49 protein-coding genes and 1 pseudogene (2 of these 50 cut by a window edge) are annotated in these 56,860 nt (G+C 72.1%); 27 read left to right on the top strand and 23 right to left on the bottom strand.

Annotated elements, in window-relative coordinates:
- The 4 genes from CFP66_RS39555 to CFP66_RS39540 form a co-directional block, all read left to right on the top strand.
- On the top strand, positions 1-4,766 hold the 3' portion of the coding sequence (locus CFP66_RS39555; RefSeq protein WP_094930500.1) for a non-ribosomal peptide synthetase/MFS transporter. 2,134 nt of this gene lie to the left of the window's left edge; 4,766 of the gene's 6,900 nt are visible here — the last part of the coding sequence; its start codon lies off the left edge, out of view; the stop codon is at positions 4,764-4,766.
- Positions 4,766-5,671: a pyridoxal-phosphate dependent enzyme gene (locus tag CFP66_RS39550; RefSeq protein ID WP_094930499.1), complete on the top strand. Its 906-nt coding sequence runs from the start codon at positions 4,766-4,768 to the stop codon at positions 5,669-5,671. Before CFP66_RS39555 ends, CFP66_RS39550 begins: the two co-directional genes overlap by 1 nt.
- Positions 5,672-5,792: 121 nt before the next feature.
- The gene (locus CFP66_RS39545; RefSeq protein WP_094930498.1) at positions 5,793-6,842 is read left to right on the top strand and encodes a YdcF family protein; all 1,050 of its coding nucleotides are present in this window, start codon (positions 5,793-5,795) and stop codon (positions 6,840-6,842) included.
- 84 nt (positions 6,843-6,926) lie between these two features.
- Positions 6,927-7,862 (top strand): CPBP family intramembrane glutamic endopeptidase, encoded by a 936-nt coding sequence (locus CFP66_RS39540; RefSeq protein WP_094930497.1) that lies wholly within the window; start codon positions 6,927-6,929, stop codon positions 7,860-7,862.
- Here the strand turns inward: CFP66_RS39540 and CFP66_RS39535 are convergent.
- Positions 7,820-8,497 (bottom strand): response regulator transcription factor, encoded by a 678-nt coding sequence (locus CFP66_RS39535; RefSeq protein WP_094930496.1) that lies wholly within the window; start codon positions 8,495-8,497, stop codon positions 7,820-7,822. The genes CFP66_RS39540 and CFP66_RS39535 overlap by 43 nt on opposite strands.
- On the bottom strand, positions 8,494-9,810 hold the full coding sequence (locus tag CFP66_RS39530) for a sensor histidine kinase (protein WP_158228399.1): 1,317 nt from the start codon (positions 9,808-9,810) through the stop codon (positions 8,494-8,496). The genes CFP66_RS39535 and CFP66_RS39530 overlap by 4 nt, the downstream gene beginning before the upstream one ends.
- 172 nt (positions 9,811-9,982) lie before the next feature.
- Here CFP66_RS39530 and CFP66_RS39525 point away from each other — a divergent pair, with 172 nt between their 5' ends.
- Both CFP66_RS39525 and CFP66_RS39520 read left to right on the top strand, forming a co-directional pair.
- Positions 9,983-10,204, top strand: coding sequence for a hypothetical protein (locus CFP66_RS39525; protein WP_094930494.1), 222 nt, complete (start codon positions 9,983-9,985; stop codon positions 10,202-10,204).
- 70 nt (positions 10,205-10,274) lie between these two features.
- Positions 10,275-11,456, top strand: coding sequence for a cytochrome P450 (locus CFP66_RS39520; protein WP_094930493.1), 1,182 nt, complete (start codon positions 10,275-10,277; stop codon positions 11,454-11,456).
- 28 nt (positions 11,457-11,484) lie between these two features.
- On the opposite strand, the gene CFP66_RS39515 is transcribed toward CFP66_RS39520, so the two are convergent.
- Complete coding sequence (locus CFP66_RS39515; protein ID WP_094930492.1) at positions 11,485-12,537, bottom strand: LacI family DNA-binding transcriptional regulator; 1,053 nt, start codon at positions 12,535-12,537, stop codon at positions 11,485-11,487.
- A gap of 162 nt (positions 12,538-12,699) precedes the next feature.
- On the opposite strand from CFP66_RS39515, the gene CFP66_RS39510 reads away from it, so the two are divergent.
- Genes CFP66_RS39510 through CFP66_RS39500 form a run of 3 tightly spaced genes read left to right on the top strand, consistent with a single transcriptional unit; the run spans position 12,700 to position 15,580 of the window.
- Entirely contained in the window at positions 12,700-13,596 is an 897-nt protein-coding gene (locus CFP66_RS39510; RefSeq protein WP_094930491.1) for a nitrilase family protein, read from the top strand.
- Positions 13,593-14,810 carry a hypothetical protein gene (locus CFP66_RS39505; protein WP_094930490.1) on the top strand — a complete coding sequence of 406 codons (1,218 nt, stop codon included), beginning with the start codon at positions 13,593-13,595 and terminating at the stop codon, positions 14,808-14,810. The genes CFP66_RS39510 and CFP66_RS39505 overlap by 4 nt, the downstream gene beginning before the upstream one ends.
- Before the next feature lie 53 nt (positions 14,811-14,863).
- A complete protein-coding gene (locus CFP66_RS39500) occupies positions 14,864-15,580 on the top strand; it encodes a TetR/AcrR family transcriptional regulator (RefSeq protein WP_094930489.1) in 717 nt (238 codons plus the stop codon).
- 15 nt (positions 15,581-15,595) lie between these two features.
- On the opposite strand, the gene CFP66_RS39495 is transcribed toward CFP66_RS39500, so the two are convergent.
- Entirely contained in the window at positions 15,596-16,408 is an 813-nt protein-coding gene (locus tag CFP66_RS39495; RefSeq protein WP_094930488.1) for a YqjF family protein, read from the bottom strand.
- Between the two features lie 785 nt (positions 16,409-17,193).
- Positions 17,194-17,430 (bottom strand): annotated as a pseudogene (locus tag CFP66_RS50520) (ABC transporter substrate-binding protein); the annotation flags it as partial.
- Between the two features lie 190 nt (positions 17,431-17,620).
- On the opposite strand from CFP66_RS50520, the gene CFP66_RS39480 reads away from it, so the two are divergent.
- Together CFP66_RS39480 and CFP66_RS39475 are read left to right on the top strand one after the other, a co-directional pair.
- On the top strand, positions 17,621-18,550 hold the full coding sequence (locus CFP66_RS39480; RefSeq protein ID WP_233160081.1) for a YbfB/YjiJ family MFS transporter: 930 nt from the start codon (positions 17,621-17,623) through the stop codon (positions 18,548-18,550).
- 137 nt (positions 18,551-18,687) lie between these two features.
- Positions 18,688-19,548, top strand: coding sequence for a MerR family transcriptional regulator (locus tag CFP66_RS39475; RefSeq protein WP_094930486.1), 861 nt, complete (start codon positions 18,688-18,690; stop codon positions 19,546-19,548).
- A 64-nt stretch (positions 19,549-19,612) separates the two neighbouring features.
- Here CFP66_RS39475 and CFP66_RS39470 read toward each other — a convergent pair whose 3' ends face one another.
- From CFP66_RS39470 to CFP66_RS39460, 3 genes are read right to left on the bottom strand one after another with little or no spacing between them, the layout of a single operon-like run.
- Positions 19,613-20,476, bottom strand: a complete 864-nt coding sequence (locus tag CFP66_RS39470) for an SDR family NAD(P)-dependent oxidoreductase (RefSeq protein ID WP_233160080.1) — start codon at positions 20,474-20,476, stop codon at positions 19,613-19,615.
- Complete coding sequence (locus CFP66_RS39465) at positions 20,473-20,838, bottom strand: nuclear transport factor 2 family protein (RefSeq protein ID WP_094930485.1); 366 nt, start codon at positions 20,836-20,838, stop codon at positions 20,473-20,475. Before CFP66_RS39465 ends, CFP66_RS39470 begins: the two co-directional genes overlap by 4 nt.
- A 33-nt stretch (positions 20,839-20,871) precedes the next feature.
- Positions 20,872-21,588: a TetR/AcrR family transcriptional regulator C-terminal domain-containing protein gene (locus CFP66_RS39460; RefSeq protein WP_198961984.1), complete on the bottom strand. Its 717-nt coding sequence runs from the start codon at positions 21,586-21,588 to the stop codon at positions 20,872-20,874.
- Between the two features lie 117 nt (positions 21,589-21,705).
- Between CFP66_RS39460 and CFP66_RS39455 the strand changes: the two genes are divergently transcribed.
- From CFP66_RS39455 to CFP66_RS39445, 3 genes are all read left to right on the top strand, one after another.
- Positions 21,706-23,157: an MFS transporter gene (locus tag CFP66_RS39455; protein WP_094930483.1), complete on the top strand. Its 1,452-nt coding sequence runs from the start codon at positions 21,706-21,708 to the stop codon at positions 23,155-23,157.
- Positions 23,158-23,218: 61 nt separating this feature from the next.
- A complete protein-coding gene (locus tag CFP66_RS39450; protein ID WP_094930482.1) occupies positions 23,219-24,223 on the top strand; it encodes an isopenicillin N synthase family oxygenase in 1,005 nt (334 codons plus the stop codon).
- A gap of 135 nt (positions 24,224-24,358) precedes the next feature.
- Positions 24,359-25,744: an Nramp family divalent metal transporter gene (locus tag CFP66_RS39445; protein ID WP_369805265.1), complete on the top strand. Its 1,386-nt coding sequence runs from the start codon at positions 24,359-24,361 to the stop codon at positions 25,742-25,744.
- Here CFP66_RS39445 and CFP66_RS39440 read toward each other — a convergent pair.
- The 11 genes from CFP66_RS39440 to CFP66_RS39385 all read right to left on the bottom strand — a co-directional run bounded on the left by CFP66_RS39440 (position 25,729) and on the right by CFP66_RS39385 (position 38,920).
- On the bottom strand, positions 25,729-27,711 hold the full coding sequence (locus CFP66_RS39440; protein ID WP_094930480.1) for a nuclear transport factor 2 family protein: 1,983 nt from the start codon (positions 27,709-27,711) through the stop codon (positions 25,729-25,731). The two genes, CFP66_RS39445 and CFP66_RS39440, sit on opposite strands and share 16 nt — an antisense overlap.
- A gap of 18 nt (positions 27,712-27,729) precedes the next feature.
- Positions 27,730-28,872: a sialidase family protein gene (locus tag CFP66_RS39435; RefSeq protein WP_094930479.1), complete on the bottom strand. Its 1,143-nt coding sequence runs from the start codon at positions 28,870-28,872 to the stop codon at positions 27,730-27,732.
- A gap of 12 nt (positions 28,873-28,884) precedes the next feature.
- Positions 28,885-29,808 (bottom strand): amidohydrolase, encoded by a 924-nt coding sequence (locus CFP66_RS39430; protein ID WP_094930478.1) that lies wholly within the window; start codon positions 29,806-29,808, stop codon positions 28,885-28,887.
- Positions 29,809-29,866: 58 nt separating this feature from the next.
- On the bottom strand, positions 29,867-31,465 hold the full coding sequence (locus CFP66_RS39425; protein WP_158228398.1) for an ABC transporter substrate-binding protein: 1,599 nt from the start codon (positions 31,463-31,465) through the stop codon (positions 29,867-29,869).
- 50 nt (positions 31,466-31,515) lie between these two features.
- Positions 31,516-33,099: an ABC transporter substrate-binding protein gene (locus tag CFP66_RS39420; protein ID WP_158228397.1), complete on the bottom strand. Its 1,584-nt coding sequence runs from the start codon at positions 33,097-33,099 to the stop codon at positions 31,516-31,518.
- A 66-nt stretch (positions 33,100-33,165) separates the two neighbouring features.
- A complete protein-coding gene (locus CFP66_RS39415) occupies positions 33,166-33,942 on the bottom strand; it encodes an ABC transporter ATP-binding protein (RefSeq protein ID WP_094930475.1) in 777 nt (258 codons plus the stop codon).
- Positions 33,932-34,819, bottom strand: a complete 888-nt coding sequence (locus CFP66_RS39410) for an ABC transporter ATP-binding protein (RefSeq protein WP_158228396.1) — start codon at positions 34,817-34,819, stop codon at positions 33,932-33,934. The genes CFP66_RS39415 and CFP66_RS39410 overlap by 11 nt, the downstream gene beginning before the upstream one ends.
- Positions 34,816-35,736, bottom strand: a complete 921-nt coding sequence (locus CFP66_RS39405) for an ABC transporter permease (protein WP_094930473.1) — start codon at positions 35,734-35,736, stop codon at positions 34,816-34,818. Before CFP66_RS39405 ends, CFP66_RS39410 begins: the two co-directional genes overlap by 4 nt.
- The gene (locus CFP66_RS39400; RefSeq protein WP_094930472.1) at positions 35,733-36,716 is read right to left on the bottom strand and encodes an ABC transporter permease; all 984 of its coding nucleotides are present in this window, start codon (positions 36,714-36,716) and stop codon (positions 35,733-35,735) included. Before CFP66_RS39400 ends, CFP66_RS39405 begins: the two co-directional genes overlap by 4 nt.
- Positions 36,716-37,594: an IclR family transcriptional regulator gene (locus CFP66_RS39395; RefSeq protein WP_094930471.1), complete on the bottom strand. Its 879-nt coding sequence runs from the start codon at positions 37,592-37,594 to the stop codon at positions 36,716-36,718. Before CFP66_RS39395 ends, CFP66_RS39400 begins: the two co-directional genes overlap by 1 nt.
- Positions 37,595-37,933: 339 nt before the next feature.
- Positions 37,934-38,920: a helix-turn-helix domain-containing protein gene (locus CFP66_RS39385; RefSeq protein ID WP_158228395.1), complete on the bottom strand. Its 987-nt coding sequence runs from the start codon at positions 38,918-38,920 to the stop codon at positions 37,934-37,936.
- Between the two features lie 203 nt (positions 38,921-39,123).
- Here CFP66_RS39385 and CFP66_RS39380 point away from each other — a divergent pair, with 203 nt between their 5' ends.
- Genes CFP66_RS39380 through CFP66_RS39370 form a run of 3 tightly spaced genes read left to right on the top strand, consistent with a single transcriptional unit; the run spans position 39,124 to position 41,749 of the window.
- Positions 39,124-40,476 (top strand): MFS transporter, encoded by a 1,353-nt coding sequence (locus CFP66_RS39380; RefSeq protein ID WP_094930469.1) that lies wholly within the window; start codon positions 39,124-39,126, stop codon positions 40,474-40,476.
- Positions 40,473-40,868, top strand: a complete 396-nt coding sequence (locus tag CFP66_RS39375; protein ID WP_094930468.1) for a carboxymuconolactone decarboxylase family protein — start codon at positions 40,473-40,475, stop codon at positions 40,866-40,868. The genes CFP66_RS39380 and CFP66_RS39375 overlap by 4 nt, the downstream gene beginning before the upstream one ends.
- Positions 40,865-41,749 (top strand): NAD(P)-dependent oxidoreductase, encoded by an 885-nt coding sequence (locus CFP66_RS39370; protein WP_198961983.1) that lies wholly within the window; start codon positions 40,865-40,867, stop codon positions 41,747-41,749. The genes CFP66_RS39375 and CFP66_RS39370 overlap by 4 nt, the downstream gene beginning before the upstream one ends.
- 12 nt (positions 41,750-41,761) lie before the next feature.
- On the opposite strand, the gene CFP66_RS39365 is transcribed toward CFP66_RS39370, so the two are convergent.
- Positions 41,762-42,700, bottom strand: coding sequence for a LysR family transcriptional regulator (locus tag CFP66_RS39365; protein ID WP_094930467.1), 939 nt, complete (start codon positions 42,698-42,700; stop codon positions 41,762-41,764).
- Positions 42,701-42,809: 109 nt separating this feature from the next.
- Here CFP66_RS39365 and CFP66_RS39360 point away from each other — a divergent pair, with 109 nt between their 5' ends.
- Genes CFP66_RS39360 through hpaD form a run of 10 tightly spaced genes read left to right on the top strand, consistent with a single transcriptional unit; the run spans position 42,810 to position 53,883 of the window.
- Positions 42,810-44,000: a cytochrome P450 gene (locus CFP66_RS39360; protein WP_094930466.1), complete on the top strand. Its 1,191-nt coding sequence runs from the start codon at positions 42,810-42,812 to the stop codon at positions 43,998-44,000.
- 23 nt (positions 44,001-44,023) lie between these two features.
- Positions 44,024-44,353, top strand: coding sequence for a 2Fe-2S iron-sulfur cluster-binding protein (locus CFP66_RS39355; protein WP_094930465.1), 330 nt, complete (start codon positions 44,024-44,026; stop codon positions 44,351-44,353).
- On the top strand, positions 44,331-45,575 hold the full coding sequence (locus CFP66_RS39350; RefSeq protein WP_094930464.1) for an NAD(P)/FAD-dependent oxidoreductase: 1,245 nt from the start codon (positions 44,331-44,333) through the stop codon (positions 45,573-45,575). Before CFP66_RS39355 ends, CFP66_RS39350 begins: the two co-directional genes overlap by 23 nt.
- Positions 45,576-45,596: 21 nt before the next feature.
- Positions 45,597-46,796, top strand: a complete 1,200-nt coding sequence (locus tag CFP66_RS39345) for a cytochrome P450 (RefSeq protein WP_094930463.1) — start codon at positions 45,597-45,599, stop codon at positions 46,794-46,796.
- 22 nt (positions 46,797-46,818) lie between these two features.
- Entirely contained in the window at positions 46,819-48,222 is a 1,404-nt protein-coding gene (locus CFP66_RS39340; RefSeq protein ID WP_094930462.1) for an MFS transporter, read from the top strand.
- Between the two features lie 26 nt (positions 48,223-48,248).
- Complete coding sequence (locus CFP66_RS39335) at positions 48,249-49,709, top strand: fumarylacetoacetate hydrolase family protein (RefSeq protein ID WP_094930461.1); 1,461 nt, start codon at positions 48,249-48,251, stop codon at positions 49,707-49,709.
- The gene (locus tag CFP66_RS39330) at positions 49,706-50,377 is read left to right on the top strand and encodes a GntR family transcriptional regulator (protein WP_094930460.1); all 672 of its coding nucleotides are present in this window, start codon (positions 49,706-49,708) and stop codon (positions 50,375-50,377) included. Before CFP66_RS39335 ends, CFP66_RS39330 begins: the two co-directional genes overlap by 4 nt.
- Positions 50,374-51,306 carry a 4-hydroxy-tetrahydrodipicolinate synthase gene (gene dapA / locus CFP66_RS39325; RefSeq protein WP_094930459.1) on the top strand — a complete coding sequence of 311 codons (933 nt, stop codon included), beginning with the start codon at positions 50,374-50,376 and terminating at the stop codon, positions 51,304-51,306. Before CFP66_RS39330 ends, dapA begins: the two co-directional genes overlap by 4 nt.
- Positions 51,303-52,814, top strand: coding sequence for a 5-carboxymethyl-2-hydroxymuconate semialdehyde dehydrogenase (gene hpaE / locus CFP66_RS39320; RefSeq protein ID WP_094930458.1), 1,512 nt, complete (start codon positions 51,303-51,305; stop codon positions 52,812-52,814). Before dapA ends, hpaE begins: the two co-directional genes overlap by 4 nt.
- A 1-nt stretch (position 52,815) precedes the next feature.
- Complete coding sequence (gene hpaD, locus CFP66_RS39315; protein WP_094930457.1) at positions 52,816-53,883, top strand: 3,4-dihydroxyphenylacetate 2,3-dioxygenase; 1,068 nt, start codon at positions 52,816-52,818, stop codon at positions 53,881-53,883.
- 19 nt (positions 53,884-53,902) lie between these two features.
- Here the strand turns inward: hpaD and CFP66_RS39310 are convergent, their stop codons facing one another.
- The 3 genes in view from CFP66_RS39310 to CFP66_RS39300 are tightly spaced (at most 32 nt apart) and all read right to left on the bottom strand, a layout consistent with a single transcriptional unit that may run on beyond the window.
- Positions 53,903-54,697: an enoyl-CoA hydratase/isomerase family protein gene (locus tag CFP66_RS39310; protein WP_198961982.1), complete on the bottom strand. Its 795-nt coding sequence runs from the start codon at positions 54,695-54,697 to the stop codon at positions 53,903-53,905.
- 32 nt (positions 54,698-54,729) lie between these two features.
- Complete coding sequence (locus tag CFP66_RS39305; protein WP_094930455.1) at positions 54,730-55,920, bottom strand: CaiB/BaiF CoA-transferase family protein; 1,191 nt, start codon at positions 55,918-55,920, stop codon at positions 54,730-54,732.
- Positions 55,905-56,860, bottom strand: the 3' portion of a protein-coding gene (locus CFP66_RS39300) for an MFS transporter (RefSeq protein WP_198961981.1). 385 nt of this gene lie beyond the right edge of the window; only the last 956 of its 1,341 coding nucleotides appear in the window; the start codon falls outside the window, past its right edge; it ends in the stop codon at positions 55,905-55,907. Before CFP66_RS39300 ends, CFP66_RS39305 begins: the two co-directional genes overlap by 16 nt.

Genomic DNA, 56,860 nt, shown 5'->3' with positions numbered 1-56,860 from the left:
CACCCGACCTCGCCGCGCGGAGCGCCGCGGCGAGGGCCGACCCGGCGCTGCGCTCCTACTGGCAGGAACGGCTGGCCGGCGCGGACCTGGACCTCGAGCTGCCCGCCGACCGGCCGCGTCCGGCCGCGCGCACCTTCGCCGCCGCGCGTGTCACCCGCCGGCTCGACCCCGGCCTGCTCGACCGGCTGCGCGCGTACGCAGGTGCGCAGCGGGCGAGCCTGTTCGTGGTGGTCCTGGCCGGGCTGCAGGTCGTGCTGCGGCGCAGCACCGGGCGCACCGATGTCACCGTCCTCGCGCCGGTGGCCGGGCGTTCGACCGGCGAGCTGGCCCCGGTGGTCGGTCCCGTGCTGAACACCGTGCCGGTGCGCGGTGACGTCGCCGGCGAGCCGACGTTCGCCGAGCTCGTGGCGCGGGCGCGCGATGCCGTGCTGCGCGACCTCGACCACCAGGACCTCGCCCTGCCGGACCTGGTGGACGCCGTGGCCCGGCCCGGCGGCGCGAAGCGCCTCAGCCCGGTCCTGCTGACCGTGCACAACACCCCGGCGCCCGACGACCCGATCGTGGCGTACGCCGGGGAGCTGCCGCCGGTCGCCACGATGCTCGACCTGGCGATCGGTCTCGACTTCCCCGCCGACGGTGCCGTGCTGAACGCCGACTACGCCGCCGAGCTGTTCGACGGCGCGAGCGTCGAAGCGGTCCTCGACCACCTGCTGACCGTCCTGGACGCGGCGACCACCGGCACGAGCACGCCGATCACCCGGCTGCCGCTGCTCGCCGACGCCGAGCGCCACCGCATCGTGGACGTCTGGAACGAGGTCGTGGCCCCGGTCCCGGACGCCACCGCCGTGCACCAGCTGTTCGAGCGCCACGCCGCCGCGACGCCCGACGCGCCCGCGCTGACCGTCGGCCCCGACACCGTCAGCTACGGCGAGCTCAACCGGCGCGCCAACCGGTTGGCCCGGCGGCTGCGCGGGGAGGGGGTGCGCCCGGGCCACCGGGTGGCGATCCGCATGGACCGCGACGTCGACCTCTTCACCGCGATGTGGGCGGTGCTCAAGGCCGGCGGTGCCTACGTGCCGCTGGACCCGGCCTACCCCCACGACCGGCTGGCGTACATGCTGGCCGACAGCCGGCCGACGGTGGTGATCGACGCCGGCTACCTCGAGGTCGACCACGCGGCCGCGGACGTGCCCGCCGACGACACCGACCTGCCGCCGTGCAACGCGGCGAGCGATCCGGCCTACGTCATCTACACCTCGGGGTCCACGGGCCGGCCCAAGGGCGTCGTGGTCACCCACGCCAACCTGCTGCACGCGGCGGGCATGTGGCAGCAGGCCTACGACCTGCGGCCGGAGTGGAGCTTCCTGCAGGCGGCCAGCTTCTCCTTCGACATGTTCGTGGGGGAGACCCTGCGCGCGCACCTGTGCGGCGGCCGCCTGGTCGTCGTCCACCGCGAGACGCTGCTCGATCCCGCCGACCTGTACGCCCTGATGGCGGCGGAGCAGGTCCGCTGCACCGAGCTCGTGCCCGCCGTGCTGCGCGCGCTGCTCGACCACGTCGCGGGCAGCGGCCAGGACCTCGGGTTCGTCCGCCTGCTGATCGGCGGCGGCGAGAAGTGGCACGTCGCCGAGTACGAGCTCGCGAAGCGCCTCGTCGGCCCGGACAACCGCGTGGTCAACTCCTACGGCGTCACCGAGGTCACCGTCGACAACGTCCTGTTCGACGGATCCGTCGCGCACCTCCCCGGCGACGCGCCGCTGCCCATCGGCAGGCCCTTCCCCGGCAACCGGGTCTACGTGCTGGACGCGTACCGGCAGCCGGTGCCCGCGGGCGTGGTGGGGGAGCTGTACCTCGGTGGCCCCGGCGTCGCGCGCGGCTACCACGACCGGCCCGAGCTGACGGCGGAGAAGTTCGTGCCGGACCCGTTCGTCGACGGTGCCCGCATGTACCGCACCGGCGACTCGGCCCGGTTCCACCGCGACGGCACGGTGGACTTCCTCGGCCGGCTCGACGACCAGGTCAAGGTCAACGGCCACCGCATCGAGCTCGGCGAGGTCGAGGCGGCGCTCGCCGCGCTCCCGCAGGTCAGCGCCTCGGCGGCGGCCGTGCACCAGCGCCCGGACGGCGTCGCGCAGCTCGTCGGTTACGTGGTGACCCGCGACGGCACCGACGCCGGCGAGGCCCCGTACCGGGACACGCTCTCCGCACGCCTCCCGGCGCAGATGGTCCCCGCCCGGATCCTGACGCTGCCCGCCCTTCCGCTGACGCCGAACGGGAAGCTGGACCGCCGGGCCCTGCCCACCCCGCCCGAAGGTGGACCCGCCGCCACCGGGGAACGGGCACGCACCGACACCGAGAAGCGGATCGCAGCGGTGTGGACGCAGGTGCTCGGTGTCGCCGATCCGAGCATCGACGACAGCTTCTTCGCGCTCGGCGGGGACTCGTTCGCCGCCCTCAAGGTCGTCCGCCGCATCGAGCCGGCGCCCAGCCTGGTGGAGCTCTACCAGCACGCCACCATCCGCCGGCTCGCCGCGCACCTCGACGCGCGTACCGGGGCGGAGCCCACCGCGCGGCGCCTGCTGCACCGGCTGACCGCGGCCGACGCCGACCTCGCCCGCGGCGGGCACACGGTCGTGACCGTGCCCTACAACGGCGGCAGCGCCGTCGCCTACCAGCCGCTCGCCGACGCGTTGCCGGCCTGCTGGGCCCTGCAGGCGGTGGAGCTGCCCGGCCACGACCGCTCCCGGCCCGACGAGGCGCTGGAACCGATCGCCGTCGTCGCGGACCGGGTGGTCGCGGAGCTGCGGGAGATCGAGGGCCCCGTCCTGCTGTACGGGCACTGCCAGGGCGTCGCGCTCACCGTGGAGGTGGCGCGGCAGGCCGAGGCCGCCGGCGTCGAAGTGGCGGGGGTCGCCCTCGGGGCCGGGTTCCCGACGGCGCGGCTGCCCGGGCGGCTCTTCGACTGGGCCTACCGGAACCTGCCGCTCGACCGCTTCACCTCCGACCGGGAGTACCTCGCCTACCTGCGGGCGCGAGGTGGGTTCACCGACCTCGACGATCCCGGGCACGAGGAGTTCGTGCTCCGCAGCGTCCGGCACGACTCCCGCGACGCCGAGGAGTACTTCACCGCCGCCTACCGGGGGACCTACGAGCGGATGTCCGCGCCGGTGCTCGCCGTGATCGGTGCCCGCGACCGGGTCACCGAGCACCACCAGGAGCGCCACCAGGAGTGGCGGCACTTCACCGACGGGGACGTCGGCGCCGCCGTGCTGCCGCAGGCGGGGCACTTCTTCGTCAAGAGCCACGCCGAGCCGCTCGCCGGGGTACTGGTCGAGTTCGCCGCCGGCGCCGATCGATCCACCACCGGGCACTCCACCACCGGGCACTCCACCACCGCGGCGCCGCAACCGGCGGCGCCGCCGAGCCTGCGCAAGTTCGCCGTGGTCGCCTTCGGCCAGTTCCTGTCGATGGTCGGCAGCGGGCTGAGCACCCTGGTGCTGAGCATCTGGGTGTTCCAGCAGACCGGCTCGATCGCCGCGTTCGCCGTGGTCAGCGCGATCGGCCTGCTCCCGGGCATCCTCGCCGGGCCGATCGCCGGGGCCGTCGCCGACCGGTACGACCGGCGCACCGTCATGCTGACCAGCGACACCGCAGCCGGGGTCGCGACGGCGGTGCTGGCGACCTTGATGCTCACCGGCGGCTTGGCGCTCTGGCACGTCTACCTCGCGGTGACGGTCACGTCGATCGCCGGGGCGTTCCAGCGGCCCGCCTACCTGGCGGCCGTCGCCCAGCTCGTCCCCAAGCGCTACCTCGGTCACGCCAGCGGGATCGGGCAGCTCGGGGTCGGGGTCGGCCTGGTGTTCGCCCCCATGCTCGGCGCCGCGCTCATCGGCGTGATCGGCATCGGCGGCGTGCTGCTCGTCGACGTGGCCACCTTCGCCGTCGGGGCGCTCACGCTGCTGCTCGTCCGTTTCCCGAACCTGATGTTCCGCCGCCGCGAGGAGGGCTTCGCCGCGGAGATCCGCAACGGCTGGCGCTACATCACCCGCCGGCCCGGTCTACGGGCCGCGCTCCGGTTCTTCGTCGTCGACCACGCCTTCTACACACTGGGCTTCGCGGTGATCACACCGATGCTGCTGGTCGAGCAGCCCGCCGCGGTGTGGGGTCCGGCGCTGGGTGCCGCCGGCGTCGGCGGGCTCACCGGCAGCATCGTGATGGGGCTCTGGGGCGGCACCGCCCGGCGCAGCCACGGAATGCTGATCTTCATGGGCCTCGGCAGCCTCGCCATGGTCGGTGTCGGCGCCGGCACCGAACCCGCCCTGATCATCGCCGGGATGTTCCTCATGGGCGTCGGCGAGACCGTGGCCGACGGCCACTGGATCGCGATCGTGCAGGGCAAGGTCGGGCTCGAGCTGCAGGGCCGCGTGCTGTCCCTGTTCCTCACCCTGATGATGCTGACCATGCCGCTGGGTACCCTCGTCGTGGGCCCGCTGGCCGAGCGGTACGTCCAACCGCTGCTCGAACCCGGTGGTGCGCTCGCCGACACCCTCGGCCAGGTCACCGGCACCGGCCCGGGCCGCGGCCTCGCGCTGCTGATCGTCCTGAGCGGCCTGCTCCAGCTGGCCTGGGCCGTCCGGGGCTGGTGCGACACGCGGTTGCGGCTGATCGAGGACAGCCTTCCCGACGCCGTGCCGCCCGCGCGGATCGGCACCCGCGACGACCTGCAGCGCGAGGCCGACGCCCAGCTCGCCGGTCCGGTCCGGTGATGCCCCCGGCCTCCACCGCGCCCGTCGACCCGGCCACGACCCCGCTGATCGCCGTCGACGACCTCCTGCCCGGGGTCCGCGTGTTCCTCAAGGACGAGACCCGGTACGCCTCGGGCAGCCACAAGGAGCCCGCCGCCCGTGCGGTCGTGGCCCGCGCCGTCGCGGAGGGCCGGGACCGGGTGGTCGTCGGGTCGTGCGGCAGCTACGGGCGGGCGATGGCCACGGCGTGCGCCGCCGCCGGCCTGCGGTGCACCGTGGTGCTGCCCGCCGGTTGGGGCGACGGTGGCGCGTTCGCCGAGGCCGCCGGGTCGGACGTCCACCTCGTGCCCGGCGGCTACGAGGACGCGGTCGCGGCGTCCCACCGCCTGGCCGACGCGGACGGGGCGGTCGACGGCAACGTCGACGGCCCGTACAAGGACGTGGTCCTCGAGGGACACGGCCACGTCGTGCACGCCCTGCACGAGGTGCTCGGCACCGCACCGGCGGCGCTGTGGATCCCGGTCGGGAACGGCACGACGATCGTCGCGGCGCATCGCCGGCTCCGGGCGCTGGGCTGGTCCGTGCCCCTGCACGGCGTCGGCTCGCCGGGCAACAACCCGATCCTGACGAGCTGGCCGGGGCCCTACCGGACGCTGCGCAGCGACGCCGTCGTCACCACCGAGCACAACGAACCGCTGGTGAACTGGCACGCGCTCCACGGCCCCGAGGCGCTGGCCGCCATCGCCGACTCCGGCGGGGCGGTGCACGCCGCGGACGACGACGCGCTGCTCGCCGCGCAGGACCGGCTGGCCGGCCACGGCGCCCACGCCACCGCGGCGGGATCCGCCGCGCTCGCCGGGCTGCTGGCGCACGCACGCACCGCTCCCGTCACCGGGAACCAGATCGTGCTGCTGACCGGTCGGTGAGGCCGTCGCGGTGCACGATGGGTGGAAACCCGGGGCTGCGGTGCCCGGACGGGCGCCGCAGCAGCCAGGATGGCGCGTCGGCGGGTCCCCCGCTCGCCCCGCCGACCTCTGGTGAAGTGTGATGTCCGAGTCCTTGCCGTTCGCGCTGGTCGCCCTGCTCGTCGCCGCGCCGTTGCTGCTCACGGCCGTCGTCTGCTGGGTCACCGCCCGCCGGATCCGGCGCGAGCCCCGGCGGCTGAGCAACGCCTACTGGCTGCTCGCCGCGGCGCTGCTGCTCGGCAACGCCCTGGGTGTCCTGGGCATCGTCGGCACCAACCCGGTCGTGGCCACCGTGGGGCTGCTGCTCGTGCTGTCGCCGCTGCTCGCACTCGTGTTCGCCGCCTTCCTGATCGCCAACGGGGTGGTGATGCTGCGTCGCGAGCGGGTGAGCGCGGGCAACTCGCTCTCGCTGCTGCTCGGGTTGCTGATCGTCGCCCTGTTCGCGTTCTCGGCCTCGGTGCTGCTCGCCGGGTCGTTGTGGCTGCGGGCCGTGTGGCTGGTGTGCGTCCTGGCGGTGCTGTTCCTGTCGTTCCAGTTCGTCGCCTTCCTCGGGTACGCGCGGCTGTACACCTGGTTGGTGCGCGACCAGCCGGTGGAGTGGGTGGTGGTGCTGGGCTCCGGGCTGCGCGGGAGCGAGGTGCCGCCGTTGCTGGCCTCGCGGATCCGCAAGGGGATGGCGGAGTTCGCCCGCCGCGGAGCCCGCACCCTGGTCATGTCGGGCGGCCGGGGCGACGACGAGCAGCTGCCGGAGGGGGAGGCGATGCGCCGGTGGGCCGTCGACCACGGCGCCGACGCGGACGTGGTGCGTGCGGAGACCGCCTCACGCAACACCGAGCAGAACCTGCGGTTCAGCGACGCGCTGGTGCGCGGCGAGCGAGGCCCCGGGGGAGCGGGCACCGGGACCGGGCTGATCGTCACCAGCGACTACCACGTGTTCCGTGCGTCCCTGCTGGCCCGCAGGCTGGGCGTCGACGCGCAGGCGGTCGGTGCCCCCACTGCCGGCTACTACTGGCCGAGCGCGGTGCTCCGGGAGTTCGTCGCGCTCCTGCGCGAGTACCGCGTGATCAACGCTGTGCTGTTGCTGGTCGTCGCGCTCCCGCTGCCCCTGGTGGTGGTCCTGGCGGCGAGCTGATCCTCCTACACCTTTCGATGGCATCCGCGGTCTTCGATCCTTCACCTCTCGTGGTGGCCCCGGCTGGATCCCAGACTCGGAACCATGACGATCTCGGACAGGGTCACGGGAGGGGCGGTCCCGCCCCGACCGTCGGCGGCGGACAGCGGACTGCTCGCAACGGTGCGGCGCCACCCGCTTCTCAGCTTCTTCGTGCTCGCGAACGCGATGAGCTGGCTGGCCTGGCTGCCCTACATCCTCTCGCAGAACGGGCTCGGGGTCTGGGACTACCGGTTCCCCGACCTCCTGGGCACGAGCCAGCTCCTCGGGGTGCTGCCCGGCGCCTACCTCGGCCCGATCGGGTCGGCGCTGTTCGTCACCGCCGTCGCCGACGGGCGGCCCGGGCTACGGCGCTGGCTCGGGCGGATGTGGCGCTGGCGGGTCCGGTGGCACTGGTACGCGATCGCCCTGCTCGGCGTCCCCGCCGCCATGCTGGCCACGGGGTTCGTGTTCTCCGGCGGGCAGGTGCACGCGCCGTCGATGATGGCGATCGCGGCCTACGTGCCGGCGCTGCTCATGCAGATGGTCACGACGGGTCTCGCCGAGGAACCCGGGTGGCGCGACTTCGCGCTGCCCCGCGTACAGCGCCGCTTCGGCCCGCTCGCCGGCACGATGATCCTGGGACCGATCTGGGCGGTCTGGCACATGCCGCTGTTCCTCACCGACTGGGGCGGCTGGCCGGAGGCGGACTGGACCCACCCCGTGGCCTTCGCCGTGTTCTGCGTCGCCTTCAACGTCGTGATGACCTGGGTGTTCAACCGCACCGGAGAGAGCCTGCCGCTGGCCACGCTGGCGCACGTCAGCGTGAACAACTTCGCCTCGATCCTGTGGGCGGAGATGTTCCCGACCATCGACTGGGTCCGGGCGATGCAGGCCATGGCGGCCGGCGCGGTCGTCGCCGCCGTGCTGGTGGTCTGGGGAACGCGCGGCCGCCTCGGCTACCCGCCGCTCGGCCCCGGGACCGCGACCACGCGGTTCTGATACGCCCAGACCACTGCTTGCAGCCTCGACTGCACGCCCAGCTTGGGCAGGATGCGCGCCAGGTGCGACTTCACCGTCGACAGCTCGACCACGAGGGCACGGGCGATCTCGTCGTTCGACATGCCCTGCGCGAGCAGCAGCAGGATCTCGTGCTCCCGGGGGGTGAGCAGCTCCTCGGCGCGGCGGCCCGTCACCGGCTGCAGGCGGCGGCGCTGCACGAACTCGGCCAGGATGCGGCGGGTGAGCGTCTGGTCGATCGTGCCCTGACCGGCGGCGACCTGGCGGACGGCGTGCACGATCGCCTCCGGTGGCGCGTCCTTGAGCAGGAACCCCGACGCCCCGGCCTCCAGCGCGCCGAAGACGTAGTCGTCGAGGTCGAACGTCGTGAGCACGAGGACCGGCACCTGCGGGTCGGCGTCGGGGGCGCACAGCGCGCGGGCCACCTCGATGCCGCTGCGGCCGGGCATCCGGATGTCGAGGCAGGCGACGTCCGGGCGCAGGTCACGGGCCAGCGCCAGCGCCTCGTCGCCGTCGACGGCCACGCCCGCCACCTCGATGTCGGGCTCGGCGCCCAGGAGCGCCTCGAGGCCGGCGCGGACCAGGTGCTGGTCGTCGGCGATGAGCACGCGGATCATGCAGGGGCCTCCGGGAGCGGCGCGGGCGCGCGCATCGTAGTGATCGTGCTGCTCGTCGTGTCGCTGGTCGTGTCGCTGGTCGTGTCCTCGGCCGGGAGCGTCAGACGCACCTCCCAGCCGCCGTCCGGGGTGGCGCCGTGGGCGAGCTCGCCCCCGACCAGCTGAGCCCGCTCGGCCATGCCGACCAGCCCGAACCCGCCACCGGGTCCCGGGTCGGGCCCCTCAGGCGTGCCGTTGCGCACGACGATCGTGAGCCGGCCCCCGTGCGGCTCGCCGATCTCGACCGCGCACCGTGCACCGGGAGCGTGCGCCGCCGCGTTGGCCAGCGACTCCTGCACCATCCGGTAGGCCACGAGCTGGGCGAGCGAACCCAGGCCGGCGTCGGGTGCCGTGCTCCCCGCCGGCAGGACGAGGTCGATCTCGGATCCCGCGGCCCGGCGGGTCTCGACGAGCGCGGACACGGCGTCGAGGGTCTCCACCGGTCGCCTGGCGTCGGCGTCCTCGCGCAGCAGGCCGACCAGCCGTCGCAGGTCGTCCAGCACGGCCCTGCTCTGCTCGCGGACCTGGCGCGCCGAGCGTTTCGCCGCCGCGGGGTCGGAGTCGATCTGCCGGTCCATCGCCCCGGCCATCAGTGCGATGCCGGACATGTGGTGGGCGGCGATGTCGTGCAGCTCCCGCGACATCGCCACGCGCTGGCGCGACACCGCGGCCTGCAGCAGCGCGTCCTGCTCCCGGCGCAGGGCCTGCACCTCCTGGCCGCGGGCGTCGTGGGCGTCCCGCTGCGCGGCCACGACCAGCCCGAGCAGCAGCGGCAGCCCGATGACGATGAGCGCCTGCAGCAGCGCGCCGATGGCCGCCGTACCGACGTCCGACTCGCCGATGCGGACCTCGTTGAGGAACTGCGCGCTCGCCAGCAGCAGCGCGGTGGCCGCCACCGTGACCCACAGCCGTCGCCGGGTCGGGCGGGCGATGACGGCGAGGAACACTCCTGCCATCTCGGCGACGACGGTCAGGCCGAACGCCGCGTTCGGCACCAGCCAGGCGAGCACCAGCGGTGCGGCGGCGATCCCCGGCAGGACCCTGACGGGGAACCGGCCGACCCAGGCCACCGCCACGGCCTGCAGCGCCAGCACCGCGGCCATCGTCCACCACGCGGCGCCGGCGGGACGGGGCAGCAGCCGGTCGAGTTCCGGTTCCGTGGCCGCAAAGGCCTGCAGGGCGACCAGCAGACCGATGGCGACGAGCCAGCACACGATCGCGGTACCCGGGTGGAGCGGGGCGGGCCGCAGTGGTGCGTGCGCGGGGCGGGACACGATCGTCATCATCCGGCACCGCGCCACCCCGTGAACCACCGGCTGCGCCTCCATCGAAAGGTGGCCACGGGGAACTGCGCACCTCGGACCGATGTGCCCTCGACGCGCCGCGGCCAGGCTGGACCTCATCGGACGACGGCGGGGGACCACCCCCACGACGAGAGGTACTCACATGACCAGCAACCCCGTTCCCCCGGCACGCGGGCTCCCGCGCCCGCTGCTGTGGGTGCTCTTCGCCATCGCCGTGACGGCGAACGCCATCGCGTCGCTCTCGTCGCTGCCGATCGTGGTCGGGGCGGCGTTCGGCGTCGTGGCCATCGCGCTCGGCGCGCTCCTGGTCCGCGACCACCTCCGCCGCCGTGCGTCGGGCCGGCGTTCGCCCGACCGGCTCTGAGATGGTCTCAGGGCACGCGGCCTAGCGTCGGCCTCGGGCCGGGAGGAACCCGGGCCGGGGGAGGGACACGATGACGCTGGCCGACACCGTCGAACTCGGCGCGAGGTTCTTCGCCGACCCGCACGAGCTGTACCGGTCGCTGCGCCACGAGGCGCCGGTGACAGCGGTGAGCACGGCGGACGGCCTGCGGGCGTGGATGGTCACCCGCTACGAGGACGCCCGGCCCGCCCTCAACGATCCTCGGCTGTCCAAGGACTCCGCGCGGTACCACGAGGACGGCCCCATCGGGTTCCTGGACCGGCACATGCTGGTCAGCGACCCGCCGGACCACACCCGGCTGCGCAAGCTGGTGAGCCGGGCCTTCACGGTGCGGGCGATCGCGCGGATGCGCCCGCGGATCGAGGAGATCGCGCAGGGGCTGGCCGACCGGATGGCCGAGAAGGCCGCTCGCGAGGGCGTGGTCGACCTGCTCGACGAGTTCGCCTTCCCGCTGCCGATGACCGTGATCTGCGAGCTGCTCGGAGTACCGGACGGCGAGCGCGACGACTTCCGCGGCTGGTCGAACACCATCCTCTCGGAGTCGACCCCGGAAGAGCACGACGCGGCGGCCGCGGCGATGGCCGACTTCCTCTCCCGGCTCGTCGCCGAGAAGGGCGCGCACCCCGGCGAGGACATGCTCTCGGCCATCGTGAAGGCGTCGGAGGACGGCGACACGCTGTCGGCGGGCGAGGCGGCGTCGATGGCGTTCCTGCTGCTCGTCGCCGGGCACGAGACCACGGTCAACCTGATCGGCAACGGCGCCCTCGCCCTGCTGCGCCATCCCGACCAGCTCGCCGTGCTGCGCGCCGACCCGTCGCTCGTGCCGAACGCGGTGGAGGAGTTCCTGCGCTTCGACGGCCCGGTCAACCTGGCCACCTTCCGCTACACCACCGAGCCGGTCGAGATCGGCGGCACGATGATCCCGGAGAACCAGATCGTGCTGGTCTCGCTGGTCTCGGCCAACCGCGATCCCGCCCGCTACGCCGATCCGGACCGGCTGGACGTCACACGCGAGCCGGCCGGGCACGTCGCCTTCGGCCACGGGATCCACCACTGCCTGGGAGCCCCGCTGGCCCGGCTGGAGGGTGAGATCGCCTTCCGCACCCTGCTAGACCGCTTCCCCGGCCTCACGCTCGCCGGCGAGCCGGAGACCCTGGGCTGGCGGAACTCGACCCTCATCCACGGCCTGACCCGCCTGCCCGCCCGCGCCTGAAGGATCGCTCAGGTGGGCCGCGCGGTGATCATGCGGTGGTCACGTACCTTCGCCGGATCGTGCTCTCCCGGGCCTTCAGGCTGGGTGGGAGCCGCTGCGACTCCACCGTCTTCCCGTCGATCACGTCGCTGAGCATCTGGGCCGCACGCACACCCATCTCGTGCATCGGGGAGGAGACGGAGGTCAGGGGAACGGGCAGTTGGCTGACCAGCGGAATGTCGTTGTAGCCGACGATCGCGAGATCCTTCCCGACCGTTCGGCCCGCTTCCCGCGCCGCACCCATCGCGCCGATCGCGGCGAAGTCGTTGACCACGAACAGCCCGGTGGGGGGCTTCGGCGACGCCAGGAGCGCGGCGGCGGCGCGACGGCCGCCCTCGACGTCGAACGGCGAGTGCACGACGCGCGCGGCCGGGACCTCGACGCCACGCTCGGCGCAGACGTCCAGGAAGCCCCTCGTCCTGTCCCGACCCGTGCTGGCGTAGGGCTCGCCCGCGGCGACGGCCAGGTCCTCGTGCCCCAGGTCCACCAGGTGCTCGGCGGCGAGGCGGCCGCCCAGGTAGTCGTCGCAGGTCACGCTGGGGTGCGCGCCCGAGTGGCGGTTGGTGAGCACGAACGTCACGCCTCGAAGGCCCAGGGACTCCAGTAGCTCGTCGTCGTCGCCGTGGGCATCGCCGAGGATGAGCCCGTCGACGCGCCGGGCCAGCAGCATCTCCAGCCGGGCCCGGCGGACCTGCGGCTGGTCGTGGCCGTTCGCGACGAAGGTCTGGTAGCCGAGGCTGCGGGCTCGGTCCTCGATGCCCTCGTAGATCGTGGCCAGAACGACGTCGGACAAGCGCGGCACGAGCACGCCCATGAGGCTGCTGCGGCTGGTCCGCAGCCCGGCGCCGTGGGGGTTGCGCTCGAACCCGACCCGGTCGGCGATCTCCCGGATCCGCGCGATGGTGCGCGCGGAGCCGGAGCGCTCGTTGATCGTCGGCGAGCTGGACAGCGCGCGCGAGGCGGTCGAGACGTGGACGCCGGCGAGCTCGGCGACCGTCCGGAGGGTGGGCCGGCCGGAGCGGTCCAGGTGTGGCAGCGACATCGCGTGCTCTCCAGGCTCTTGCCAGGGCGGGACGACGAGGCTATCTTCGCCCAAACGTTTGGGGCAAACGATTGGCGTACTGTGTTGTGCCGACCGCCCCGCCGACCGACGAGCCTGCTGTCGAGCTCGCCTCCTGGCCCGTTCCGACTCCGAGGAGCATCGATGCACACTCCTACCGACCCCGCTGCGAGCCCTCTGCGGGCGGCCGCGGTCCAGAGCGACCCCCAGGTCGGCCTCGAGAACAAGGAGAAGAACGTGGCGGCCACGCTGCGGCAGATCGAGGACGCCGCCGACGCCGGCGCGCGCCTGATCGTGCTGCCGGAGCTGGCCAGCACGGGGTACGCCTTCGACACCCGCGAGGAGGCCTACGCGCACGCCGAGGCCGTGCCCGACGGGCCGACGTGCACGGCGTGGGCCGACATCGCCCGCCGGCGCGACCTCTACGTCGTCGCCGGCATCACCGAGGTCGACGGGGTGCGCCTGTACGACACCGCCGTCCTGATCGGACCCGAGGGCTTCGTCGGGAAGTACCGCAAGACGCATCTCTGGAACCGCGAGAAGCTGATCTTCACGCCTGGGTCGGAGTTCCCCGTGTTCGAGACCAGGATCGGTCGCATCGGGCTGCTCGTCTGCTGGGACATCTGGTTCCCCGAGGTCCCGCGGATCCTCGCGGCCCAGGGCGCCGATGTGATCTGTTCGGTGAACAACTGGGTCTGGACCCCGCCGCCGCTGTTCGACGAGGCCGGCAACTGCATGGCGTCCTACCTGACGATGTCGGCGTCGCACGTGAGCGGCGTCCCGATCGTCGCGGCGAACCGGGTGGGCAGCGAGCGCGGCGGGAAGTTCCTCGGCTGCTCGCTGATCACCGGTGTGAACGGCTGGCCGATCGGCGGGATCGCTTCCTCCGAGGACGAGACGACCCTGTACGCCGATCTCGATCTCGTGGAGACCCGTTCCGCGGTGGTCTGGAGCGCACTCAACGACCTGCCCCGAGACCGGCGCACCGATCTCTACGACGGGTTGCTGGGCTACGCCGGCGGCACGCTCCTGCCGCGATGAGCTCTCAGAAGCACGAGGCCGCGAAGCACCGGCCCCCCACGACCGAGCTCGGCGAACTGCGGTTGCCCGGGATGGTGCTGGGCGGCGCCGTCGTCGTGGCCCTCTTCGGACTCCTCGCGCTCGGCCTCGACGCCGCCACCCGATCCCGGGGCGGTCAGGGTTACGACGACTGGCTCACCGCCGTGCCGCACGACCTCGTCGCGCGCCTGCAGTGGGTCCTCGGCGACGTCACGGAGCCCCAGTTCTACAAGTCCCCGTTGGCGACGATCGGCCTGCTGCTCGGGGCCGCCCTGGCCTGGTGGGCGGGGCAGCGCGGGGCCCGCTGGGCCGGGCAGGCGATCTCCTACGGGTCCGGACTGTGGCCCTGGGTGCTCGGCGGCGCGTCGCTGAGCCTGGTCCTGTCCAACCTCGCCTTCGGTGGGAGCCTCGACGAGGGCTGGCAGCCCACCTTCGTCCCGTTCGTGTGCGTCGCGACCGCCGTCGTCCTCGTCTACGGGCGCGGGTGGCGCATCCTCGCAACCGGAGCCGTCCTCGGGGCGGTCACCACCACCCCGGTCGCGATGGTGCTGATCGCTACGGTCACCGGCCCGCTGGGCCTGCCCGTCGTGGTCGCCAATACCGCTGCGATGTCGATCGGGACGGCGATCTCGTTCCTCGTCTGCCGCCTCCTGCCCTGGATGCAACAAGCCCCGGCACCGTTGGAGACGCCGGCTCCGGATGCGCCACCGCGCAGCGCACGTGGCCCGGTCGCGGATGCGATCTGGACGATCCGCAGGGTCGTCACCGATTTCACCGAGACCCAGTTCTACGCGAACGAGCTCGCCTCCGTCGGAGTCGTCCTGGGTGTCTCGGTGGCGGTCCTCGTCGCTCCGGGCTTCCCCGCCTACGGATCCGGGCTGATCCCACAGATCCTGTTCGCGCAGGCGTTGACCTCGGCGATCGGTGTCGTCGTGTGGCGTCGCCACTACCGCGCGGGCGGCTGGGCGCCGACCTACATCTCGGTCGTCTCGGTCGCACCGGCAACCGTGCTCGCCTACGGCGGCACTCCCGTCGCCATCGTCGCCGGCGCCGTCGCCGGAGCGCTGATCTGCCCGGCGATCGCCCGCCCCATCTCGGCGCGGCTCCCGAAGGACTTCCATCCCTTCATCGGCAACACCATCTCGATGGCCGTCGCCACCGCGATCATCGTTCCCCTCGCGGGGCTCGTCACGTGATCCGGTAGCCTCGACCCGGATACTGCTAACCGTTAGGTGTTATCGTCGGAAGCATGGACGCGAGTACGACCCGCGAGCGCATCGTCGTGGCAGCCGCCGAGCTGCTGGCGGAGGGCGGGCGCGAGGCGGTGTCCACGCGCGCGGTGAGCGCCGCGGCGGGGATACAGGCGCCGACGATCTACCGCCTCTTCGGCGACAAGCAGGGCCTTCTCGACGCCGTCGCCGCTCACGGGATGGCCGAGTACCTGCACGGCAAGACCGCCCGCGCGCAGGAGCCGGATCCGGTGGAGGACCTGCGGCGGGGCTGGGACCTGCACGTCGGGTTCGGGCTCGCCCATCCCGCGCTCTACGCGCTCGCGTTCGGCGAGCCGCGGCCCGGCGTCGAGTCCCCCGCCGAGCGACAGTCGGCCGCCGTGCTCGGCGCCATGATCGGGCGCATCGCCGAGGCGGGGCGCCTGCGGGTGAGCGAGGAGCGGGCTGCGCACCTGGTGCACGCGACGGGGCGCGGCATCACGCTCACGCTGATCGGCATGGCTCCCGAGCGGCGCGACCCCGCCCTGCCCGAGTTCGCCCGGGAGTCCGTGATCGCCACGATCGCCACCGACGGCCCCGCCCGCACGGCCGCCGGCGCAGGCCCGGTGCCGACGGCCGTGACCCTGCGGGCCCACCTGCCGGGGCTGACGATGCTCACGGAGGCCGAGCGCGGGCTCCTGCGCGAGTGGCTCGACCGGGTCGCGGCCGAGGAGCGGGCCGCGCCCGCGAGCACCTGAGCGCGCGGCACCGGCTCAGCGCCGGTTCTGTCCGCGAGGTGTGCTTGCGAGCCCGGGACGGCCGAACTGCGCGCTGACGCCGTCGCTGAACGCGACGTGATCCGGCGGGCGCTGGACCCCCGCGCCGTCCGCGACGGCGTCGCCGAGGCCGACGGAGGAGAGGAGGCCGTCCTCGATCTCGAGCAGCTCGGCGCGGCGCAGCGGCCAGGTCTCGTGGGTGTTGGGCAGGTGCCACGTGCGCCCGAAGCGGCTGGTGTGCAGCCCCCAGCGGGCGGTCAGGAAGGACTCCAGCGGGCCGTCGAGGATCTCCTCGCCGGGCCGGACGACCGCCCGGCTGCGCGCGTGCACGCCGGGCCAGCGCAGGCGGGCGGTGTAGGTGCGCGGTGCGGTGGCGGAACCGTCCCCGGCGTCGAAGCGCATCCGGGCCCACCGGTAGGGCAGCGCGAAGCCGAGGCGCGCGGCGGCGACCATCGGCGCACGGTCGGTGTCGAGGCTCAGGAAGACCACGCCCCGCCGGCCGGTCTCGTCGACGCTGTAGAGCCGCACGTTGGTCTCGAGGAAGGCGCCCAGCCACGGCAGCGCAGGTCCGCGCGTGAGCCCGGCGTCGACCATCCGGAACGCCACCAGCCCCACGTAGGTGTGACCGTCGAGGACGTCCGGCCGGACGCCGCGCGGCAGGAGCGACGCGACCTGCCCCGGCCGCACCGCCCAGTGCAGGAAGGTGACCTCGCGCCACTGCTGGCGCAGCAGCCGGGGCGGCGCCAGGACAGGGGCGACGCCGGAAACGGGCTCGACAGCGGGTTCGGGCTGCGCCGGGTCGCGGGCCATGTCGGCATTCTCGCCGCATCGCTGCCGAGCTCGGCGTGCGGTAGCGCCCTCGTCCTCGACGTCCGACGACCCTGGTGCCCGGCGGGGCGGCCACCCCCGGTTCCATCGGGATGTGGGCGGAGCTGTCGTGGAGTCGGAGCGGGACCATCTGTCCATCGCGCCACTCCACGGTCGTCATGCGGTGCCCGACCTGACGCCAATCCGCGTCGAGTGCGAAGTGGCCCAACAACCTCGACGTCCGCCACCCCCGTCAGGTCTGCGGCTCCCGGCCCGCGCGCGTGCTCGGTGTGTGCGAGGTATCCGGCTGCCGCGGCCTGTGCGGCCATGTACGAGGGTGCGCGGCCGGTGCGGTCGACGAACGCTTCGGCGAACACGGCGCCCGCAGGGCCGATCTCCGGCTTCTGTGCGGTCGGCCACCAGTGCACGGGCCCGAGCACGCCATCGACGGCGGTGAGCTCCTCACCGAACGCCGGGATCCCGGCCGCGACCGCCGCGAGCAGCTCAGGCGGATGTCGCCAATCGCGTACACGTCGGACGACCTCGACGTCGTGCTCGAACTTTCCGGCTGTCAGGACCGCGACGCGGTTCTCGACGGACAGCGCGTCGACGGCGATCAGGCGCACATCGAGGTTCTGGTCCGCTGCGCGTTCCGCGGCGCCGTGGGCGACGGCGCGTGCGAACGGCCCGTCGCCCTGCACGACGAGCATCCGGTCGATGCCGCGTGCCACCGCCTCGTCGGCGGAACCGCCGTGGTTCCAGAGCAGCTGTCCGGCCTCGCGCGCCAGTGGCCCGACCGCCCGGGTCAGCCCGCTCGCGTACGGTCCGAGCAGCAGGTCGATGTCGCCGCGGTCCAGCCACTCCGAATAGGCGCGGACCGCGGCCGATCGGGAACCGCCGTCGTCGATCAGGGTCAATCGGACGCCGGTGGTCTCGGCCCACAGCCGTACGGCCTCGGCTGCGTCGGTCCCCTGCCGGGCGAACGGGCCGGTGAGACCGAGGGTCAGGGCCGCGCTGGTCGTCACGGGGTGAGCAGCACCTTCGTGGCGCGGCGCTCGTCCATGGCCCGGTAGCTCTCGGCCGCCTCGTCGAGGGGGAGGGTGAGGTCGAAGACCGCGCCGGGGTCGATCTCGCCCTTCATGATCAGGTCGATCAGCTCGGGGAGGAACCGCCGGGTCCCTGTCCTACGTCGGCTACCTGCTCGGTACGGCCCTCGTGGCGCGGTGCGTCGAGCGCGCCGGCCAACGGACCACCGTCGTGGGCGGCGGCCTGCTGGCGGTCGCGGGAACCATCGTGGTGGCGCTGGCAGGCGGCCCGGTGTTGCTCGGGGTGGGCGTGGCCGTCGCCGGTACCAGTGCCGGGCTCGTGTTCGCGCCGTTCGGCGACGCCGTGCGCGGGCTCCCGCCGGTGGCACGCGCCCGGACGCCGGCGACGATCAGCTGCGGCACCGGGTGGGGTGTCGCCGTTGCCGCCCCGATCGCCATCCTCACCGGCGACGCGTGGCGCACGGCCTACGTGGGCTTCGCGGTCTGCGCCGCGCTGAGCACCCTGCTCGCGGCGCGCACGCTACCGGGGCGCACCGCGACCGCTGCGCCCCCTGCGAAGCGGGCCGCGCCTCGTTCCGCGGTGCCGATGCTGGTCGCCGCGCTCCTCATCGGGCTGGGCAGCGCGACGTTCTGGACCTTCGCCGTCGACCAGGTCCGCGACGCCGGGCTCGACCAGGCCGCAGGCCGGATCCTGCTGGGCATCGCCGGGGTCACCAGCCTCACCGGCGTGGCCGCGGCCGACATCATCAGCCGTCTCGGCGCCCGGCTCACGTTCGTGCTCACCGCGTTGCTGGAGGCCGTCGCGATCGCCGTGATCGCCGTGGCGCCGGGCCACCTCGTCGCCGTGCTGGTCGCCGCCGCCGCCTTCGGCGTCGCCTACAACACGATCGTCGCCGTCAGCGTCCTGTGGGCCACCCGCGTCTACGCCGGACGCCCCCCGGCCGGTGCTGCCGCAGCCACCGGGGCGCAGGGCGCCGGCCTCCTCTTCGGTCCCCTCACCGGTGGTGCCCTCGCGCCTCCACCGGCCTCACCGTCGCGCTGCTGGGCGGTGCGACGGTCGTGGCCGTCGCCGCGTTCCTCTCGCCTCGCAGCGACGTGATCCGCGATCCGGTGGGTCAGGTGGGCGCCGGCGCGCCCCGGCGCAGCGACGCGACGTAGGGGCCCGGCGGCAGGAGCGCGGTGATCGGGCGACCTGTACTACGCCACGCCCGACGAGCGCGAGGGCAGACTGGCGTCATGCGTTCCGCGCTGACCATCGGGGAGTTCGCCACGGTGACGCACCTGAGCGTGCGGACACTGCGCCGCTACCACGAGGCCGGACTGCTCGAGCCCGCCACGGTCGACCCGTCCACCGGCTACCGGTACTACCTGCCCGACCAGATCCCCACCGCGCAGGTCATCCACCGGCTCCGCCGGCTCGACGTCCCCCTGGCCGAGGTCGCGGCCATCCTCGCCGCCGACGATCCGCACCAGCGCGCCGAGGTGATCGCAGGCCACCTGCGGCGCCTCGAGGCCGAGATGGACCGGACGCGAGCCGTCGTCGGATCCCTGCGCCGGCTGCTGAGTCCCGATCCGGCCGACCTCCAGGTCGAGCTGCGATCGGTCCCTGCTCGCACCGTCGCCGCCATCCGCGGCCACGTGCAGCTCGACGGCTCGCTCGCCTGGTACGACTCCGCGATGGCGGAGCTGGATGCGGCCTTCCCGCTCGCGGAACGCACCGGACCGGCCGGCGGGCACTACGCCAACGAGCTGTTCACCCACGCCGCCGGCACGATGACCGTCTTCCGGCCGGTCCGCGTACCCCGGCGGTCCGGCCGGATCGAGGTCGTCGAGCTCCCGCCCGCCGACCTCGCTGTCGCCGTCCACGACGGGGCGCACGACGACATCGACGTCACCTACGGCCGGCTCGGTGCGTGGGTGGTCGCACACGCCCTCGCCGTCGACGGGCCGGTCCACGAGACCTACCGCGTGGGGCCGCGCGACACCCCGGATCCCGACCTGTGGCGTACGGAGATCGGCTGGCCGGTCTTCCGCCTCGCCCCGGACGTCTCGCCGGGTGCGGGCACCCGCGTGCGCGCGGCCCGCGGTGGTCGGTGATCGATCTCGGAAAGACTTTGATCTCCGCGCGCCGCGGTGTGCTCGACCGCCCCGGACAGCGCGGTCAGGAGTCGGCGGGGAAGTCGGCCCCGCGGGAGAGCGATTCGCCCGCGCGGATGTCGGCGAGCATGCCCTCCAGGGTCGCGACGACCACGTCGAACCCGTCGCTGCCGAGGACGAGCCGCCGGGGAGGCGGATCCTGGCGCATGGCGGCGATCACCGCGAGGGCTCCGCGCTGAGGGTCGCCGGGCTGCTGCCCGTCCTGATCCACCATCGCGGCGCGGACGTCCTCCAGCATCGGCCGGTACTCGGCGATGGATTCCTGCACGGGTTCGTCGGCGAAGCCGGCATAGGCACGGGTGCGGAAGGCCCCGGGCTCGACCGCCAGCACGCGGATCCCCAACGGCGCCACCTCCTCGCGGAGCACCTCGGTGACCGCCTCGAGGGCGAACTTGGTGGCGCTGTAGTAGCCGAACCCGGTCACACCGCGCAGTCCTGCCACCGACGACATGCTGACGACCCACCCGCTGCCCCGGGCGCGCATGCCGGGTAACGCGGCGCGGACGACCGAGAGCGCGGCGAACAGGTTCAGCTCGAAGATCCCGCGCACATCGGCCTCGGCCGTGCCCTCGATCGATCCGTACCACCCCCGCCCCGCGTTGTTGACCAGGACGTCGATGCCGCCGTAGCGCTCCTCGGCCATCCGGACCGCCTTCTGCACCTGTGCGGCATCGGTGACGTCGAGCGGCACCACGAGTACGCGGTCGCCGTGCGCTTGTGCCCACGTGTCCAGCTCGGCGGGCCGCCGCGCGGTGAGTACCACCTGGTCGCCGAGGTCGAGCGCGGCCTCGGCGAAGGCCATGCCGAACCCGCCGGGAGTGCCGCCGGTGATGAACCAGGTCCTCGTCCCGTGACCGGGTCCGCTCACGGTTCGATCACCAGCCGGCTGATCGCGGGACCTGACGAGGTGAACCGGAAGTGCAGATCGGCCACTCCACCGGGGAAGTTCCCCTCCAGGTGCTGGAGCACGTCGACCTGCGTCTCGTCGATCGTGGTGGCACCGGTGAACTCGGTGGTGAAGGTGTACTCCCCGGCCGCCCTTCCCATCCAGGTCCGGATCTCGTCCCGTCCGCGGTAGGTGCGCCCCTCGTCAATCACGACGGCGTCCTGCGTGAACGTCGTGATCGCCGTGGCCGTGTCATGGGCCTGGTGCGCGGTGAGGTACGTGGTGATCGCGGTCGGTAGTTCGTCCCACGAGGTCCTGGTGGCCTCGGTTCCATCGACTGTCATGCCCCCACGCTCCGGTCTCCCCCGGGGAGAGGGTCAAGGGGCCGAAGACTCCCGGGTCCGGTCGAGCTGCACCTGGAGCCCGTCGAGCAGGTAGTCCATCCCGCAGGCGAAGGCGCGGTCCCAATCGTCGTCGTAGAGGTAACCGCCGCCGGCGAGCGTCGGGTAGCGGTCGTTCTGGGCGCGGAGCTGCTGCTGGCCGACTCGGCGCTCCTCGGCGGAGATCTGCAGCGTCGACTGGGATGCGGCCGAGCCCATGACGTGGTTGTACAGCGCCCACGTCGCCGCGGAACGGCTGCTTCCGTGGAACCCCGCGCGCGCGAGCGTCGCTTGCAGGATCTCCATCCAGGTCAGGAAGTTCGGGCCGATCGTCGGTCGGCGCCGGGCCGGCAGGGCGGAGGCCCACGGGTGGCGCAGCATCGCGGCGCGCCACGCCGTCAGCACGGCGGTGACGTCGTCCCGCCACGAGGCCGCGGATCCTGTTCCGGGGGGAACATCCCCGAAGATCTCGTCGACGGCGAGGTCGAGCACGTCGTCCTTGGTCTCGACGTGCCAGTACAGCGAGGGCGCGACCACTCCGAGCCGCTCGGCGAGCCGCCGCATGGTGAGCCGCTCGATCCCTTCCTCGTCGAGCAGTTCGACGGCGGCTCCGACGATGCGGTCGAGCGTCAGCGGTGGCGCACCCCTCTTGGTGGGGCGCGGGCGCAGCCAGACACTGCGCACCCCGTCATCGGGGACCTGATCGCTCGCCACGTTCGTCACACCTCACCCACTCCGACCGGCCGGACCGCCCCGGCGAGTGTAGTACGGTGATCGCTGCCCCTAACGACGTTAGAGGGAGCCGAACGACGGTAGCGAGACGGGGAGAACATGGTGGAGGACGCCTCGCGACGGTGGTGGACGTTGCCGGTGGTGAGCGCGGCGCAGTTGCTGGTGGTTCTGGACGGGACGATCGTGAACATCGCGCTTCCGTCGGCGCAGCAGGCGCTGAGCATGTCCGACTCGAGCCGGCACTGGGTCGTCACCGCGTACGCGCTGGCCTTCGGCGGCTTGCTGCTGATCGGCGGGCGGATCAGCAGCGTCCTCGGTCACCGGCGCACGTTCATGATCGGTCTTGCCGGGTTCGCCGCCGCGTCGGCGCTCGCCGGGGCTGCGACGGGCCCGGGCATGCTGTTCGCGACGCGCGCGTTGCAAGGCGCGTTCGCCGCGATCCTCGCGCCCGCCGGGCTGTCGTTGTTGACCACCGCCTTCAGCGAGGGGCGTGAACGCGGCCGGGCATTCGGGGTGTTCACAGCGGTCGGGGCCGCCGGATCGGCAGTCGGGCTGGTGGCGGGCGGCCTGCTCACCGAGTACGCGAGCTGGCGGTGGTGCCTGTTCATCAACGTCCCGGTCGCGCTGTTCGCGCTGCTCGGCACCACGGTCGTCCCGCGGGACCGGCCCGCGGCCGGGGCGGGGCGACTCGACCTCCCGGGCGCGGTGCTCAGCGCCGCGGCCTTCGTCGCCGTGGTCTACGCCGTCAACCAGGCCGAGTCGCTCGGGTGGGGCTCGCCGGTGGTGGTGGCGCTACTGGCCGTCGGAGTGCTGCTGCTGGGTGCGTTCGTCGCCGCAGAGGTGCGCGTGCGCCACCCGCTGCTGCCGATGCGGGTACTGCGCCATCGCGGCCGCGCGGGTGCGTTCGCAGCGGTCACGCTGATGTTCGTGGCCATGTTCGGGTTCTTCCTGTTCATGAGCTACTACACGCAGACGGTCCTCGGCTACTCGCCGGTGCAGGCCGGGATGACACTGATCATCAACGCGGTGGCCGCGTTGATCGGGTCGACCTTCATCGCGGGAAAGCTGCACGGTCGGGTCGCACCGGGTGTGGTGATCGTGGCGGGGCTGCTCTCGGCCGCGGCGGGGCTGCTCATCGTGACCCGCTTGACGCCGCAGAGCGGGGAGGTCCTGGCCCTCTACCTGACACCCGCCCTGGTCCTCACCGGCCTCGGCCTCGGATGCGTGCTGTCGCCGACCGCAGGCCTGGCGACCGCGCACCTGCGACCGCACGACATCGGTGCCGCAGCCGCGACCTACAACGCCGCACAGCAGCTCGGGGCAGCGCTGGGCACCGCCCTGTTCAACACGGTCGCCGCGAGCGCTGCCGCGTCGCGTCTCGTGGAGCAGGAGATCACGGAGACCGCGGCGACGGTCCACGGCTACGCCACCGCGCTGACCGTGGCCTTCGGGGTCCTCGCCGCAACGGCATGCATCGCCGCGGCGCTGATCCCGCTGCGCACGCCACGAGCACCGGACGGAACCGCCGAATCACACGTTGCGCATCGGTGATCCGTGGCCGAGGACGGCCAGACATCGCAATCCCGAGTTCGAGGAGAGGGAAGAGAAGTTGATGGACCAGGAACGGGAAACCGCCGGCATCGTCAGCGGCTTCGTGCCGGTGATCGACCTGTCCGATCGGCGCAGTGCGCACGGGCGCGCCGTCCTCGCCGCAGCGATCGGTGAGGCTTGTGCGCGCTCGGGATTCTTCACGATCGTCGGGCACGGGGTGCCTCGACCGTTGGTCGAGCGGCTGTACACGACGACGAACGCGTTCTTCCGACTTCCCGATGCGGAGAAGGCGGCAGTGGCGAGCGGACCGGACGTATCCGGTTTCCGACGTTCCGGCGGGACGACCGCCCAGAGCCTCGACCAGAAGACGCCGCCCGACCTGTGCGAGGCCTTCGGCGTGCACGTCACGGGCGAGCTGAGCGCGCGCGAGCGAACCGGGCTGGGCGACTACCGGGCACCGTGGAAGCTGGCCAACGCCTGGCCGAGCGCCCCGACCGACTTCACCACCACGTGGCACGAGTACATGTCGGTCATGACGGAGCTGTCCGCCGACCTCATGCGCCTGTTCGCCCTCGCGCTGGAGCTCGGCGAGGACTTCTTCGACGACCGGTTCGACCGGCACCTGTCGTCGCTCACCGCCAACTACTACTTCCCGCAGATCGAGTCGCCCCTTCCCGGCCAGCTGCGCAGGGGGCCGCACACCGACTTCGGCGCCCTGACCGTTCTCTACCAGGAGGACGACCTCACCGGCCTGCAGGTCCGCACCGACACGGGTGAGTGGCGCGACGTGCCGGCCGTCCCGGGCAGCTTCGTGGTCAACATCGGCGACCTGATGGCCCGCTGGAGTGGTGGACGCTGGGTGTCGACCCTGCACCGCGTGGTCAACCCGGAGGGCGGGGACACCTCCTCCCGCCTGTCCGTCCCGTTCTTCTACCAGCCCAACCACGACGCCCCGGCCGGCCCCGTGCGGTCGCTCACCTCCCCGGACGACGCGCAGAACCCGAGCGAGACGGCAGGACAGTGGATCGCGACGAAGATGCAGAAGCTCTTCGCCCCGGCGCCGTAGTCCGTGGTGCGCTCCAGGCCGCGCTTCCCGGCCGGCGCACAGAGCGCGCTCCGTCGGCACGGGTCCTCTGGTGACTGCACGGCTCCTTGACGGGTCACGGATGCTCTGCAACGATCCGTTCCGCCATCCGGTCAAGTGTCCGCTCAGTGGACAGTAGCGGCAACGGCGCGGGCACGAGATGGCCCGCGCGCGGATCCTCGGCCTCGAGATGTCCGGACGGTGCACCGAGGCGGTGGCCGAGTCGGACGTGGGGGAGCGAACGTGGGTACGACCCAGGCAACGTGGTGGCAGAAGGTCGCCCTCTTCGGCCCCGGGCTCGCTCTCGCGGCCACGAGCGTCGGTGCGGGCGACCTGGTCAGCACGCTCGAGGGCGCGGGGTCCTTCGGCATGGGCCTGGTGTGGATCGCGGTAGTCGGCGTGGTCATCAAGTACGTGCTCACCGAGGCCAGCGGTCGTCTCCAGCTCAGCAGCCCGACAACGCTGATGGCCAAGATCGCCTCCATCCACATCGGCTTCGCGTGGTTGTTCCTGGTCGCCGTGGTGGCCATGACGACGCTGTACGGAGCCGGTCTCGGATCAGTTGCAGCGCTGGCCCTCGAGATGATGATTCCCGGGTTGCCCGCTGTGCCGACGACCATCGCGATCATCCTGATCTCGGGAGCGATCGTGTACGTCGGCAAGTACGACTTCTTCGAGAAGTACATGGTCGGCTTCTCGGTCGTGATGTTCCTCGGTGTCGTTGTGATCGCGATCTTCGCGGCCGGTGCGATGGAGGAGCCGGCCACCATCGTCGAGACGTTGACGATATCGATACCGGGTGGTTCCTTCCCGGCCGCCCTGGCGATGATCGGCGGCATCGGCGGTTCCGCAACGATCGCGATCTACGCCTACTGGGTGCGCGACAAGGGGTGGACCGACATCGCGTACCTCACGAGGATGCGGAAAGACGCTGCGGTGAGCTATGCGGCCATCCTGGTGTTCGTGCTCTCGCTCAGCACCGTGGGCACCGCCCTGGTGTTCGGCACCGGACTGACGATTTCCGGCAACGCCGAGCTCGAGGCGTTGGGCGCTCCCCTGCAGGAACTGTTCGGGCAGTTCGTCAGGGTCACCTTCTTCGTCACCTTCTTCGTAGTGGTGTTCTCGTCCATCGTCGGAGGCTTCAACGGGTTCTGCTACATGCTGGCGGACTGCATCCGGGTGGTGCGGCGGATACCGGATGATCAGGCGGACGAGTACATCGCGCCGAAGCGCCCCTTCTTCACCGCGGTCCTGGCTTTCCAGGTGCTCGCTCCGTTGGTCATCATGTTCGCCGGTCGCCCGGTTCAGCTCGTGCTGGCCTACGCGATTTCAGGGGCCTTCTTCCTGCCCCTGCTCGTGGTGGCCTTCCTCATCCTGCTCGGCCGACGGCGGGTCTCACCCGAGCTTCGCAACAGCAAACCGGTCACCGTGGTACTCGTGATGTCCTTGGTCCTGTTCGGGTCGCTGGCCATCAGCCAGACGGTCGGTCAGCTGGCCGGCTGACCGCCGGCGCCGCCCCGCAGCTCCACGCCGTCACGCTCGGGACCGGCCGGCGGCTGCTGGTAGCCGTGCTCGGTCATGCGGGCCTCGGGCAACCGCTCGCACAACACGCAGTCGGGCCAGAAGCGCTGCGGGACACGACCGCTCACCGGGTTCCGGTAGTGGAACCACATCGGCAGGATGGCGGGCCACTGGAGGGGCGTCCCCGTACCGCCGCGGAACCCCTCCTGGCGGCGGCCCAGGTCGGTCAGCGCGACGTCGGGCGGGTACGTACCCAGCAGGCGACTCGGTGGCGGGAGTGGCTCTCCCTCCGGTCGCGCCACCGCGGACGCCCAGCCGCCCCTCCAGTCGTGCGACGAGAAGTAGTGCTCGTCGATGGTCACGCTCCACAGCCGCCAGACGCCGTCCTCGAGCACCGCCTGGTCGTTGGGGTACATCCCGGCGTGCAGGCCGCCCATGTAGAAGCCCTTGGGCGTGCCGGCCGGGTCGATCGAGGTGCGCGGCTGGAACAGCCGGGTGCGCAGGTTCGCCGACCGGCCGTCCGGTGACACGTGGATCACGGGCTGGGTGCGCCAGTGGAACGAGATCGCGCGACGGCGTTCGGGGGTCGGGCCCCAGTTCGCCTCGGCCGCGCCGATGATCCGGTCGCGGCCCACGTAGTAGCCCGCGAACGGCGACTGCTTGTGGCCGTCGACGGCGAAGATCGCCGCCATGTCGTCCCACTGGAAGTCGTCGAGGTAGTAGCCGTACGCGGAGGAGACGTTCTCGACGCCGTCGTAGGCCTGCGAGCGCGCGAGCCGGCGCGTGAGATCGGCCAGGTCGAGCGGGGTGGGGTGGGGTCGGTCAGGGGGTGGTTCGTCGAGCGGAGCATCCCCGGCGGGTGCCGCGTCGGGAGACGCCCGGCCGGGCAGCGCGATCCCACCGTCCGCCCACCCCTCGAAGTAGTCGGCGCGCAGCAACGGTGTGAGCGTCGTCCCCTTCAGCTTCCACAGCCCGTCCTCCTTGACGAAGCGGTTGTGGAACGCGGAGAACTCCCAGGAACCCTCCCGCGCGGTCGCATCGCCCAGCAGACCCAGCTCGATGCCGCTGCTGCGGGCTTCCCGCCCGCCGGGCAGCACCTCCACGATGACGTCGAAGCTCGGGCGATCGTTGAGGTGGCCGGGGGACAGGCCTTCGGGCCCCATCGTCTCCACCGCGTGACGTACGCCCGCCCGCCCTGCGTACTCGCCCACACCCGTGATCGTGACGACCGCGTCCTCGACGAAGAGGTCGACCACGTCGCTCCACATCCTGCGATCGACGTAGTAGCCGTAGGCGTTCTGCAGGTTGCGGACCGCGTCCTCGTCGTTCAGCCGGCCGATCCTGGCCGCGAGGTCCTCGACGGTCGCGGCGCTGCGCGGCGGATCGCCGACCGCTGGGGGGATCGGCATCCCCGTCTCGTCGGCGGTGAAGTGCTTCGCCACCACCGGCAGATCCTGACCGTCGACGTTGGTCCAGCCGTCGCGGTCGTCGCCCTCGAACCGGGGGTGGTACCGCAGCTGCGCGATGCGCCAGTGTCCGTCCTCCAGGACGTAGTCGTTCTCGTAGATCCCCCCGTCGATGCGCGCCGTACCCCTGCCGTCGCCGAGGAAGCGCATGGCCATCCACCGGACCTGGGCCGTGCGCCCGTCGACCGAGAGGTTCGCGAGCGGCTCATCGATGATCTCGGTGTGGAGGGAGCCCGGTGCGCGGCCGTTCATCGCGCCCGCACGGGCCGCGAGCCATGCCCCGATCGCCTCCCGTCCGGTCACGGTCTCGTCGCCCCAGCGCACCGTGGCGTCGTCGGCGAACAGCGCGGCCATCGCGGACCACCGCCCGAACTGGCCGTGCTGGGCGTAGCTGCGCTGTAGGTTCTTCACAGCGCGAAGCGACTCGACCCGCGCGACGTCGCGCGCGAGGGCGTCGATGGCGCACTGCTCCGGCGCGTTCATCCGTGCTCCCCCTCCCGCTCACTCCGGCACAAAGCTGCTGTGCGCGATATGGCGCACCCCGCCGTCGGCCTGGACGGCGTCGTCTCGACTGTTGAAGTAGTAGATCGTGCCGATCCGGCCCGGCTCGGCCTCGAAGGCGTTGGGATATCCCAGATCCCAGCTCCCACCGTCGTCCCGGACGATGATCTCGGGACCCCAGCTCCTGCCGTCGTCCTCGCTCACCACGGCGCGGATGCCGTAGGGCGGCAGCCGGTACCCGTAGACGACGACCAGCCGCCCGTCCTCCATGGCGACCAGGCTGCCCGGGGCCCCGTAGTCATTCACCCGCGAGAGGAACTCCCAGGTCAGGCCGCCGTCGTCGCTGGAGAACAGCTCTGTCCACATCACGCCGGTGGGGTCGCGCTGACACCGCAGCGTGCACAGGATGCGGCCGCCCGCCACCATCACCCCACGGGGATAGAACCAGCGGTGACCGCCGAACCGATAGGTGCTCTTCCAGTCCCCCTCGGCCGCCGCGAAGGGGTCGTGCTTCGGCGTGATGAAGGACAGGAAATGGAACCTCGTGCCGTCGTCGGTGCTGGCGTAGACCAGCGGCCTGCGGTTCCACCCGTCCTCGCTGACCTGGATCAGGAACAGCAGGCAGCGGCCGTCGGGGCGCACCAGCGCCGAGTTGATCGCCGACAGCGAGTGCAGCCCGTCCAGCGGCAGTTCGGCGGCCGGAGTCCAGCTGTGGCCCGCATCCGTCGAGACGCGGACGAAGGAGCGGCTCTCGGGCTTGCCGAAATCGGTGCTGCTGTTGCTCACCAGGACGTCGCGGTCCAGGAAGTCGAACGGGCCCCAGCGCGCCATATCTCCGGGACCGTCCGCCGTCGGCCGCGGGTAGACGTCGAACTCGGGATCGGCCCAGGTGCGCCCGCGGTCGGCCGACCGGATCGTGACCAGCCGGCTCCCGCGGCCGCCGCGTTCTCCGAGCCGGTCGTGGCTGATCCCGGCCGGGTTGTCGTAGTCGGCGTCCAGGGACATGAAGTTGGCGACCAACCCGCCCGACGCGGTCTCCCAGAAACCCATCGTGTAGGGCCAGGCGCAGAACTGCCCGGCACGTCGGTGGACGACCGTGTGCTGTGCGTCCTTCGCGGCTCCCGGCCGGCCGAACCTCCGCATCGTCCTCACCTCTCAGCCGGCGGTCGAATAGATGCGGGCGGCGTTGTCGTGGAGCAACCGGCGCGCTTCCTCATCGGTCAGGAAGTCGGTGGCGGCACGCGCCATGGCGGCCTTCCCGGCGTAGTCCCAGAGCATGCTCTGGCCGACGTCGGATCCCCACACGACGCGGTCGGGACCGAAGCTGTCGACCATCCGCCGCACGAGGTGCGCCGGCCGGACGTCCTCCGCGTCCAGCCGCTCCATGTTGATCTCGGTGAGCTTGAAGTGCACGTTCGGCACGTCCTCGAAGATCCCGATCGTGGAGTCGATCCCGAAATGCGGCGGGCCGGGGAGCACCACCTCCTCACCCGCTTCCCCGGCGAGCCGGACCTCGTACTGGGTCATCCCGAACGGCATCCCGCCGTGGTCGAGCAGAATCGGCAGCTCCGGGAACCGCCTTGCGATGATCTTGATGAGTGGCAGCAGGTACGGGAGCTGCTTCGTGAACAGGATCAGCGTCATCGGCGTGGCGAGATCCGCGCACGCCTTCCAGACCTCCATCGCCTGCGGCGAACTGAGCCATGCGGTGTCCAGGATCCACGGCCGCGTATGGGCCATCCGGAAGCCACGCACGTGATCGTCGGCCACCATCCGGCGATAGCGGTCGGGGGTGTCGGGATCCTGCGGGTCGAGGATCACCACCGGGTGCAGCCGGCCGGGGAACCTCCGCGCCGAGTCGAGGATGTAGCGGTTGTCGTACCCGTAGAGGTGCCCGCGTTGGACCAGGCACGCGTCGGTGACGCCCTGCTCGTCCATCATCGCGATCAGCGCCTCGACGGTCACGGTGAAGTCGGGTTGCCGCGGCGTCGGGAGGTCGGCACGCAGGGGCGTGGGGCGGTAGGTGTCCCAGTCGTCGGAGATCAGGTGCGCGTGGGTGTCGAAGAGTGGCAGATCCATGTTCCCGCTTTCGTCCGCGTGCCGGGACGGCGACCGGATGGCGCCGATCGTCGGTTCGTCACTCCGCCGGAGTCATCGTCATCCAGGCCCGGCGCTCCGGCGGTGCCTGCGCCCCGTCCTGTCCCTGCCAGCGGGCGGTGCTGATCGTGGTGTAAGCGCCGTCGAACCACGCGAGCGGCGCGAAGTACATCAACTCCGCCGCCCGTGCCTGCATCCGTTTCAGCGCCTCACCACGTTCCGCCCGGTCGCTCGTGTCGAGCGCGGCGGCGATGGCGGCGTCGATCTCCGGGTCGCAGACGCCGGAGGGGTTCTGCGCGGTCGCCTTCTCCTCGTTGCACTCGTACCAGCGTGCGATGCCGAGGCTCGGGTCGGGCCCGAGGCTCGTCCGCAGGAAGGCGAGGTCGAAGTCGCTCTCGGGGTACACCGTCTCGTTGAACACCGCCCCCGACGTCCCGACGATCTCGACGGCGATCCCGATCTCGCCGAGCATCGACTGCGCCATCTCCACCGTCTTGCCGACCTCGGTCAGCGGGGTGATGTACAGAACCTTCAGGGCGAACCGCGTGCCGTCCGGCCCCCGCTCGAAGCCGGCCTCGTCGAGGGTCCGGTTGATCGCGTCGAGATCGCGCGGGTAGTCCTGGTCGAAGTCGACCTCGGGGTTGACCGCCCAGTCGATCTCGGGTGGGACGAACCCGTTCGCGGGTGTCCCGAGCCCGGTCAACGCGTTCTCCACGATCGCGTCGCGATCGAGCGCCGCGAAGATCGCAGCGCGCACGGCGGGATCGGACAGTTGAGGCGTCTGCGTGTTGAACATCGCCACCACCGACTGCGGGAAGATCCCGTGCTCGAGCAGCCGGGTGTTCTCGTTCGCCGACACCCGGGCGTGCTGCGACGGATCCAGGAGCGCCTCGTCGATCTCGCCGGCGAGCAGCGCCTCCGCACGGGCGTTCGCGTCGGGGATGACCGTGAAGACCCCGCGTTGCACCTGCACCTCGCCGCCCCAGTAGTCCGGGTTCCTGGTGAGCACGACCTCCTGGCCGGAGGTGTAGGAGTCGAACATCATCGGGCCGGTCCCGATCGGTTCCTTGTTCGCCTGGTTGGTGACGTAGTCGGTGCCTTCGTAGATGTGTTTGGGCAGCATGAACTGCGAGGCGACGGTTTCGAGCAGTGGCCCGAACGGCGTGGTGAGGTGGACCGTCACGGTGGTGGGGTCGGTGATCTCGACCGATTCGATGCGTTCTGCGAGCAGTGCACCGTAGGTTTGGATCGGGACGATCTCCTCGAAGTTGAACTTCACGTCCTCGGCGGTGAACGGTTCGCCGTCGTGCCAGGTCACGCCGCTGCGCAGGTGCAGTGTCAGATCGAGTCCGTCCGCGCTCACCTCCCACCTCTCGGCCAGCCCGGGCGAGAGCTCGTAGTCGTCGGAAAGGGCGATCAGGGGATCCATGATCTGCGCGCTGAACAGCAACGAGATCGGAGCGCTCACGAACTGCGCGTTCAACCCCAAGGTCATCGGATCGCCGCCGACCGCGTACACGTAGGGGCGGTCGGCCTGCGTGCCACCGCCCCCGGAGCACGCGCTCAGCACGCACACGCCCACCACGAGGGCGGCGAGCGATCGACCACGTCCTGTCCTGTTCATTCGCGCCGTGTTCATTCGCGCCGGCTCCTGCCTCTTTGCGGGATTTCGGTCCGCGGCCTGAACGCTCATCCGGCCGGTGTCATCGCCGACCAGGGCACCCGCTCCGCCATCACCCGCGGTGCGTCCTGCCCCTGCCAGCGCACGTTGCTGATCGTCGGGAACGCGCCGTTGAACCACGCGAGCGGCACGTAGAACATCAGCTCTTCCGCCCGTGCCTGCATCCGCTTGAGCGCCTCGGCCCGCTCGGCCCGGTCGCCGGTGTCGAGCGCGGCGGCCGCGGCGGCGTCGATCTCCGGATCGCAGACGCCGGTGGGGTTGGACCCGGTGGCCCGCTCCTCGTTGCACTCGTACCAGGTCGAGATGCCCAGGCTCGGGTCGGGCCCGATGCTGGAGCGCACGAAGGCGAGGTCGAAGTCGGCGTCGGCGTAGATCCGCTGGCTGTACTCGGCGCCGCCCGTGCCCTTGATCTCGGTGGCGATCCCGACCTCCTCGAGCATCGACTGCGCCATCTCCACCGTCTTGACGACCTCGGTCAGCGTGAAGATGTAGAGGATGCGCAGGGTGAACCTCGTGCCGTCGGGGCCCCGCGCGAAGCCGGCCTCGTCGAGCGTCCGGTTGATCGCGTCGAGATCACGCGGGAAGTCCTCGTCGAAGTCGACCTCGGGGTTGACCGCCCACTCGATCTCGGGCGGGACGAACCCCGTGGCGGGTGTGCCGATCCCGGACATCGCCGTCTCCGCGAAGGCATCGCGATCGAAGACCGAGTACAGCGCGGCGCGAACGGCCGGGTCGGCGAGGTACTCGTTCTGCGAGTTGAACATCATGGTGATCATCTGCGGGAACATGCCGTGATCGAGCAGCTGGGTGTTCTCGTTCGCCGACACCCGGTCCTGCTGCGACGGATCCAGCACGGCTCCGTCGATCTCCCCGGCGAGCAGCGCTTCGGCCCGGGTGTTGGGATCCTGCATGACCGTGTACACGGCGCGGTCCACCTGGGAGACCTCGCCCCAGTAGTCCGGGTTCCTGGTGAGCACGACCTCCTGGCCGGAGGTGTAGGAGTCGAACATCATCGGGCCGGTCCCGATCGGTTCCTTGTTCGCCTGGTTGGTGACGTAGTCGGTGCCTTCGTAGATGTGTTTGGGCAGCATGAACTGCGAGGCGACGGTTTCGAGCAGTGGCCCGAACGGCGTGGTGAGGTGGACGGCCACGGTGGTGGGGTCGGTGATCTCGACCGATTCGATGCGTTCTGCGAGCAGTGCACCGTAGGTTTGGATCGGGACGATCTCCTCGAAGTTGAACTTCACGTCCTCGGCGGTGAACGGTTCGCCGTCGTGCCAGGTCACGCCGCTGCGCAGGTGCAGTGTCAGGTCCAGTCCGTCCGCGCTCACCTCCCACCTCTCGGCCAGCCCGGGCGAGAGCTCGTAGTCGTCGGAAAGGAAGATCAGGGGATCCATGATCTGCGAGCTGAACAGGATCGGGTACGTGCCGCCGACGAACTGCGCGTTCAGCCCGACGCTCATCGGGTCACCGTTGACCGCGTACACGTAGGGGCGGTCGGATTGCGTGCCACCGCCCCCGGAACACGCGCTCGCCACGAGCAGGCTCGCCATCAGGGCGGCGAGCATCCCGCCGCGTCTCGTCCTCGTCATCCGCATGGCCTTCTCATCCGCATGGTCTCCTGCTCCTTTGCACGAGTTCCGCACACGTCCGGGCGCCTACCGCAGAACCGGTGCGGCTGCCAGCAGGGCCCGGGTGTAGGGATGCGACGGTTCGGCGAAGACGGCCTCCTTCGGCCCCTCCTCGACGATCTCGCCCGAGCGCATGACGTAGACGTGGTCGGCGACCTTCCGCACGACCGGGAGGTCGTGGGTGATGAACACGTAACCGACGCCGAGACGGTCCTTCAGGTCTGCCATGACCCGGAGGACCCCGGCCTTCACCGACGCGTCGAGGGCCGACACCGCCTCGTCAGCGACGATGATCTTGGGGTTCAGGGCGATGGCTCGCGCCACGAGCACACGTTGGCGCTGACCACCGCTGAGTGCGTGGGGGAACCGGTCGAGGAAGTCCTCAGCGGGGTTCATGCCGACCAGCCCCAGCACCTCGCGGACCTTGTCACGGACCTGCGAGCGGGTCGTCGCGATCCGGTGCAACCGGATCACCTCGCCGATGGTCTGCTCCACGCGCTTGCGCGGGTTCAACGAGCCGGCGGGGTCCTGCAGCACCGCCTGCACGCGACGCCGGTACTCCACCCGTTGGGTCCTGGTCATCGCCGAGATCGGTACCCCGTCCAGTTCGACGCTGCCGGAGCCGGCCGGGATCAGGTCGAGCAGGATGCGGGCCAGCGTGCTCTTGCCGCTCCCGCTCTCGCCCACGATCGCCACGAACTCGCCCGGTCGGGCGCGCAGGGTGGCGTTGCGGACGGCGTGCACGGGTTCGGTGCCCCGTCGCGACCGGAAGGTCTTCGAGACGTTCTTGGCCTCAAGGAGCATCGGTGACCTCCGCGGCGAGTGCACGCCGCAACTCGGGCGGCATCGAGTAGAGCTCCACGCCGTCGTCGGTCAGGCTGCGGACGCTGCGCAGCAGCGCCTGGGTGTAGGGGTGTCGTGGCTCCTGCAGCACCCGCTCGGTGCGCCCCTCCTCGAGGATGCGTCCGCCGTACATGACGTAGACGCGATCCGTCATCCCGGCGACGACGGCGAGGTCGTGCGAGATCAGCATCAGCGAGGTGCCCAGCTCGGAGACCGTGGCGTCGAGGGTGCGCAGCACGCGCTGCTGGACGGTCGCGTCGAGTGCCGTCGTCGGCTCGTCGGCGATGATCAGACGGGGGAGCTTCGCGATCGCGATCGCGATCAGCACGCGCTGGCGCATCCCACCGCTCAGTTCGTGGGGGAACTTGGCGGCGATCGCGTCGGCCTGCTCCAGCCCTGCCTGCTCGAGGAACCGGTGCACCGCCTGCGTGCGAGCAACGTTTCCCCGTTCCCGGCCCGCCGGGATGGATTCCGCGACCTGCCTGCCCACCCGCATCGTCGGGTTGAGGAAGGTCAACGGGTCCTGGAAGATCATGCTCACGCGCTTGCGCCGGATCTCGTCCCAGGCCGCGGGCGGCGCACCGACCATCTCCGTGCCCGCGAAGCGGATCGATCCGTGCACCCGTACCCGCGGAGAGGTCGGCAGCAGCCCGGCGATCGCTCGTCCCGTGACGGACTTGCCCGACCCGGACTCCCCGACGACACCGACCCGTTCACCGTCCCCGATCACGAGATCCACGCCGCGGACCGCGTCGACCTCGCTGCGCTCACCCGTCGGGAGGGCGACGTGGAGCCCTTCCACCGACAGCAGCGGTGCGTCCTCTCGCGAACCGCTCACTTCACCCTCCCGATCGTCGGGTTGAACGCGTCGTTCAGGGCGTCGCCGAGCATGTTGACGGCGAGCACGACGAGGAAGATGCAGGTTCCGGGGATGAGGGCGAGCCACCAGCCGTCCCTCATGTAGGACTGCGCGGCGTTCAGCAGCGATCCCCAGCTCGGGTTGCCGGGGTCGCCGATCCCGATGTACGCCAGACCGGATTCGATCAGGATCGCGCGTCCCACGGTCATCGTGGTGGCCACGAGCACGGGCGGCATGGCGTTCGGGATCACGTCGGACCAGAGGATGCGCACGCCGTGGAAGCCGGCCGCCCGCTGCGACTCGACGTAACCGAGCTTGGAGATGCGCATCGCCTCGGCGCGGACGATGCGGCCGACGCCCGGCCACATCGTGATCGCCAGGATGGCGACGATGATGGCGATGTTCGAGCCGAGCAGCGCGGCGGCGACCAACGCGAGCACGAGACCGGGAAGCACCTGGAAGAACTCCGCGACCTTCACCATGACGGTGTCGATCCAGCCGCCGTAGTACCCCGCCAGCCCGCCGACGACCAGCCCGAACGTCATGCACAGGACCGCGACGCTGAAGCCGACCGCCAGCGAGATCCGTCCACCGTGGACGACGCGCGCGAGGTAGTCGCGGCCGAGCATGTCGGTTCCGAGCAGGTGCTCCCCGCTGGGCGGGAGGAGCTTCGGGAAGGCGGTCGCCACCGGATCGCCGACGAGGAGCGGACCGAACGCCGCGACGAGCACGAAGAGGATCAGGAGTGGGAGGAACAGCAGGGTCGAGGGCCGGCGGAGGAACGCGCGCCAGGCCGCGCTCTGCCCGTCACGGGGACGCTCCGGCACGGGATGTGCCGCCGGCGCGGGGGAGGTCGTGTTCGCCGTGAGGGGCTCCGGCGACATCTGCTGGGTCATCGCGTCACCTCGTTCTTCGGCGCGAACTGGGCGCGCAGCCGCGGATCGACGATCCCGTAGACCACATCGGTGACGATGTTGATGATGATGATCGTGAAGGTGAGCACGATCGTGATGCCGAGCACGACCATGTTGTTCTTCCGTTCGATGGCGTCGACGAGCAGCAGCCCCATTCCCGGCCAGCCGAACACCCGCTCGACGAGCACGGAGCCGGCCAGGATGAAGCCCAGGCTGTAACCCGAGACCGTCACCATCGGGAGCAGCGCGTTCGGCAGGGCGTGGTGCCACAGGATCCGCCGCGACGACAGGCCCTTGGAGCGGGCCGTGTCGATGAAGTCCTGGCCGAGCGACTCGATCATCGACGAACGCATGATGCGCGCCTTGTACGCGAGCTCGCTGGTGGCCATCGTGATGACCGGCAGCACCATGTGCTCCCAGGCGATGCCCGGCTGCCCGTACGGGCTCTTTCCCCCCGTCGGCAGCCAATCGAGCATGATCGAGAAAACGATGATCAGCAGCATGCCGAACCAGAAGTTCGGGATGGAGAACAGTCCGACGGAGACGCCCGAGATGCCGCCGTCGAGCCAGCGCTTCCGCGTGCGCGCCGCGATCGATCCCAGCACGATGCCGCCCGCGGCGGAGAGCAGGAAGGAGGGCACCGCGAGGGCGAGGGTGTTGCCCGCACGGCTGAGGATGATGTCCAGGACCGGCTCGGCGTTCGTGGCGAACGAGTAACCGAGGTTCCCCGTGAGCACGTTGCCGAGGTAGATCAGATAGCGCTCCCACGTCGGCTCGTCGAGGCCGTAGGCCGCGGTCAGCCGGTCACGGAACTCCTCGGTGAGCGGCACGTCGCCGACGAGCGCCTGGACCGGATCGCCGGGTGCGAGCTCGAGCAGGAAGAACAGCACCGTGATGACGACGATGAACAGGATGAACGACGACAACAGCACGCTGCCGTGATGCAGGAGCCGGGCCTTCATCAGCGCCTCCTCGCGCTCTCGTGCGTGGTCTCACCGAGGCCGTCGCCCCGGTGCCGGTCGACGCGAGGGACGTGTCGCCCGACGGCGCTCGTCGCCTGAGGGGGCATCAACGAGCTGAGCTTCTCCGCAGCCCGCTGGAGCGACTCCACCGGCGCTCCCGGCCCCTCCCGCGGTGAGAGGGTGGACGTCGTCCCGATCAATGCCATCGCTGCCTCGACGTCGCCCCCTCCGAAGATCGGCGCCGCGACCGACGCGAGCCCGACGCGCCCGAGGTCGGCCCAGGCGAGTCGATCCCGGCGCACCGTCGCGAGTGCGGCGCGCTCGCGCAGTGCCTCCTCGGTGTCGAACCCCGCGTGCATCCCGGCCACGACCGAGGGGTCGGACTGGAAGGCCAGCAGGACGCGAGTCTGGGCGGCCTTCAGTTCGAGGACGGTTCCCACGCGCACGGTGAGCACCACCGTGCCGGCCGACGCCTCTTCGACGAGCGTGACGACGGCCCCCGTACGCCCGAGGAAGCTGAGTACGACCGTGAGCTCGGTGCGGTCGGACAGGTGGCGCATGATTCCCGGTGCGAGCGACAGGACCCGGTGCCGGCCGGAGATGAAGGCGGCGAGCTGGTCCAGCAGCGGCCCGGGGCCGTAACCGCCCGCGAGGAACCCGGACGACTGCAGTGCCTGGAGATAGCGATGGGCCGTCGTCCGGTTGAGCCCGAGCCGCTCCGAGACGATCGCTGCGGTGAGCGCGTGCGTGTCCCGATCGAAGAGGGAGAGCACCATCGCCGCGCGTTCGATCGACTGGATCGGACCTCTGTCCACCTCCGCAACCGGGGGGAGCTCGCCGTCACGGTGGACGGGATCCGCCTTGGCCTCGCCGCGCATCGCATCTCCGTGACGTCTCTTCGACCGTTCACTTCGTGACCTTGCCGTGCGTAATATGAACGGTAACGACGCGCGAGGACGTCGTCAAGAGGAGGAGCTGCGCATCAGTCAGTCTCGGTGTACGTGCAGGTAGGACGCGTGTTCGCCAGGTTTCTCCCGTCTCGTCGCCGCCGTTCGAGATCGCCGCCATTCGCGCGAACTCGTATCGTGAACGGTCCAGTGCTGGATGCGAACGCAATTGATCGGCCCGACGGTTTCCAGATGGCGGAAAGTGCTGATCTTCGCGACAGCACCCATGGCGAGCCGCACCAGAGGCTCGTGCGGTGAGAGCGGTAGCCGTCAGGCGGTGTGCTGCGCAGTGGCCCGGTGGACGAGGCGGTACTCCCGGGGGCTGGCGCCGTATGCGGCCTTGAAGGCCTTGGAGAACGTCCCGGCGTCGATGAGCCCCCATCGGGCGCCGACCTCGCCGACCGGGACACGGGCGTCGGAGCGTTCGAGGTCGCGGCGGCAGCGGGTGAGCCGCTGCTCGCGGATCCAGCCGGCGACGGACGTCGAACGCGCGGCGAACTCGCGTTGCAGCAGGCGTAGCGAGACGTGCTGGGAGCGGGCGACGGCGGCGGGGGTGAGCTGCGGGTCCGCGAGGTGCGTGGCGATGAACTCGGTCGCCCGGGAGAACAGGGTCTCCGGTGCCGTCAGCGTGGCGATCTCGTCGGCGCAGTGGGCGCCGACGTAACCGGACAACAGGCCGACCACGGTGCGGGCGACCTCGCGCTGCGCCTGCCGGCCGTGCGGGTCCGCCGCGTGGTGCACGACGTCCCACAATGTCTTCGCGACGAGCGGTCCCGCACCCTGGCGGCCGGAGAACCGCGTCGCGGTGAAGTGCGCCATCGTGTCCGGCCCGAACGAGAACCACGCCTTCGGGAACATCACGGTGAGCATCCGGAAGGTCTCCCGGAACACGAGCTCGTACGGCCGCGTGGCATCGCAGAAGGCCAGGTCGCCGGGGGTCAGTGCGGCCTCGCGCCCGTCCTGGCAGAACAAGCTGTAGCCGTCGAGCTGAACGCCGAACTTGTAGCAGCCCTCGTCCGTGAGCAGTGGCGAGGTCTGCGCGACGACGTGCGGGCGCGCCTCGAACTCGCGCACCACCAGTTCGTCGAACCGGCGCGCGGTGAGGGTTCCCGAGAACGCGCCTCCGCCCGGCACGTCGACCACGACCGGCAGGTGGTCGGCGTGCACCGCGCCCCGCCACTCCTCGAGGTTGCCGGCGACGACGGTGGCCGGCGCGAGCGCAGCGGTGGTCTCGAGCTCCCGACCGTCATCCTGCACCGTCCCGCTCCCTCCGCGGCGTCCGTTCCCGGCATCGTCGCATCCCCGCGTGTCGCGCTGTGGGGTCCGCGGGCGGCGGCGTCGCGGATCGACCGGTCTGAGTCGCGCACGTCCAAGCCTGCCGTGACGACCGGCTCGTACCGTCTGGGCGTCGTCCGAGGCGGTGCCCGACAACGATGCGGGTGCCCGTTCAAAGGAGAAGGATGGCCAGTCACACCGGCGAACCCGTCGTTCCGGCGCCCAGTTCCCGCATGCACCGCAAGGTGGCGCTCGCCAGCGCGGTCGGCACGAGCATCGAGTGGTACGACTACCACGTCTACAGCGTGGCCTCGGCACTCGTGATCGGGCGGCTCTTCTTCACCGAGATGGACCCCTACACCGCCACGCTGGCGGCCTTCGCGACCTTCGCGATCGGGTTCGTCGCGCGCCCGCTGGGTGGTGTGCTCGCAGGCCACCTCGGCGACCGCGTCGGCCGCAAGCAGGTCATGGTCCTCACGCTCAGCGCGATGGGCGCGGCCACGACCCTGATCGGGCTGCTGCCGACCTACGCCCAGATCGGCGTCTGGGCGCCGGTGCTGCTGGTCGCGCTGCGGTTGCTGCAGGGGCTCTCCGCGGGCGGTGAGTGGGGCGGCGCCGCGCTGATGGCCGTCGAGCACGCTCCCGCAGGTCGGCGCGGGGTCTTCGGCAACTTCGTGCAGCTGGGCACCCCGGCCGGGATGTTCCTCGCCAACTCGGTGATGCTCCTGCTGGTGGCGGTGATGCCGCAGGACGCGTTCGAGAGTTGGGGCTGGCGGGTCCCGTTCCTGCTGAGTGTGGTCATGGTCGTCATCGGGTTCGTGATCCGCCGCGCTGTCGAGGAGAGCCCGTCGTTCCGCAGCGTGCGGGCCGCGGAGCGCACGGCACGGCTGCCGGTGGTCGACGTCGTGCGTCGCTACCCCGGGCGGATCGCCCTGGCCATCGCGTCGTTCGTCGGCAACAACGCCGTCGGCTACCTGTTCCTCGCCTTCCTGCCGTCCTACGGCACCGGCACCTTGGGCCTGTCGCGGGGCTTCATGCTCGCGGTGCTGCTCGTGGGCTGCGTCAGCTGGTTCGCGGCCATGATCGGTTTCGCCGCGTGGTCGGACCGGATCGGCCGGCACGCGGTCTACCTGACGGGCTACGGGATCATCGCGGTCTGGGCCTTCCCCTTCTTCGCGCTGTTGCGGACCGGGGAGGCGTCGCTCGTGGTCGTCGCCGTCGTGGTGCTCACCCTCGGCCTCGCGGCGACCTACGGGCCGCAGGCGGCGCTGTTCGCCGAGCTCTTCCCGGCCGAGGTGCGCACCAGCGGCGCCTCCCTGTCCTACGCCCTCGGCGCAGCGCTCTCGGGTGGCATCGCGCCGCTCGTCGCCACCGCGCTGCAGGGGTGGACGGGAACGGTCTACTCGGTGAGCGTGTTCATGATCGGCTTCGCCGCCCTCTCCAGCGCCGCGGTGCTGGCCCTGCGGCGCATCCCGTCCAGCTTCGACACCCCTGCCAGCAACGAAGAGTCGAACCCCGAAGGAGCCACCACCCGATGATCCACGACGAGCAGTACGACCTCGGTCTGCAGCTGCGCCGCGACATGTTCGGCCTCGCCGGCGCCGACGAGCAGGTCGACTCGACCGACGAGTGGGACGACAAGCTGCAGGACCTCGTCACCCGCCACGTCTTCGGCGACATCTGGCAGCGTGCCGGCCTGGACGCCAGGACGCGCAGCCTCGTGACGGTCGCGATGCTGGTCGCCACGAACCGCTCGCACGAGGTCGGCATCCACCTGCGCGGGGCGTTGTCGAACGGCGTCACGCCCGAGGAGCTGCGCGAGCTCATGCTGCACGCCTCGGTCTACTGCGGGATCCCGGCGGCCGTCGACGGCATCCGGGCCGCGCGGGCCGCGGTGGACGAGCGGACGACGGTGGGAGGGCAGGCGTGACGCAGGAGGTCGGCTTCATCGGGCTCGGGCGGATGGGCTCCCCGATGGCGCGCAATGTCGCTGCCGCCGGGTACTCCCTCGTGGTGCGCGACGAGGCGGCCGAGGTCGAGCAGCGGCTCGCGGCCGAGACGGGAGGGCGGGTCGCGCGCTCGCCCGCGGACCTGGCCGGGTGCGGTGTGGTCGTGACCATGCTGCCGACGTCGGCGATCGTGGCGAAGGCGCTGCTGGAGTGGGCGGGCGGGGTGCCGCAGCACCTCCCGGCCGGTGCCGTGGTCGTCGACATGAGCTCCTCGGCGCCCCAGGACACGGTGGCGCTCGGCGCCCGGCTGTCCGAGCACGGTGTGGCGCTCGTCGACGCCCCGGTCTCCGGTGGCGTGCCCGGGGCCGTCGCCGGCAGCTTGTCGATCATGATGGGTGCGGACGACCCGGCGGCCGCCGAGCGCGCGCAACCCGTGGTCGACGCGATGAGCGCCCGCACCCACCGCACCGGCGGGCTCGGCACCGGGCACGCGGTGAAGGCGCTCAACAACTTCGTGGCGGCGTCCACCTTCGTGGCGTGCGGCGAGGCGCTCGTCGCGGCGGAGCGGTTCGGGCTGGACCCGGCGGTCCTCGTCGAGGTGCTCAACACCTCCACCGGACGCAGCTTCGTCAGCAGTGAGGTGCTCGGTGAGCACGTCGTCGGCGGCCGGTACGCCTCGGGGTTCTCTCTGCCGCTCATGACGAAGGACGTGGGCATCGCCGTGGACCTGCTGCGGGGAACCGCGACCGCGGCCGGTGCGGGGGAGCGGGTGCACGGCGCGCTGCACGAGGCGCTCGAGCATCTGGGCGACGTCGACCACACCCGCGCCGTGCAGTACTGGTCCTCGCTCGGGGGCTCCTGATCCCCGGCCGTCTCAGGGCAGGTCGAGCGCCTGGCGCCGCATCCGCGGGTCGAGGTCGTGGGCGTGCTCGGTGGCGAAGGTGACCATCGCGGCGGCGCGGTCCGACAGCCGCACCCCGCGCGGCCAGAGCATCCGCACACCGCCGCTCGGGCTGGCGGGTGTGATCTCGCGGACGACCACCGGCAGGCCCTCGTACGTGCGGTCGACGGTCGGCCGCTGGATGAGGATGGCGTAGCCGAACCCCCTGGCGACCAGCGAGCGCGTGAGCTCGAAGTCGGATGTGCGTCGGGCGATCCGCGGGGTGATCCCGGCGCGCTCGAACAGCAGGAGCGTGTGCTGCGCCGCCGGGGGGATGTCGAGCAGGATCTGCGGCTCGTCCGCGAGGGCGTGCAGCGGCACGACGTCGTGCGCGGCGAGGGGGTGGCCGTCCGGGAGCAGGACGTAGGCGGGTGTCCGGTACAGCAGCACCGACTCCAGGCCGTCGGGCAGCGCGATGTCGTAACCGATCGCGAGGTCCAGCGCCCCGGCGAGGAGCCGTTGGGGGAGTTCGGCCTGGCTGCCCGTGACGACGGTGAGCTCCACCTTCGGGTGCTGCGTGGCGATCCACTCCATCAGCATCGGGACGATCGTCGGCGCGATTGTGACGTAGCAGCCGAGGACCAGCGGCCCGGCGAGCTCCGTGCCGCCGCTGGCCGCGGCGAACTCGAGCTCGTCGGCGTCGCGCAGCAGCGTCCTCGCGCGCTCGTGCAGGAAGGCACCCGTCGGCGTGAGCGCCACTCCGTGCGCCTTGCGGCGGACCATGAGCTGGGTCTGCAGGACGCGCTCCAGATCGGTCATGGCGGAGGCGACGGCCGTCGGCGTGACGTGCAGCGACGCTGCGGCGCCGGAGATCGATCCGGCGTCGGCGACCGCCACGAAGTAGGCGAGCTGCTTCAGGGTGTACGCCGCCATACCGAACTTCTCCTTGGGTTTATGGGAGCTTATTTGAAGTTTACCTGTGGAGGTGGTCGTGCCCACACTCATCAGCGACTCGGAGCGGAGTGGAAGGGCGGGGTCGACGATGACCGTGGAGATGACGGGGGCCAGACCGATCCCGGTTGCGGACCGGGTGACGATCCCGGACCTGTACGCCGACCCCTACCCGATCTACCAGCGGTTGCGGGGCATCGCCCCGATCCACTGGGTCCCGACCGTGAACCGGTACCTGGTGATCGGGCACGAGGCCTGCCACACGGTCGAGCTCGACCAGGAGCGGTTCTCGGCGGACGAGACCGGCTCGCTGATGAAGCGGTCGATGGGGCACAGCATGCTCCGCAAGGACGACCCCGAGCACGGCGTGGAGCGCAAGGCCTACGGCGGTGTCCTGCGGCCCAAGGCGATCACGCAGCACTGGAGCGAGGTGTTCGCGCGCAACGCCACGACCTACCTGGCCCGGCTGCGGGACGCGGGGCCGGGTGCGGACCTGGTGTCGGAGTTCGCGGCGCCGTACGCGGCGGAGAACCTGCGCGCCGTCCTCGGGTTCCGCAACGCCGGCCATGAGGACCTGCAGCGCTGGTCGCAGACCCTCATCGACGGCACCGGCAACTACGCCGACGACCCGGACGTGTGGGCGGTGGCGGAGCGGTCCTCCGCCGAGGTCGACGCCGCGATCGACGAGATGCTGCCCGTCCTGCGCTCCGACCCGGACGCGAGCCTGTTGGCGCAGCTGGCGGGCACGCCGATGCCGCTCGAATCGCTGCGTGCCAACCTGAAGATGACCATCGGCGGCGGGCTGAACGAGCCCCGCGACGCGATCGCGACGACCACCTGGGCGCTGCTCTCGCACCCCGACCAACTCGCGGGCGTGCTCACGGGCGAGCGCTGGTCGGATGCGTTCGAGGAGTCGATCCGCTGGGTCGCGCCGATCAGCATGTATCCCCGCGAGGCCACCCGGGACACCGAGCTCGCCGGCATGGCCGTGCCGCGCGGCGCGCGCCTGGGCGTGGTCGTCGGTGCGGCCAACCGCGATCCCGAGGTCTTCACCGACCCGGAGTCCTACGACATCGACCGGCCGAAGAAGCCCCATCTCGCGTTCGGTGGTGGCAACCACTTCTGTGCGGGCGCGTGGATCGCCAGGGCGTCGGTGGTGGCCGTGGCGCTACCGCGCCTGTTCGCGGAGCTCCCGGGGCTGCGCCTCGACCCGGCCCACCCCGCGGTGGTGGGCGGCTGGGTGTTCCGCGGTGTGACCGACCTGCCCGTGCGGTGGGGCTGACCGTTGTTCCAGGAGAGTGCTGCATGTCCAAGGTGATCTTCCATCGCGACGGGGGAGCGGCCGACGTCGTCGACGTCGATGCCGGCTCGAACGTCATGCGCGCGGCCGTGCAGAACGGTGTGGCCGGCATCGTCGGCGAGTGCGGGGGACAGGCCATGTGCGCCACGTGCCACGTGTACGTGCGTGAGCCCTTCCTCGACGCGCTGCCGGCGATGAGCGAGGACGAGGAGGAGATGCTCGAGTGCACGGCCGCGCCGCGTGACGAGCGGCGCAGCAGGCTCGGGTGCCAGCTGACGCTGGGCGCGGATGGCCTCGAGGAGGTCGAGGTCGATGTGCCCGCGAGCCAGATCTGACCGCGTCGTCGTGATCGGTGCCGGGCAGGCGGGCGTGCAGACCGCCGCTGCCCTGCGGGCGGGCGGCCACGACGGGCCGATCACCCTCGTCGGTGACGAGCCGGCGCTGCCCTACCAGCGGCCGCCGCTGTCGAAGGAGCACCTGGCGCCCGGCGCAGCGCCCGTGGCGCTACCGCTGCGGGCCGAGCGGTTCTTCGTCGACCAGCGGATCGACCTGCGCAGGGTGGCCGCGACCGCGCTGGACCGCGCGTCCCGCACCGTCGCGCTCGACGACGGCGCCGCCCTGCCCTACGACGTCCTCGTGCTCGCCACGGGGGCGGCCAACCGCACGCTCCCGGTGCCCGGGGCCGATCTGGCCGGCGTCCACGCCCTGCGCACCCTGCCCGACGCCGAGGCGCTGCGGGCCGGGCTGTCCCGAGCGCGGTCCGTGCTCGTGGTCGGCGCCGGTTTCGTGGGGCTGGAGGTCGCCGCCGCGGCCCGTGCGCACGGGCTGGGCGTGACGGTCCTCGAGGCCGCGGACCGGCCGCTGGCCCGGGTGCTCTCGCGGGAGGCGGCCGACCACGTCGCCGAGGTGCACCGGCGCGCCGGTACCGACCTGCGGCTGGGCGAGGCCGTCACGGCCCTCACCGGCCGGGGCCGCGTGACCGGCGCCGTGGGCAGCGCGGGAAGCGAGTACCGGGCGGACCTCGTGCTGGTCGGGACCGGGGTGGTGCCGCGTACCGCGCTCGCCGCCGCCGCAGGGCTGCCCGTGGCCGACGGGGTCGTCGTGGACGGGAGCCTGCGCACGCCCGACCCGGCGATCTACGCGGTGGGCGACTGCGCGAACCACCCGAGTGCCCACACCGGCACCCGGATCCGCCTCGAATCGGTGCAGAACGCGGCCGACCAGGGCAGGCACGTCGCCGCCGCGATCCTCGGCGACGCCCGCCCCTACAGCGAGGTGCCGTGGTTCTGGAGCCACCAGGGCCCGCTGAAGCTGCAGATCGCCGGGGTGCGCCTGCCCGGCGACGAGACCGTCCTCTGCGGTGATCCCGCCACCGGCAGGTTCTCCGTCTGCTGCTTCCGCGACGGGCGCCTCGCCGCCGTCGAATCGGTCGACCGACCGGCCGATCACATGGCCGCGCGACGACTGCTCGCGGCCGGGCGCTCCCCGGACCCCGGTGCGCTGCGGGATCCGGCCTTCAGCCTCAAGGAGTTCGCCAGGTCGCCGGTCGCCGCCTGACCGGATCACCGAAGGAGCCCCATGACAACGACGTCATCCACCGTCCCGACGGCCGACTGGGTCGACCCGGCGGCGATGTCCGCCGACCCCCATCCCACCTACCGGCGCTTGCTCGCCGAGTCACCGGTGGCGTGGGTGCCACCGCTGCGCCGCTACCTCGTCACGTCCTCCGCGGCCTGCCGCGCCGTGGAGGAGGACCAGGAGACGTTCAGCGCGAACGTGAGCGGCGGCGCTGCCACGCTGGCCCGGGCACTCGGGGCCCCGCCGATGCTGCGCAAGGACGATCCCGCGCACGCCTGCGAGCGGCGGGCGGTCAACCCCGTGCTGCGGCCGAAGACCCTGCGCGCGCGGTGGGTGCCGGTGTTCGACCGCAACGCGCGCACCCACCTGGAGGTCCTGCACGGGCGCGGCCCGGACGAGGCCGACCTGAACCGGGACTACGCCGGTCCGGTCGCGGCGCAGAACCTCATCGACCTCCTCGGTCTGAAGGGCGCCGGCGTCGCGGACATGCAGCGGTGGTCGCACGCGTTCATCGCCGGCACCGGCAACCTGCACGACGACCCCGAGATCTGGCGGCAGTGCGACGCCGCCCGCAGCGAGGTCGACGCGCTGCTCGACGAGCTGGTCCCGCACTACCGCGCGCACCCCGACGACACGATCACCTCGGCGCTGGCCCACGGCGGGCTCCCGCTCTCCGACGTCGCCGCGAACGTGAAGCTGACGATCTCCGGCGGCATGAACGAGCCGCAGCACGTCGTGACGGGGGCTGTGTGGGCGCTCTCCCGATACCCGGACCAGCGCGACCGCGTGCTCGCCGACCCGGCGCTGTGGCCCGCGGTCTTCGAGGAGACCGTGCGCTGGCTCGCGCCCATCGGGATGTACCCGCGGGAGACGACGCGCCCGGTGGCGCTGCAGGGCGTGCCGCTCCCGGCGGGTGCGCCGCTCGGCGTGGTCGTGGCCGCGGCGAACCGGGACGCCACCGTCTTCGAGCGGCCCGACGCCTTCGACATCTCGCGCCCGAGGCAGCCGCACCTCGGGTTCGGCAGCGGCGTGCACCTGTGCGCGGGGCACTGGGCCGCCCGGATGTCCATCGGCGAGATCGCGGTGCCGCTGCTCCACGCGCACCTGCCCGGCCTGCGCACCGACCCCCGCCGCGCCGAGGCCTGGCACGGCTGGGTCTTCCGCGGCCTGACCACCCTCCCCGTCACCTGGGACTCCTGACCCACGCACCCGAGGAACCGACATGACCAGTGCACAGGCGCCTGCGCGCAGCGCGGCAGCCACCCAGCGGCGGGTCGCCATGGCGACCGTCGTCGGCACGACGATCGAGTGGTACGACTTCTTCATCTACGGCACGGCCGCGGGTCTCGTGTTCTCCCAGCTGTTCTTCGCCCCGGCCGGCGCGGAGATCGGGCTGCTGCTGTCGTTCGCGACCGTCGGGATCAGCTTCGTCTTCCGCCCGCTCGGCGCGTTCCTCGCCGGGCACTTCGGCGACCGGATCGGGCGGCGCGCGATGCTCGTGCTCACGCTGCTGCTCATGGGCGGCACGACCAGCCTCATCGGCCTGCTGCCCACCTACGAGACGGCGGGTGTGCTCGCGCCCGTCCTGCTGCTCGTCCTGCGCATCCTGCAGGGCGTCTCGGCGGGCGGGGAGTGGGGCGGCGCCGTGCTGATGGCCGTCGAGCACGCCCCACGCGACCGCAGGGGCCGTGCCGGGGCGTTCCCGCAGCTCGGGGTGCCGCTGGGGATGCTGCTCGCTTCCGGCGTGACCGCGCTCATGACGGGCGTGATCGCGCCGGGCCCGGCCTTCCTGGAATGGGGCTGGCGGGTGCCGTTCCTGCTCAGCGTCGTCCTGGTCGGCGTCGGGTACGTCGTGCGCCGATCGGTGGACGAGAGCCCCGTCTTCGCCGAGATGGCTGCGCGGCAACAGCGGACGAAGGTGCCCGTCGTGGAGCTGTTCCGCAAGCACTGGCTGCTCGTGGTGCTGGCGGCCCTGGTCTTCGCGGGCAACAACGCGGCCGGCTACATGACCACCGGCGGGTTCGTGATCAGCTATGCCACCGACCCCGACGGGCCGGTCGGTCTCGAGCGCACCCCGGTCCTGCTGGCCATCACCGGTGCCGCGGCCCTGTGGGCGCTGACCACCTACCTGTCCGGGTACCTCGCCGACCGCATCGGCCGCAAGCGGACCTACCTCATCGGCTACGGCAGCCTCATCGTGACCGTCTTCCCGATGTTCCTGCTGGTGGACTCGGGCGACGCCGGGCTGCTGTTCCTCGGGCTCGCGCTGTTCACGTTCGGGCTCGGACTGGCCTACGGCCCGCAGGCCGCGTGGTACTCGGAGATCTTCCCCGCGTCGGTGCGCTTCTCCGGGGTGGCGATCTCGTACGCGCTCGGCGCCGTCCTGGGCGGTGCGTTCGCCCCGACAATCGCCACCGCACTCGTGCAGTCGACCGGGAGCGTCCACGCGGTGGGGGTGTACCTGCTCGGCATGTTCGTGCTCGCGGTCGCGGCCACCGCGCTCCTGCGTGACCGGACCGGCATAGACCTCGGGGTGGAGAACCAGGCCGAACAGGAGGTGGGAGCCACGCTCCTCGAGCGAGCGGGCGGGTCGCGATCGAACACTAGAAGATATACGATCCCGTAGACGACACGGCTGAGAGAGGAACTCGCATGCCCACACCTGAGCCCGGGGCACCGGACGCGGTGACCGCAACGCTGGGCAGGCGGCCGGGGAAGGTCGTCGCGGTCCACCTCAACTACCCCTCGCGCGCCGCCCAGCGCGGGCGGACGCCGGCAGCGGCGTCGTACTTCCTGAAGCCGTCCTCCTCCCTGACGGGGTCCGGCAGCGTGGAGAAGCCCGGGGGCACCGAGCTGCTGGCGTTCGAGGGCGAGATCGCGCTCGTCATCGGCACCCCGGCCCGGCACGTGCGGCCGGAGGACGGCTGGGCGCACGTGGGCTGGGTGACGGCGGCGAACGACCTGGGCCTGCAGGACCTGCGCACCGCCGACCGGGGCTCGAACGTGCGCTCCAAGGGCGGTGACGGCTACACGCCGCTCGGGCCCGAGCTCCTGCCCGCGGCCGGGCTGGACCCCGCCGGCCTGCGGATCCGCACCTGGCTGGACGGCGAGCTCGTTCAGGACGACACGAGCGCCACGCTGCTGTTCGACTTCGGCCACCTGGTGGCCGACCTGTCGCGGATGCTCACGCTCGAGGAGGGCGACGTCGTCCTCACCGGCACGCCCGCCGGAGCGTCCGTGGCACAGCCGGGGCAGGTGGTCGAGGTGGAGGTCGGCACGGTCGACGGCACCCGCAGCACCGGACGGCTGCGCACGTCGGTCGTCGAGGGCCCGCCGCTGGCCCCGTGGGGTTCGCCCGCGCACGTCGACGACGCGGTGCGCGCCGACGCCTGGGGCACGCCACCGTCCGGGCCACCCGGGCTGTCGCCCGAGTTCCGCGAGCGGTTGCACCACGTCGCCGTCGCGACGCTGTCGGTGCAGCTGCGCAGGCGCGGCTTCGACGACGCGAGCATCGACGGGGTGCGGCCGCTGGTCCCGGGGCGGCGGCTGGTCGGCACCGCTCGCACGCTGCGCTACGTCCCGTTCCGGCCCGACCTGTTCGCCGCACACGGGGGCGGCTACAACGCGCAGAAGCGGGCGGTGGACTCGATCGGACCGGGGGAGGTCCTCGTGATGGAGGCCCGCCGGGACCCCACGGCCGGCACGCTCGGCGACATCCTCGCGCTGCGCGCGCAGGTGCGCGGCGCCGCCGGGATCATCACCGACGGCGCCGCCCGGGACGCGGTCGCCGTCGCCGCGATCGACATCCCGGTCTACACCTCCGGGCAGCACCCGGCGGTGCTGGGCAGGCGCCACGTCCCGTGGGAGGGCGACGTCACCATCGCCTGCGGGGGAGCCACGGTGCAGGTCGGCGACGTGATCGTGGCCGACGACGACGGGGTCGTGGTGATCCCGCCGGGCCTGGTCGAGGAGGTGCTCGCCGCCGCCGAGCAGCAGGAGCGCGAGGAGGAGTGGATCGCCGCCCGGGTGGCCGAGGGCGCCGGGCTGCAGGGGCTCTACCCGCTGTCGGGGCCGTGGCGCGAGCGGTACGACGCCGATCAGGGCCCGTCGTGACGTCCCCCTCCGTGGCCCCGCCCGTCTCCAAGGTCGACCTCGCCTACGACCTCATCCGCGAACGCATCCGGAGCGGGGCCTACACCCCGGGGTACCGCCTGGTGCTGGGCGTGCTGGGCAAGGAGCTCGGGGTCTCGACAGTGCCGGTGCGCGAGGCGGTCCGCCGCCTGGAGGCGGAGAACCTCGTCGAGGTCGTGCGCAACGTCGGCGCCACGGTCCGCGGGCTGGACCCCGTCGAGTACCGCTGGGCGGTGGAGACGCTCGCCGTGGTCGAGGGCGCGGCCACCGGGATGGCCGCCGCGCACCTCCCGGACGGCGCCCTCGCCGAGGCGCGCCGCCTGAACGACGCCATGCGTGACGGGCTCGACGACCTCGACCCGCTGCGTCACAGCCGACTCAACCAGCAGTTCCACCGCGTGCTCACCGACCCGTGCCCGAACCCGCACCTGCTCGACCTCGTCGAGCGCGGGTGGGCGCGGGTGTCGGGCCTGCGGTCGTCGGTGTTCTCGTTCGTGCCCGACCGCGCGGCGGAGTCGGTGCGCGAGCACGACGCGCTCCTGGACCTCGTCGTGCGCGGCGCGGCCCCGGCCGAGATCGAGGCCGCCGCCCGCGGCCACCGCGAGGCCACGGTGCGTGCCGTCCTGGACAGCCAGAAAGGATCAGCATGAGATTCCGTTCCGACCCCGCGCAGATCCGCGGTTCGATCGCCCCGCTGGTCACCCCGTTCACCGACGCGGGGGACGTGGACCACGAGGCCCTGCGCACCCTCGTGCGCTGGCAGCTCGCCGCGGGTTCGCACGGCATCTCGCTCGGCGGCTCGACGGGCGAGCCGTCGGCGCAGTCGATCGCCGAGCGCGCGGAGGGCATCCGCACCGTCGCCGCCGAGATCGGCGACCGCGTGCCGTTCCTGCCGGGCACCGGTTCGGCGAAGCTCGCCGAGACCCTGGAACTGACCGCGGCGGCCCGGGATGCGGGCGCGGACGCGGCTCTCGTCATCACCCCGTACTACGCGCGGCCCACCCAGGAAGCGCTGTACGTCTGGTACTCGACGGTCGCGCGCGAGTTCCCGGACCTGCCCATCGTGGCCTACAACGTCCCGTCGCGCACCGCCGTGGACATCGCCCCGGAGACGGTCGGGCGCCTCCACCGCGACCACGACAACTTCGTCGGGGTCAAGGAGACGACCAAGGACTTCGAGCACTTCTCCCGCGTGCTGCACGCCGCGGGCCCCGACCTGCTCGTCTGGTCCGGCATCGAGCTGTTGTGCCTGCCGCTCCTGCCGCTGGGTGGCGCAGGCTTCGTCTCGGCGCTGGCCAACATCGCCCCGGCCGCCGTCGCGCAGATGTACGAGGCGGCGGTCGCGGGCGACGCGCAGCGGGCCCGCGAGATCCACTTCGGGGTGCACCCGCTGGTGGACCTGCTGTTCGTCGAGACGAACCCGGCCCCGGCCAAGTGGCTGATGAAGGAGCGGGGGCTGATCACGAGCGATCACGTCCGGTCCCCGCTCATCCCGCTCACCGAGAGCGGGCAGGAAAAGGTCCGCGCGCTCGCCGCGGCCGCCGATCAGTACCTGACCCCCGTGGAGGTCGCCGTATGACGCAGACGCAGTCCGTGAGCCGGCACGTCCCCGAGGGGCTGCCCACGCACCTGCAGCACTACATCGACGGCGAGCTGCGCGACTCGGTCGGCGGCGCGACGTTCGAGGTGCTCGACCCGGTCTCCAACCGCACCTACGCCACCGCCTCCGCGGGCCAGGCCGAGGACGTCGACGCCGCCGTGTCCGCCGCGCACCGCGCGTTCACCGAGGGCCCGTGGCCGACGATGGCGCCGCGCGCCCGGGCCCGCGTGCTCAACAGGATCGCCGACCTGGTGGAGGCGCAGGACGCCCGGCTCGCCGACCTCGAGACGTTCGACACCGGCCTGCCGATCACGCAGGCGCTGGGCCAGGCGCAGCGGGCCGCGGAGAACTTCCGGTTCTTCGCCGACCTGATCGTGGGCCAGACCGACGACGCCTACAAGGTGCCGGGCCGCCAGATCAACTACGTCAACCGCAAGCCGGTCGGGGTCGCGGGGCTGATCACGCCGTGGAACACCCCGTTCATGCTGGAGTCCTGGAAGCTGGCGCCGGCGATCGCGGCGGGCTGCACGGTGGTGCTCAAGCCGGCCGAGTTCACCCCGCTCTCGGCGAGCCTGTGGGCGCAGATCTTCACCGAGGCCGGCCTGCCGCAGGGTGTGTTCAACCTGGTCAACGGCATCGGCGAGGAGGCGGGCGCCGCGCTCGTCGCCCACCCCGGCACCCGGCTGATCTCGTTCACCGGCGAGACCACGACCGGCCGGGAGATCTTCCGCGCGGCCGCCCCGCACCTCAAGGGGCTGTCGATGGAGCTCGGCGGCAAGTCCCCGGTCGTGATCTTCGACGACGCCGATCTCGACGCCGCGCTGGACTCGTCGGTGTTCGGCGTGTTCTCCCTCAACGGGGAGCGCTGCACGGCGGGCTCGCGCATCCTCGTGCAGCGCAGCGTCTACGACGAGTTCGTGCAGCGCTACGCCGAGCGGGCCCGCAACGTCGTCGTCGGCGACCCGCACGACCCGCGCACCGAGGTCGGTGCGCTGGTGCACCCGGAGCACCACGAGCGGGTGCTGGGGTACGTGGAGATCGGGAAGACCGAGGGCCGGCTGGTGGCGGGCGGCGGGCGTCCCGAGCACCTGCCCGGGGGCAACTACGTGGCGCCCACCGTGTTCGCCGACGTCCCGCCGACGGCGCGGATCTTCCAGGAGGAGATCTTCGGCCCCGTCGCGGCGCTCACCCCGTTCGACGACGAGGCGGAGGCGGTCGCGCTCGCCAACGACGTCCGGTACGGGCTCGCGGGCTACGTCTGGACCCGCGACCTCGCCCGTGGCCACCGCGTCGCACAGGCGATCGAGGCCGGGATGGTCTGGCTGAACTCGCACAACGTCCGCGACCTGCGCACCCCGTTCGGCGGGGTGAAGGCGTCGGGGCTGGGTCACGAGGGTGGCCACCGCTCGATCGACTTCTACACCGAGGAGCAGGCCGTGCACGTCACGCTCGGCGAGGTGCACACGCCGCGGTTCGGAGCGAGCTGACATGGCTGTGACCCCTGGACCACCCGATGTCATCCGCTGCGCGTACGCCGAGCTCGTGGTCACCGACCTCGCCGCGGCCAGGTGGTTCTACGTCGACCTGCTCGGGCTGGTCGTCACCGCCGAGGAGCCCGACGCGCTCTACCTGCGCGCCTTCGAGGAGTACCTGCACCACTCGCTCGTGCTGCGCCGCGGGGAGACCGCCGCGTGCGCGCGGCTGGCCTACCGGGTGCGTTCGCCCGCCGAGGTGGACCGGGCCGAGGCGTACTACCGGGATCTGGGGGTGCGCGTCGAGCGGGTGCCGGCCGGCGCGACCCGGGGGATCGGTGAGGCCGTCCGGATCGAGGACCCGCTGGGCTTCCCCGTGGAGTTATTCTTCGACGCCGAGCACGTCGAGCGCCTCACCCAGCGCTACGACCTGCACGGCGCCGGCGCGATCAGCCGCCTGGACCACTTCAACGTGGTGACACCCGACGTCCCCGCGGCGCAGCGCTACTACGAGGGACTCGGGTTCAAGGTGTCGGAGGACATCGAGGACGCCGACGGCACGGTGTACGCGGCCTGGCTGTACCGCAAGCCCACGGTGCACGACATCGCCCTCACCGGCGGCGACGGGCCGCGCATGCACCACATCGCCTTCGCCACGCACGAGCGCAGCCAGATCCTGCACCTGTGCGACCACCTGGGCGCGGCGCGCCGTTCCGACATGATCGAGCGCGGTCCGGGCCGGCACGGTGTCTCCAACGCCTTCTACCTCTACCTGCGCGACCCCGACGGGCACCGCATCGAGATCTACACCCACGACTACTACACCGGCGACCCGGACAACCCGGTGATCCGCTGGGACGTGCACGACAACCAGCGCCGCGACTGGTGGGGCAACCCCGTCGTCGCGTCGTGGTACGCCGAGGCGTCGCCGGTCCTGGACCTCGACGGGGAACCGCGCCCGCTGCAGGAGCGCACCGAGGCGGAGGAGGCCGAGGTGACGGTCGGGGCGGACGGGTTCTCCTACACCCGGCCCGGGGAAGCCGGGGCCGACCCGCGCGGGTTCAAGCTGGGCAGCCAGGTCTGAGCGAGCTGGATCGCGGCCACTACTTGCCGGTGAAGACCGGCTCGCGGCGCTCGAGGAACGCGTGTGCCGCCTCGCGGGCGTCGTCGGTGTGGAACGTCGAGACCATGCGTTCGCTCTCGACGTCGAGGTAGTCCGCCAGCGGTAGCCGGTCGGCGTCGCGCAGGTTGTCCTTCATCGCCCGGACGGCCCGGGGGGCGCCGCCGGCGAGCCGGGTGGTGAGCGCGGCGAGGTCGGCGGCGAAGGACTCGTCGGGGCTCACCCTGGTCACCAGGCCCGCGGCGCACGCGTCCCGCGCGGGGAGCCGCCCGGGGAGCAGGAACAGCTCGCGGGCCCGTGCCTGGCCGAGGATGCGGGTGGCGAACCAGATCCCGCCGAGGTCGCCGGACAGGCCCGCGCCCAGGAACGCGGTGTTGAAGACCGCCGTGTCGGCCGCGATCCGCAGGTCGCAGGCCAGCGCGAGGGACAGGCCCGCGCCGGCGCAGGCCCCGTTGACCGCCGCCACGCTGACCTGCGGCAGCCGGTGCAGGCGTTCGGCGATCCGGCCGACGCGGCGCAGCCGGGCCAGGTCCGCGCTCACCGAGTCGCCGCGCAACGTGCGGCGGTGCGACGGCGCGGCGAGGTCCGCGCCCACCGAGAACGCCGATCCGTGCCCGGTGATCACGACGACCCGGATCCCGGGGTCGCTCTCGAGGCCGTCCAGCTCGCGATCCAGGTCGTCGAACAGGTCGACCGCGAGCGCGTTGCGGCGGCCCTCGTTGCGCAGCGTCAGCGTGGCGATGCCGTCGCCGTCCGTGCGATCCACGCCTGCGGGCACGTGACCTCCTCCAGCCGCCGGGTGCGCGGCGCTCATTCCTCGCCGGCGCGGACGACGCCGCGCCGGACCAGATCGCCGATCTCGGGTGCGGGGTAGCCGAGCTCGGTCATGATCTCTCGGGTGTGCCGGCCGACCCGCGGTGCCGGTGTGGGCGAGGGCGCCTCGTCCACGCCGTCGCGCCACGGCGAGCGCACGACGGTGTAGGGCTCGGCGTTGTCGCCGACCACGTCGACGAACGTGCCCGAGGCGCGGACGTCGGGGTGCGTCACCACCTGGGCGTAGCTGTTGATCGCACCCGCGACGATCCCGTTGCCGACGAGCATGTCGAGCGCCTTCTCGCTGGTGAGGTCCCGGAACGCCGGGGCGAGCTCGGCGAGCAGCGCGGCCCGGTGCGCGACCCGGTCGGGGTTGGTGCCGAACCGCGGGTCGTCGGCCAGGTCGGGGCGCCCGACGAGCGCGCAGAGCTTCGTGAAGTGGGTGGGGGTGTAGGCGGACAGCACGATCGCTCCGTCCGCGGTGTGCACCACGTCTGCCGCCGGGGCCACGGTGGGTTGCCCGTTGCCCTTGCGCTCGGGCACCTGCCCGGTGAGGAAGTACTCGCCCCAGGTGGTGGCCTGCAGGTGGATGGCCACGTCGAGCAGCGAGACCTCCACGTCGCGACCGGTGCCGAACCGCAGCCTGCCGATGTAGGCCCCGAGCACCGCCTCGGCCAGGACGTGCCCGGCCGCCGCGTCGACCACCGGGACCCCGACCCGCTGCGGATCACGGCCGGCCTCCCCGGTGACGGACATCAGGCCGCTCTCCGCCTGCGCCGCGATGTCGAAGCCCGGACGGTCCCGGGAGGGGCCGTGGCGCCCGAAACCGCTGACCGACCCGTAGACGACGCCGGGGTTGACCGCGCGGACGTCGGCCGGCCCCAGACCGAAGGTCTCCATCACGCCGGTGCGCAGGTTCTGCAGGACGATGTCGGCGCCCCGGACGAGCCGCTGGGCCACGGCCTGCCCGTCGGGTGCGCGCAGATCGACCGCCAGCGACCTCTTGCGCGTGTTGTAGGCGCGCACCATCGCCTGGCCGTAGACGCCGATCTGGCGGGCGGACTCGCCGCCCACCGGCTCGACCTTGATCACGTCGGCGCCCATGTCGGCCAGCGCCGCACCGGCCGCCGGCGCGGCGATGAACTGCCCGAAGTCGACGACCCGGACTCCGGTCAGCGGCTGCTCCACGCGGGCGCCACCTCCCCGTTCCCGTGCTCCCCGAGCCGGTCGAGGTCGCGCTCGGGATTGATGAGGACCAGCGACAGCAGGCCGCCGACGACGATGACCAGCGCGCTGATCGCGAAGCCGTGTCCGTAGCCGGTGGTCACGTCGGCGCCGTCACCGATCGAGAAGCCCAGCACGAGGGGCGCGATGACGCCGGCCATGCTGTAGAAGGCGACCAGGCAGCCCAGAACGGCGCCCCGGTGTCCGGGTCGGACGAGGTCGGAGACGATCGTCAGCGCGACCCCGTAGGCGGCCGAGTTCAGCGAGAACGCGCAGGCGACCAGGACCATCTGCGCCGCACCCGGGGGTACCGCGGTGAACAGGTACATGCTCACCCCTCCGCTGACCACGAAGGCGACGGACAACCCGCCGCGGGCCCAGCGCCGCGACACCCCGGCGGCGATCATCCGGTTGGACAGGAACCCGGCGCCGACGGCGGCGACAGCCGCCACCGCGTAGGGCGCCGTCACCAGCCGCCCGGCGGAGATCGCGTCGTAACCCAGGCCCTGCTCCAGGTAGAGCGGCAGCCAGGACACCCGCAGCGTGGTGGTCCAGTAGCCGACGAACGCGAGCAGCGCGACACCCAGGATCGTCGGCGTGCGCAGCTGGCGGGCCAGCAGCCGCCAGTCCGTTGCGGCGCGAGCCGGCGCGCTCGGCACCGCCTCCTCGGGCGATGGCCTGCTCAGCAGGAACCAGGTGACCAGCCAGACCAGACCCGCGACGATCAGCACCAGGAACGCCGCGTGCCAGTCCCAGGTGGCGATCACCAGGGTCAGCACCGGTGCCGCGATCAGCGGGCCCACCGAGCTCCCGGCGCTGATCACCCCGGCGGGCAGGGCGCGCTTCTCGGGCGGGAACCAGGAGTGCACGACGTGGGTGGCCAGCGCGTACGCGGGTCCCTCGG

It is taken from the genome of Pseudonocardia sp. MH-G8, assembly GCF_002262885.1.
Taxonomy (GTDB): domain Bacteria; phylum Actinomycetota; class Actinomycetes; order Mycobacteriales; family Pseudonocardiaceae; genus Pseudonocardia.
The sequence above is the reverse complement of the archived record's forward strand: the minus strand, read 5'-3'. Positions and strand labels throughout refer to the sequence as shown.

Excerpts from the sequence above, each read along its gene's own strand:
- CFP66_RS39515 (WP_094930492.1), bottom strand. The coding sequence starts at position 12,537 with ATGTCGCTGCCACACCTGGACCGCTCCGGCCGGCCCACCCTCCGGACG.
- CFP66_RS39440 (WP_094930480.1), bottom strand. The coding sequence starts at position 27,711 with ATGAACGCGCCGGAGCAGTGCGCCATCGACGCCCTCGCGCGCGACGTC.
- CFP66_RS39400 (WP_094930472.1), bottom strand. The coding sequence starts at position 36,716 with ATGAAGGCCCGGCTCCTGCATCACGGCAGCGTGCTGTTGTCGTCGTTC.
- CFP66_RS39335 (WP_094930461.1), top strand. The coding sequence starts at position 48,249 with ATGCCCACACCTGAGCCCGGGGCACCGGACGCGGTGACCGCAACGCTG.
- CFP66_RS39380 (WP_094930469.1), top strand. The coding sequence starts at position 39,124 with ATGGCCAGTCACACCGGCGAACCCGTCGTTCCGGCGCCCAGTTCCCGC.
- CFP66_RS39475 (WP_094930486.1), top strand. The coding sequence starts at position 18,688 with ATGCGTTCCGCGCTGACCATCGGGGAGTTCGCCACGGTGACGCACCTG.
- CFP66_RS39365 (WP_094930467.1), bottom strand. The coding sequence starts at position 42,700 with ATGGCGGCGTACACCCTGAAGCAGCTCGCCTACTTCGTGGCGGTCGCC.
- CFP66_RS39405 (WP_094930473.1), bottom strand. The coding sequence starts at position 35,736 with ATGACCCAGCAGATGTCGCCGGAGCCCCTCACGGCGAACACGACCTCC.
- CFP66_RS39430 (WP_094930478.1), bottom strand. The coding sequence starts at position 29,808 with ATGGATCTGCCACTCTTCGACACCCACGCGCACCTGATCTCCGACGAC.
- CFP66_RS39495 (WP_094930488.1), bottom strand. The coding sequence starts at position 16,408 with ATGGCCCGCGACCCGGCGCAGCCCGAACCCGCTGTCGAGCCCGTTTCC.
- CFP66_RS39535 (WP_094930496.1), bottom strand. The coding sequence starts at position 8,497 with ATGATCCGCGTGCTCATCGCCGACGACCAGCACCTGGTCCGCGCCGGC.
- CFP66_RS39510 (WP_094930491.1), top strand. The coding sequence starts at position 12,700 with ATGCACACTCCTACCGACCCCGCTGCGAGCCCTCTGCGGGCGGCCGCG.
- CFP66_RS39420 (WP_158228397.1), bottom strand. The coding sequence starts at position 33,099 with ATGACGAGGACGAGACGCGGCGGGATGCTCGCCGCCCTGATGGCGAGC.
- CFP66_RS39520 (WP_094930493.1), top strand. The coding sequence starts at position 10,275 with ATGACGCTGGCCGACACCGTCGAACTCGGCGCGAGGTTCTTCGCCGAC.
- CFP66_RS39435 (WP_094930479.1), bottom strand. The coding sequence starts at position 28,872 with ATGCGGAGGTTCGGCCGGCCGGGAGCCGCGAAGGACGCACAGCACACG.
- CFP66_RS39500 (WP_094930489.1), top strand. The coding sequence starts at position 14,864 with ATGGACGCGAGTACGACCCGCGAGCGCATCGTCGTGGCAGCCGCCGAG.
- CFP66_RS39545 (WP_094930498.1), top strand. The coding sequence starts at position 5,793 with ATGTCCGAGTCCTTGCCGTTCGCGCTGGTCGCCCTGCTCGTCGCCGCG.
- CFP66_RS39540 (WP_094930497.1), top strand. The coding sequence starts at position 6,927 with ATGACGATCTCGGACAGGGTCACGGGAGGGGCGGTCCCGCCCCGACCG.
- CFP66_RS39465 (WP_094930485.1), bottom strand. The coding sequence starts at position 20,838 with ATGACAGTCGATGGAACCGAGGCCACCAGGACCTCGTGGGACGAACTA.
- hpaD (WP_094930457.1), top strand. The coding sequence starts at position 52,816 with ATGGCTGTGACCCCTGGACCACCCGATGTCATCCGCTGCGCGTACGCC.
- CFP66_RS39345 (WP_094930463.1), top strand. The coding sequence starts at position 45,597 with ATGACAACGACGTCATCCACCGTCCCGACGGCCGACTGGGTCGACCCG.
- CFP66_RS39450 (WP_094930482.1), top strand. The coding sequence starts at position 23,219 with ATGGACCAGGAACGGGAAACCGCCGGCATCGTCAGCGGCTTCGTGCCG.
- CFP66_RS39415 (WP_094930475.1), bottom strand. The coding sequence starts at position 33,942 with ATGCTCCTTGAGGCCAAGAACGTCTCGAAGACCTTCCGGTCGCGACGG.
- CFP66_RS39505 (WP_094930490.1), top strand. The coding sequence starts at position 13,593 with ATGAGCTCTCAGAAGCACGAGGCCGCGAAGCACCGGCCCCCCACGACC.
- CFP66_RS39550 (WP_094930499.1), top strand. The coding sequence starts at position 4,766 with ATGCCCCCGGCCTCCACCGCGCCCGTCGACCCGGCCACGACCCCGCTG.
- CFP66_RS39350 (WP_094930464.1), top strand. The coding sequence starts at position 44,331 with ATGTGCCCGCGAGCCAGATCTGACCGCGTCGTCGTGATCGGTGCCGGG.
- CFP66_RS39355 (WP_094930465.1), top strand. The coding sequence starts at position 44,024 with ATGTCCAAGGTGATCTTCCATCGCGACGGGGGAGCGGCCGACGTCGTC.
- CFP66_RS39340 (WP_094930462.1), top strand. The coding sequence starts at position 46,819 with ATGACCAGTGCACAGGCGCCTGCGCGCAGCGCGGCAGCCACCCAGCGG.
- dapA (WP_094930459.1), top strand. The coding sequence starts at position 50,374 with ATGAGATTCCGTTCCGACCCCGCGCAGATCCGCGGTTCGATCGCCCCG.
- CFP66_RS39360 (WP_094930466.1), top strand. The coding sequence starts at position 42,810 with ATGACCGTGGAGATGACGGGGGCCAGACCGATCCCGGTTGCGGACCGG.
- CFP66_RS39525 (WP_094930494.1), top strand. The coding sequence starts at position 9,983 with ATGACCAGCAACCCCGTTCCCCCGGCACGCGGGCTCCCGCGCCCGCTG.
- CFP66_RS39395 (WP_094930471.1), bottom strand. The coding sequence starts at position 37,594 with ATGCGCGGCGAGGCCAAGGCGGATCCCGTCCACCGTGACGGCGAGCTC.
- CFP66_RS39375 (WP_094930468.1), top strand. The coding sequence starts at position 40,473 with ATGATCCACGACGAGCAGTACGACCTCGGTCTGCAGCTGCGCCGCGAC.
- CFP66_RS39455 (WP_094930483.1), top strand. The coding sequence starts at position 21,706 with ATGGTGGAGGACGCCTCGCGACGGTGGTGGACGTTGCCGGTGGTGAGC.
- CFP66_RS39425 (WP_158228398.1), bottom strand. The coding sequence starts at position 31,465 with ATGAACACGGCGCGAATGAACAGGACAGGACGTGGTCGATCGCTCGCC.
- hpaE (WP_094930458.1), top strand. The coding sequence starts at position 51,303 with ATGACGCAGACGCAGTCCGTGAGCCGGCACGTCCCCGAGGGGCTGCCC.